Genomic DNA, 57396 nt, shown 5'->3' with positions numbered 1-57396 from the left:
GCAGATGCGACTGTCCTATTGCTACCCGACGCCCGAACGGATCCACGAAGGCGTGCGCAGGCTCGCCGGCGTACTCGAGTCCGAAATGGATTTGATGCGGACGTTCGGTAGCGTCACCACCCGTGCCGTGTCGGGGCCGCAGACGCCCGGACCGGACACGGCCTGATCGACGTTTTCCCTTCAGCCCCAAGGAGTTTCACGGGTGGCCGAACGTACTGTCGCCGTCCTCGCAGGCGGCCTCTCCCATGAACGGGACGTCTCACTGCGGTCCGGCAGAAGGCTGTCGGTCGCATTGCGCGATGCCGGTCTGACGGTCCAGGAGTGGGACACCGATGCGAGCCTGATCGGCCGACTGCGCGAGCAGCGGCCCGACGCGGCCGTCATCGCACTGCACGGCGGTGAAGGCGAGAACGGCTCGGTGCAGACCGTGCTCGAGATGTTCGGCGTACCGTTCGTCGGCACCCACTCGCAGGGCTGCCGGCGCGCGTGGGACAAGCCGATCGCGAAGGCGCTCGTGTCCGGAGCCGGTTTCGCCACGCCGGACTCGTTCGTCCTGCCGCACAGCACGTTCCGCGAACTCGGTGCGCAGTCGGTGCTCGACGCGATGGTCGAACGGCTCGGCCTGCCGTTGATCCTCAAGCCGGACCAGGGCGGCTCTGCGCTGGGCGCCCAGGTGGTGCGCGATGCCGCCGAACTACCCACCGCGATGGTCGGCTGCTTCGCCTACGGCGACACCGTGCTCGCTGAGCAATACATCGACGGCACCGAGGTCGCCGTGACGGTGGTCGAGGGTGACCGCGGGCCGCAGGCTCTGCCCGCGGTCGAGATCGTGGCGGAGAACGGTGTCTACGACTACACGGCGCGTTACACCGCAGGGCTGACCGACTTCTTCACGCCCGCGCGCCTCGACGGCGAGATCGAGCGCGCGGTGGGGGAGCTGGCGGTCGGTGCACACCGGACCCTCGGCCTGCGCGACATCTCGCGAACCGATGCGATCGTCGCGCCCGACGGCACGGTCCACTTCCTAGAAGTGAACTCATCGCCGGGACTCACGGAGACGTCGACCGTGCCGATGGCGCTCGAGGCGGCGGGCACGTCGCTGGGGAAGGTGTTCGACGAGCTGATCGGACGTGCCGTCGGCCGCGGTGCGTGAGGCACCACCCGGCACATCCTTCGAGACACGACGGCGCCCGGAGCGGATTCGCTTCGGGCGCCGTTTTCATGGCTCACTATTGGTGATCTCAGCTTGCCCGGATTGATCGTCACCGTGACGTAATGGACTGGAGTGATGGGACTTCGGATCAGGTGTCCGATTTGTTCCTATTCGGGTCCATCAGGCCGACGATGCGCTCGAGGTCGTCGACGGAGCCGAACTCGACGACGATACGGCCCTTCCGGCGGCCGAGGTCGACCTTCACCTTCGTGTCGAAACTGTCCGACAGCCGCGTGGCGAGCTCCTTGAGGCCCGGCTCGTCGGCCGGCTTGCTGGCTTCCTTCTTCTCCTTCTTCTTCGGACCGTTCTTGTAGAGGGTCACCGCTTCCTCGGTCGCTCGGACCGACAGCCCCTCCGAGATGATGCGTCCCGCCAGCTCCTCCTGCGCGTCGGCGTCCTCGAGCGACAGCAACGCCCGCGCGTGTCCCGCCGACAGCACACCCGCCGCCACCCGGCGCTGCACGGGGAGGGGGAGGCGGAGCAGTCGGATCGTGTTGGTGATGACCGGCCGACTGCGCCCGATCCGCGAGGCGAGCTCGTCGTGTGTCACCTCGAACTCGTCGAGCAGCTGTTGATACGCCGCGGCTTCCTCGAGCGGATTCAGCTGCACCCGATGAATGTTCTCCAGCAGCGCGTCCCGCAGCATCGCCTCGTCGGCGGTCTGCCGCACGATCGCCGGGATGTGCTCGAGCCCGGCCCGCTGCGACGCACGCAGTCGGCGCTCGCCCATGACGAGTTCGAACTTGGCGTCGGGGAGGGCGCGCACCACGATCGGCTGCATCAGGCCGAACTCGCGGATCGAATGCTCCAACTCGGCAAGGGCCTCTTCGTCGAAGACCTGCCGAGGCTGCTTCGGGTTCCGCTCGATGGCCTCGAGCGGAACCTCGCGGTAGACCGCGCCGGCGACCTCGCCACCTGCCTCGGGTGCGTCGTCGACGGCGCCGTTGGCGGCGAACCATCCCCTCTCGTCACCCGCGGGCGGTTTGACATCGGCCATCTCGGGGACCGGCACATGGGACTCGGCCTCGGGATCGACCTCGAAGTCGTCCTCGGCCGGCCCCGTCGGGATCAGCGCTGCCAGTCCGCGGCCGAGGCCGCCTTTGCGTTCGTTCATTCCTGCTTCCCCTCCACACCGCGTTCGGCGACTTCGCGTGCGGCGTCCAGATAACTCATGGCGCCACGTGAACCCGGGTCGAAGGCCAGCACCGTCTGGCCGTATCCGGGAGCCTCCGAGACCTTCACACTGCGCGGGATGATCGTCTTCAGGACGACCTCACCGAAGTGGTTCTTGACTTCCTGCGTCACCTGGTCGGCCAGCTTCGTGCGGCCGTCGTACATGGTGAGCAGGATGGTCGACACCGACAGCGTGCGGTTCAGGTGCTTCTGCACCAGTTCGATGTTGCTGAGCAGCTGCCCCAGACCTTCCAGTGCGTAGTACTCGCACTGGATCGGGATCAGCACCTCGTGGGCCGAGACGAGCGCGTTCACCGTGAGCAGGCCGAGCGAGGGAGGGCAGTCGATGAAGACGTAGTCGACGTCGAGCTGAGCGAGCGCCTCGTTGGTCAACGCCTCCTTCAGCCTCGACTCGCGCGACTGCATCGACACCAGCTCGATCTCCGCACCCGCGAGGTCGATCGTCGCGGGCACGCACAGCAGGTTGTCGGTCTGCGAGCTCGGCTGTGCCGCTTCGACGATCGAGACCTCACCGATGAGCAGTTCGTACACCGACGGTGTTCCGGAACGGTGGTCCACGTCGATCGCCGTACTCGCGTTCCCCTGCGGGTCCAGGTCGATGACGAGCGTTTTCACGCCGTGCATCGCCAGTGCCGCAGCGAGGTTCACCGTGCTCGTCGTCTTGCCGACGCCGCCCTTCTGGTTCGCGACCGTGATGACGCGGCGCTTCGACGGACGCGGCATGAAGCCCTCGTCGGGGTGGAGTACCTTCGCCGCACGGAGCGCCTCCTCGGCAATGGGCATCGATCCGCCGGTTTTCGACTGTCCAGCTGGCGTGGTCACCGAGTCTCTCCCTTCATCGGCGCGTACCCGACGCCGCCGTGTTTCACGTGGAACATGCCTTGCTCGGAACTGCTCGTCATGTGCTCCGCTGACCCTTCTTCTTCGACCGCTTCCGCTGCGACCCCGGCCGCTGTCGTGCCACCCGCTCGATCACCACGACCGTCGTCGGCGTATCGAGGATGTCGCCACCACACTCCGCGATCCGCGGTGCGCCGCCGCCGGCCTTGCCGATGTCCGCCCTGTCCCGCTCGATCTCCTCCGCCGCGCTGGCACCTTTGAGTGCGATCAACCTTCCCGACTCCTGCACCAGTGGCAGACACCAGCCGGCGAGGCGGGCAAGAGGAGCGACCGCACGAGCCGTCACGACCTCTGCGGGATCGAGTTGTGCGCGTACCGCCTTCTCTTCCGCTCGTCCGCGAACCACGGTGACGCCGTCGAGGTCGAGCTCGTCCACGACCTCTTCGAGCCACTCGACACGACGTGCCATCGGCTCGAGGAGCACGATATCGAGATCGGGGCGGCTGATCGCCAACGGCACTCCGGGAAGGCCGGCTCCGGATCCCACGTCGATGACTCGTGTTTCACGTGGAACCTCGTCGTCCAACACCGCCGAGTTGAGGACGTGCCGGTCCCAAAGGCGGTCCAGCTCCCGCGGTCCGATCAGTCCGCGGGTGACTCCCTCTTCGCGCAGCATGCCGACGAATCGTTCCGCACGATCGACGTGCTCACCGAACACCGCGATCGCCGCCGTCGGCGTGGTGGACTCCAGTTCGTTCCGGCTCACTACTCAACTCCTCGCTGGATCCACGGGCGTCGCGTTTCACGTGAAACGGCCCGTGCTCGATTGTCCATGAACGTCGGCGCGAACCGAGTCGACAGTCCGAAGGTGTGGAGAAGTCCACGACCGTTTCACGTGGAACATCGACAGTGGGCGCACAACAGCCCACCCCCACCATCCCTGGCGCGCTCCCACCGGTCGACGACATCGGCGATGACTCCGGTTTCGGTGTCGGTCATGAACGGAGCGGTCGGCGGGTTGTCGCGTGCACCCCGATCGCCGGACTCGCGAAGCGGCGGGCGAGTGGGGATGACCGAACGATGGCTGTCCCGCGCGTGCCGGGTTACCGCCGTACCGCGGTGCCGACGAGTCGGAGGGTCGGAGGGTCGGGGAGTCAGGGAGTCAGGGAGTCAGGGAGTCAGGGAGTCAGGGAGTCAGGGAGTCAGGGAGTCAGGGAGTCAGGGAGCAGACTCGACACCTTCACGACGAGCGGCCGGCGGGGCCGTTGTCCTGCCTCCGACTCCCCGGCTCGGCTGCGGGCCTGCGATTCGGTATCGCCGGCCCAGTCCGCCGCATCGTCGGGCTCAAAGGCGCCAATTCAAGGGGAGGACCAGGAAGGGGAGGGACAGCACCACGGGTCCAGAGTCCTCTGGCCGATGGTCACCGGTTGCGTATCGCCAATCCGGCGCCGCCGGCCCAGGTCCGGCAGTTCCGCTTCGTCGGTTCACCGCCGCCAGGTCCGCATGCCGGTTACACGTCGGCCGCTCAGCTCCGCCAGGTCCGCATCGGCAGTACAGGGCACCAGTTCGGCGGCGCCGGTTCCGTATCGACGTCCCAGTATCGGGGGCCCGGCATCGGGGGCCCGGCATCGGGGGCCCGGCATCGGGGGCCCCGCTCCGGTAGGTCCTCGAACGCCGGTACGACTCCGCCGGTTCAGCTCCACCGGTACGGCTCCACCGGCCAGCTGCTCCGGCCAACTGCTCCGGTTCCGCGTCGGCGGCTCAGCTCCGTCAGGTCCGCGTCGGCAGTACCCGGTCATGAGCTCAGCATCGCCGGTCGTGCTCTGCCGGGCCCGCTCCACCGACCCGCGCCGCCAACCCGAGTCGCCGCCCCGCGCCGTCGATTCCGCGCCACCAGCCCGGCTTCGCCACCGTGTCGATGCGCGAGTCCGGCCCGGTCCGCACGTACCCACGCGATCGCTCAGACACACCCGCCGTTCGTGTTCGCACGCCGTGCCGGTCCGCATCTCACCCGCAACCGCGTCCGCACCGTCACTCTCCATACCCGCAGCACCGACTCGCCGAGCTACGCCGCCTCGTCGCGCCACCTTGCCGCTTAGAGAGCCGCCGACACCGCGTGCTCAGTTCCACGTGAAACCACGACACGTCCGGCCCAGCCGCGCGGGGAGCCATGGACCACTGCGGCTCCTCAGCCGATTCGGTCCCATCCGTTCCGACCCGGCCCCGCGCCGGAACGGACGCCGACCGCCGGAGTCTCGTCGAGCCGTTTGCCCGACCCGATCCCGCCCGGTCGGAGCACAGCGGAGCGCGGGGGAGCGGTCCACCCCGAACACACAGAAGCGGCCCGTCGGATCGCTGATTCCGACGGGCCGCTTCTGCTGACGATCGTTTCTACTCGGGGACGACCACCACGCGCCGCTTTGGCTCCTCGCCCTCACTCTCGCTCGTGACGCCCTCGACCTCCGCGACCGCGTCGTGCACGACCTTGCGCTCGAAGGGGCTCATCGGCTGGAGCTTCTCCTTCTCGCCCGACTTGGCCACGTTCTCGCCCGCCGTCCGGCCGATCCTGCGGAGCTCCTCGCGCCGGCCGGCGCGCCAGCCCGCGACGTCGAGCATCAGCCGACTGCGCGATCCGGTTTCCTGCTGAACCGCCAGCCGGGTCAGCTCCTGCAGTGCCTCGAGCACGTTCCCGCGTGAGCCGACGAGCTTCTCGAGGTCGTCGCCGCCTTCGATACTGACGATCGCGCGACCGGCCTCGACGTCGAGGTCGATGTCACCGTCGTAGTCGAGCAGATCGAGCAACCGCTCCAGGTAGTCGCCCGCGATATCGCCTTCGCGGACGAGATCGCTCTCGCCCGACCTCTCGTCGCCCGACGTCTCCTCACCCGACTCCGGCGCGTCGGCCGAATCGGCCGCACCCGTCTCGGGGGAGTCACCGGCGGTCTCGTCACCGGCCCCGGACGCCGCGGCCTTCTCCTCTTCCGTGCCGATCACCTCTGCGGTCTCGGACATGTCGCTTCTCCTCTCGAGCCCTCAGGCGAGGTCTTGTTACGGAAGGCGGGCGCCGCGCGCATCAGCGGCGCTTGCCGCCCTTGGACTTCTTGCCCTGACCGGCAGGCCGCTGCTTGTTGCCGCCGTTCTTGGCCCATGCGCCGCCCTTGGCGCTGTTACCGCTCTTGGCGCTGCTGCCGCTCTTCTGCGAGGTGCCGTTCTTCTGCGACGTGCCGCTGCCGTTGGTATTGCCCGTGGACGACTGCGCCGAGACCTTGCCCGGATCGCCCTCGGAGCCGGATTCGGCCGAGTCGGAAGCCTCGTCCGACGCCTGCTTGTTCTGCGTGGCCGGCTTCTGGCCCGGCTGCGGCTTGTTCGGCTTCTGGCCCGCCTTCGGCTTCTGGCCCGGCTTGGGCGCGAGGTTGTCGCGCTTCTCCTTCTCCTCGAGCTTCTTCTGCTCCTCTTCACGGTCGATGCGGCCGTAGACCAAGCGCTGCTGGCCGAGGGTCCAGCCGTTGTTCGCGAGCCAGTAGATGAGCAGGCCGATCGGGAAGAAGGCACCGAAGATGAGGACACCGAACGGGAAGATGTACAGCGTCAGCTTGTTCATCATGGCCGTCTGCTGCGAAGCCGACGCCGGGTTCTGGCGCGCCACCGAGTGACGGGCCGTGAGGTGCGTGGCGATCGCTGCGATGATCATCAACGGGATCGCGAGCGGCGCGACTTCCCAGTTCCACTCGTCCGACTGGCCGGCGAAGCCGAAGTGGTTGATCGCGTCACCGATGTTGATGCCGAACAGCTTGGCGTTGACGTACGAGTCGACTTCCGCCGCGTCGAAGAAGTAGTTGTCCGGCCTTCCCTCCTGGAAGTTGCGCAGCACCCAGTTCAGACCGATGAACACGGGAATCTGCAGCAGCATCGGCAGGCAGCTGCCGAGCGGGTTGACCCCGTGCTCCTGCTGTAGCTTGCGCATCTCCGTCGCTTGCTTCTGCCGGTCGTTGGCGTACTTCTTCTGCAGCTTCTTCACCTCGGGGGCGAAGTCCTGCATCTTCTTCATCGACCGGACCTGCTTGACGAACGGCTTGAAGAGGATGCCGCGCACGGTGAAGGTCAGGAAGACAATGCCGAGAATCCAGGCAATGGCGTTGTCCGGCCCGAAGACGAAGCCGAACACCTTGTGCCAGCACCACAAGATGAACGACACAGGGTAGTAGATAAAGTCGAGCACTGAGCTACTCCTCGGTAGATATACCAGGGGGTTGACGCCGGAGGCTGAACGTCTCGGGCACGGGGTCCCGTCCCGGGTCGGTCCACGGACCGCACCGCAGCAGTCTGCGAACGGCGAGATAACTGCCCCGCGCCGCGCCGTGCTTGGTCAACGACTCGGCCGCGTATGCGCTGCAGCTCGGATTGAACCGGCACATCGGAGGCAGGAAGGGGGCGATCACCTTGCGGTAGAAGCGGATCGGGAGCAGCAGAATCCACGCGACCGGCGTCGGTCGCGGAGCCGCATGTGTCGTCTCGTCGTGGTCGCCCGCACCATCCTGGTGCTCGGTGACCGGCTGCTGCTCACTCACACCGTTCGTCCATTGCTGTCGCGGGGGGCCTCCGGTGCAGCGCTCGTGGCACCGGCAAGCTTCAACCGCCGCAACGCCGCGTCGAGGTCCGAGCCCAACTCCGCACTGCTCGCCCCGGCGGCAGGCGGAAGCGCTCGTACGACCAACGCGCAACTGTCCGGCAGGGTTCCGAGCCGGTCCGCGACAAGGTGGCGCAGGCGCCGGCTGACCCGGTGCCGCACCACGGAATTGCCCACGGCCTTGCTCACGACGAACCCTGCCTTCTTCCGCTCGCCCGATTCGGCGAGCGCGTGCAGCACAAGGCGGCGGCGCCCGGCTCGGACGCCGCCACGCATGACGGCACGGAATTCCTCACTGCGCCGCAGGCGAGCGTCGGCGGGTAGCACGCGCGCGCCCGGAACCGGCAGCAGACGAGGTCAGGCGGACAGCTTCTGACGGCCCTTGCGACGACGGGCGGCCACGATGGCGCGGCCTGCCCGCGTACGCATCCGCAGCCGGAATCCGTGGGTCCGCGCGCGTCGGCGGTTGTTCGGCTGGAAGGTGCGCTTGCTCACGGCGTCATTCTCCTGGTCTGGCGACGTTGGGTCTGTAGGTCGCCACCGTCCTCGTATCCGCCACGAACCCCGGCGCGATACTCTCCGATCGGAACATCTCGTCGGCCGGGTAGCCGTGACGCCGCGGTGTCGGCGGCAGACCTTTCAAGGGTACGCACCCGGCGGGCCACCCCCGACACCACCCCCTGTGGCAGGCCCCCTGCTCACGGATCCGGTTCAACTGGCGACACGCCGTCGACCGTGGAATCCTTGCTTCGATGAACAGCTTGTGGCATAGACCAGCGCTTGTTAACCTGCCTCTTCTCGGCCCGCGAAGATGAGGGGAACGCGCCGCACCGCCGGTAGGTGGGAGACTGGGCGAGCGACCCACGGACCCGCGAGTAGGAGGGCTCGGGGGTCGGCCGTACATTAATGCACAGCCTGTGGACAACTTGGGGATGCTTCCTGCGCTGATCACGCCGGAGGTGCCGTTCGACCTGCACTGCTGCCGTCGGTGACCGATCATCGGCGCGCACGTGCTCGTGAAGACCGTGCTCATGAACGCGTCGACAGGTGGAGTCGGCCGGGTGAAACGCGTCGACGAACGAAATGCACAGGCCGCGTCGACGAGGTCGAGGGGAGGGGAGCAGAGCAGGGTGTCTGAGCAACAGCTGAACCTGGGTTCCGTGTGGGAACAGGTCGTCAAAGAGCTGTCCGACGGCACGCTCTCGCCCCAGCAGCGCGCCTGGATGCGCGTGACCCGGCCCATCGGCCTGCTCGACGGCACCGCACTGCTCGCCGCGCCGAGCGACTTCGCCAAGGAAGCGATCGAGCGCGCGCTGCGGGAGCCGATCACCGCCGCTCTGTCCCGCAGGCTCGGCCGCGACGTGTCCCTCGCCGTGAAGGTCGACTCGGCCGAGAGCACGCCCGCACCGAACGGGCCGACGTCCCCGCCGCAGTACTCCGCCACGGGCCGGATGGAAGGCACCCTCACCACCGAGAGCGGCGACACCACCGGTGCAACGCCCCATCCGGCCGGTGCCGACCCGGCGACGTCGTCCACCTCCCCGGCGTCGCCGCACGGACCCGGCCCTTCCGGCGCACCCGGCGTCCCGCCGACGTCGCCGGCCGAAGAGACGATGGTCATGCCGACCATTCCACCGATCCGCGACGACACTCCACCTCCGCCCGGTGTCCCCTCGAGCGGCACGCCGTCCTCGGCGAACGCCCCCGAGTCCGGTTCCGGCTCGGCCGCCGCGGGGTCGGCCGAGCAGTCGACGCCGCACCGGCCCCAGACGTCCCAGTCAGCGCAGTCGCCCCAATCAGCGCAGTCGGCGCAGGCAGGACCGGCGGGGTCGTCAGGGCCGTCGGCACCGCCGGGGCCGGCACCGGGCCGACGCCCGACGCCGTACCCGCAGCAGCCCGGCACTCCGCGGCATTCCGCACCCCAGCAGCCGGGAACCCGCTCCGGCGGGCAGAACGGCGGCCCGCACACCTCGGAGCAGCACCAGTCAGGACAGCACCCGCCGGAGCCGCAGACTTCCGGGCGGCAGTCCGCGCCGGACGGAACCGGCCCCGCAGCGCGTTCCGCCCAGCAGCACCCTCGCGGTCCGCAGGCCGGACCGGGTTCGCCAACCACCGGCGACGGCTCCGGCGAGGCTTCACAGCATGCGGGAAGGCATTCGCCGTCCGGCGGAGGGCAGCAATCCGGAGCACAGCAATCCGGAGCACAGCAATCCGGGGGCGGGTCGGCGTCCGCGCAGTCCACGCAGTCGGCGGGTCAGTCACGACTCGAGGCGCTGGCCGACTCGGACGAAGAGGTCGACGAGGAAGGCGAGGCGCTGGCCGCCGCCAACGAGATCTGGCCGTCGTTCACCGGCCAGCCCACCGCGGGCCAGCCGTACACCGCTCCCGCCCAGCCGCAGACGTCGAAGACGAAGCTGAACGAGAAGTACACGTTCGACACGTTCGTCATCGGTGCGTCCAACCGGTTCGCGCACGCTGCGGCGGTCGCCGTCGCCGAAGCGCCGTCCCGCGCCTACAACCCGCTGTTCATCTGGGGTGAGTCCGGGCTCGGCAAGACGCACCTGCTGCACGCCGTCGGGCACTACGCCCAGCGGCTGTTCCCCGGGATGCGCGTGCGGTACGTCTCGACCGAAGAGTTCACCAACGACTTCATCAACTCGCTGCGCGACGATCGTAAGGTCGCGTTCCAGCGGCGCTACCGCGACATCGACATCCTGCTCGTCGACGACATCCAGTTCCTCGAAGGCAAGGAAGGTACTCAGGAGGAGTTCTTCCACACCTTCAACACGCTCCACAACGCGAACAAGCAGATCGTCGTCTCGTCCGACCGACCGCCCAAGCGCCTCGAAACGCTGGAGGACCGGCTGCGGACCCGGTTCGAGTGGGGTCTGATCACCGACATCCAGCCGCCCGAGCTCGAGACCCGGATCGCGATCCTCCGCAAGAAGGCGGCCCAGGACCGGCTCGACGTCCCCGGTGACGTACTCGAGTTCATCGCCGCGCGGATCGAGGCGAACATCCGCGAGCTCGAGGGCGCGCTCATCCGCGTCACCGCGTTCGCGTCGCTGAACCAGCAGCCGGTGGACGTCGGGCTCGCCGAGATCGTGCTGCGCGACCTGATTCCCGATTCACAGGCACCGGAGATCAGCGCCTCGACGATCATGGGCGTGACGGCCGACTTCTTCGACGTGACGGTCGACGACCTGTGCGGCCCCGGCAAGACGAAGGCGCTCGCCACCGCGCGGCAGATCGCCATGTACCTGTGCCGCGAGCTGACCGACATGTCGCTGCCCCGCATCGGGCAGACGTTCGGCGGGCGCGACCACACGACGGTCATGCACGCGGACAAGAAGATCCGCAAGGAGATGGCCGAGCGCCGCCGCATCTACGACCAGGTGCAGGAACTCACCTCCCGCATCAAGCAGCGCGCCCGCCAGTAACCCGCCCTCGGCAGCACCGCGTGTCCTGCGCTCACAACCGCGTGTTCTGCACTCGGCACCGCGTGTCCTGCGCTCAGTGCGGTGACAGCCACGTCCGGTGTGCCGAGGTCCACACCCACACGTCACCCACACCTCGACCGGCCCGCTGACGCGCAGCTGTCGTACCCAGGAGTGGGCTCGGCGGGCCGCGGCGCGCGCACATCGCGGCCACCTCGGCACGTTGCAGCCAGCCGCCGCAACGATCGCGGGGCCGGATCAGACCACCAGCCCCGCCCGGATCGGCCCGTGAGCCGGCACCGCGAGGCCGTCGCAGGCACCGTTCGGCCGATCCGTCCACTGTGCACATCCGACCTTCGTCGGATTCCGCACCACAACGCGAAAACCACTCACTCCCGATCTCGCGCGGGGTTGTCCACCGGACATCCACAGCATCCACAGGGTTGTCCGCACCCTGTCCGCAAGCTGTCCACCGACGCGCTGACCGGAACGTTGCACTACACCGGCCTCCGCGTCACCGCGCTTGTGCACGGACGAGCAGGGAAAACATCCCCACTGTGTGGAAGTTCTTGTGTGCCAAGAAATCCGTCACCCCTCCGAGCGATCTGTCTCACGACGGCCGCACACAGGCCTTGGGCACAACCGCCCCCACAACTGGGGACAACCATGGGGACAACTTCTGGCCACCTGAGGACGGTTCAAACCACCCACACCCACCCCCGAATGGTCCACCGATCCCCACACCCTGTCCTCCACACGGCACCACGCCCGCCGACCAGCAAGAACGAGCCGTATCCACACAACTCACAACACTTACTACTACGGCTGGACAAAAGATCTCTCTTATAAGAACAAGAGAAAAAGAGAAGATGGGGAAGCTGGGGACGAGCCCCTCCGGAAGCCCGCGGCCCGATATGACCCGCGGTCCTTGCAGGCTCTACCGTGGAGACCCACACATCCGGTCCGCTCGAGCAATGGCGGTCTTCATGTCGATCGGGTCCGGTCCGTATCCGGTCCGGGTACGCAGATGCATCGACATGTCGACACGCTGTAGGTTGGCGGACCCGCTACAGCCACGGTCCGGGCTCGTCTCGCACCTCGAGGGGATCCGGCTGGTGGTCGTTTGTCGTCTTTCGAGCTACGGCGGCTCGGGCCGTCGAAAGGATGGGCGCCATGAAGATCCGCGTCGAGCGCGATGGCCTCGCTGACGCCGTCGCCTGGGTGGCACGCAGCCTCCCGTCCCGGCCGCCGGTTCCGGTGCTGGGCGGAGTACTGCTGGACGCCGGCGGCGACGGTGGCTCCGATGCGCTGACGGTGTCCGGTTTCGACTACGAGGTGTCGGCGACGGTCGGCGTACCCGCGACGATCGCCGACGGTGGGCGCACGCTGGTGTCCGGCAGGCTGCTCGCCGACATCACCAAGGCGTTGCCCGCCCAGCCGGTCGAGATCTCCGTCGACGGGGCGCGTGCGTCGATCACCTGCGGCAGCGCCCGGTTCTCCCTGCCGACGATGCCGGTCGAGGACTATCCCCAGCTGCCGGCGCAGCCCGACCTGGCAGGCGAGGTCGCGGGCGATGCCTTCGCGCAGGCCGTGGCGCAGGTTGCCGTCGCCGCGGGTAAGGACGACACGTTGCCGATGCTCACCGGCATGCGCGTCGAGATCTCCGGGGAGAACCTCACGCTGGTGGCCACCGACCGGTTCCGGCTGGCGATGAAGGAGTTCAACTGGTCGCCGGCCCAGGAACTCGGTGACGCCTCCGTGCTGGTGCCGGCACGCACGCTCGCCGACGCGGCGAAGTCGCTGGGCACGAGCGGCTCGACGGTTCAGGTCGGCCTCGCCAGCGGCGACGGTCTGCTCGGCCTGACCGGTTCCGGCAAGTACACGACGACCCGGCTGCTCGACGCCGAGTTCCCGCCGTACCGCCAGCTGCTGCCGAGCGAGCACAGCTGCCGCGCCGTCATCGACGTGTCGACGCTGACCGAGGCGATCAAGCGGGTGTCCCTGGTCGCCGAGCGAGGTACGCAGGTGCGGCTCGAGTTCGGGGACGGCTCGCTGCGCCTGTCGGCGGGTGGCGACGACGAGGGAAGCGCCGAAGAGGAGCTGCCCGTCGACTTCGAGGGCGAACCGGTGGCCATCGCGTTCAACCCGGGTTACCTCGCGGACGGCCTCGCCGCGTTGCACGTCGACCGTGCGGAACTGACGTTCACCACGCCGAACCGGCCCGCACTGATCAAGCCCGCGGACGAGAACGGCGACGTGGTGCCCGGTTATCTGTACCTGCTCATGCCGGTGCGCTTGCCCGGTTGAGCTCGGGCGGCTCGCGAACCCGCAGGCACACGTAACTACCAAGGGAAAGTATTTCGATGGTGCAGCTCGGACTGGTCGGCCTCGGTAAGATGGGTTTCAACATGCGCGAGCGGCTGCGGGCCGTCGGGCACGAGGTGGTCGGCTTCGACCAGAACCCGGACGTCAGTGACGTCTCGTCGCTCGCGGACCTGGTGAATATGCTCGGCGCACCGCGCATCGTGTGGGTGATGGTGCCCGCGGGCGAGGCGACGCGAGCCACCGTCGCGGAGTTCGCCGGCCTGCTGTCGGCAGGCGACCTGGTCATCGACGGCGGCAACTCGCGGTTCACCGACGACAGTCACAACGCCGGGGTGCTCGCCGAGCAGGGCGTGAAGTACGTGGACGTCGGCGTCTCCGGTGGTCTGTGGGGCAAGGACAACGGCTACGGCCTCATGGCAGGCGGCACCGAGGCGGACATCGACCAGGCGATGCCGATCTTCGACGCGCTGCGCCCGGAGGGTCCGCGGGACGAGGGCTTCGCCCACGCGGGCGGCGTCGGCGCGGGTCACTACGCGAAGATGGTGCACAACGGCATCGAGTACGGCCTGATGCAGGCCTACGCCGAGGGCTTCGAACTGCTCGAGGCCTCCGACGTCGTCGACAACGTGCCCGGCGTGATCAAGGCGTGGCAGCGCGGCACGGTCGTCCGGTCCTGGCTGCTCGACCTGCTGATCCGCGCCATCGAGGAGGACCCGCAGCTGGCCGAGCTCGAGGGCTACGTCGAGGACTCGGGCGAGGGCCGGTGGACGCTCGAGGAGGCGATCAACAACTCGGTGCCCGCGCCGGTCATCTCGGCTGCGCTGTTCGCGCGGTTCGCCTCGCGGCAGGAGGACTCGTCGGCGATGCGTGCCGTGGCGGCGCTGCGTAACCAGTTCGGCGGGCACAGCGTCAAGAAGGCAGGCGAATGACGAAGGCCGCCGGATAACGCCGTGTACATCCGTCACCTGCAGGTGACCGATTTCCGCTCCTGGGATCACGTCGATGTGCCGCTCGAACCGGGCCCGTCCGTGCTGGTCGGGCAGAACGGACGAGGGAAGACGAATCTCCTCGAAGCGATCGGTTACGTCGCCACTCTCTCCTCCCACCGGGTCGCGACCGATGCGCCCCTGGTGCGGCAGGGGTGTGAACGCGCGCTGGTACGGACCGCGGTGGTCAACGAGGACCGGGAGCTGACGGTCGAGCTGGAGATCGCGGCGGGCCGGGCCAACCGGGCACGCGTGAACCGGGGCGCGGTCGGCAGGCCGCGGGACGTGCTGGGCATCCTGCGCACAGTGCTGTTCTCGCCCGAGGATCTGGTGCTGGTGCGGGGTGATCCGGCCGAGCGCCGCAAGTTCCTCGACGAGCTGCTGGTGCAGCGCGCGCCGCGCTACGCCGGGGTGCGCGCCGACTACGACAAGGTGCTCAAGCAGCGCAACGCCCTGTTGAAGTCGGCGGGCAAGAAGCGCGGCGACGATCCGTACGCGGCCTCGACGCTCGACGTGTGGGACGACCACCTGTCGAAGGCGGGGGCGCAGCTGCTGGCGGCGAGGCTGAACCTGGTGGCGGATCTCGCACCGCACACCGCGGAGGCGTACGCGGGGGTGGCACCGGATTCGCGGCCCGCGCACATCGCGTACCGGTCGAGCCTGGGCGAGGCGTTGCCGGAGGGGTACGGCGAGCCGAGCGGCGAGCGGGCCGATCCCGAACGGCTCGCCGAAGTGCTGCGGGTCGCGCTCGGCGAGTCGCGCGCGGCGGAGCTGGAGCGTGGGGTAAGCCTGGTCGGACCGCATCGCGACGAGCTGGACCTGGTGCTCGGCGACACCCCGGCGAAGGGGTACGCGAGCCACGGCGAGTCGTGGTCGTTCGCGCTGGCGTTGCGGCTCGGTTCGTACGAGCTGCTGCGCGGTGAGGCAGGGGGTGAGCCGGTGCTGATGCTCGACGACGTGTTCGCCGAGTTGGACAAGCGGCGGCGGGCGCGGCTGGCGGAGGTCGCACTGGGTGCCGAACAGGTGCTCGTGACGGCCGCCGTGGACGAGGACGTGCCGACCGAACTGACCGGCGTCCGTTACGAGGTCGCAGATGGGGAGGTGACGCGTGGCTGAGGGGGTCCGCAACGGCGGGAATCGGCGACGGGGAGTGACCGCGAACACATCCAAGGGTCGCCGAACTGGGGACAAGCCTGTGGACAGTGTGGATAACACCCTGGATTTGCTGTCGCACTGGGTGGCCGGGGACCACGATTCGCAGGTCAATACTCCCCCCGAGGGGGGAAAATCGGGGGAGACCCCCGATCGGGCGACGGAGCGTGACCATACCGCACCGACCGGAGTAGTCGCCGAGGCGGGGCCGGCGACCGCGCCTGGGGACAACTCGCGTGCGAGTGGCCGTGGTGGCGCGCCATCCACAAGGAACGCGCAGTCCCCAGGGAATGCCCGGTCGGCAGGGAACGCACACTCCGCGTCCGGTTCCGACGGGAGCGAGGCCGGTGCCGCCGGCAGCGGTGCGGAAAGCGGCCGGGACCTGGCGCACGCCGCGTTGAAGGCGGCGCAGGACCGGGCCAAGACGCGGGGTCGTGAACCGGGTACGCGCCAACAGGGGAAGCGCCCGCCCGGCAAGCAGGGGCAGACGGCACAGAACTCGCGCAGGCGCCGCTGGTCGGCGGCAGGCGCCGATGAACGCGACCCGCAGAGCCTCGGCCGGATCGCCTCGCGCATGGCGTCGCAGTTCGGCTGGAGCGACCGCCTCGCGGGCGGGCACGTGTTCGGCCGGTGGGCCACCCTCGTGGGTGAAGACGTGGCCGAGCACGCCCAGCCGGTGAGCCTGACCGATGGAGAACTGGTGGTCAGGGCGTCGTCGACGGCGTGGGCCACCCAGCTGCGGTTGCTGCAGCGGCAGCTGCTCGCCAAGATCGCCTCCGGGGTGGGCAACGGCGTCGTCAAGCGCATGAAGATCCAGGGTCCGGCGGCGCCGAGCTGGCGGAAAGGACCACGCCACGTGTCCGGCAGGGGGCCGCGTGACACGTACGGCTGACCGCTTCCGAAGAGCGGGCGCCCGATTTCTCCGAGACGTCGTGGCGTCGATCGGGTCAGCCCCCGGACCCGATCAGGGTTGAGATCGTCGCTCTCCGGCGAAATCAGACGTGTCCTTGATGCATGTGAGCAAGACTGGCCAAGTAAACTAAGACCGGTGGGCCGGATCGGCACTCGGGAAAGCGCGTGTGAGTGCGTGCGAGACGGTGAGCCGACAAGGTGCCCGCGCCCCAGATTTCCCGTGCGCGTGCGCGTGTGGCGATGGTGAGGAGAAGTCAGGCCGGTGGCAGAGAACCAGAACGAATACGGTGCGTCCTCCATCACGGTCCTCGAGGGTCTCGAGGCCGTCCGCAAGCGCCCGGGCATGTACATCGGGTCCACCGGTGAACGCGGCCTGCACCACCTGATCCAGGAGGTCGTGGACAACTCCGTCGACGAGGCGATGGCCGGGCACGCGTCCAAGGTCGAGGTCACGCTCATGGCCGACGGCGGCGTCCGCGTCGTCGACGACGGCCGCGGCATCCCGGTCGAGCTGCACCCGAAGGAACAGCGCCCGACCGTCGAGGTCGTGCTGACGGTGCTGCACGCGGGCGGCAAGTTCGACAGCGACTCGTACGCGGTCTCCGGTGGTCTGCACGGCGTCGGCGTGTCCGTGGTCAATGCCCTGTCGAAACAGCTCGACGTCGAGATCCACGTCAACGGCAGGGTCTGGACGCAGCACTACGACCATTCCGTGCCCGGTGAGCTCACCGACATCGGTCCGACCGACCGCACCGGAACCACCGTCACGTTCTGGGCCGACCCCGACATCTTCGAGACCACCGACTACAACGCCGAGACGGTCGCGCGCAGGCTGCAGGAGATGGCGTTCCTCAACAAGGGCCTGACGATCGTGCTGCGCGACGAGCGCGTGTCGGAGGACGAGAACGGTGAGGACGTCGTCGGCGAGGCCGCACGCATCAAGGAGCGCATCTACCACTACCCGGGTGGACTCGAGGACTTCGTCAAGCACATCAACAACACGAAGGACCCGATCCACCCGACGATCGTCAGCTTCGAGGCGGTCGGCGACGACCTCGAGGTCGAGGTCGCGATGCAGTGGAACAACGGGTTCACACCGTCGGTGTACACGTTCGCCAACACGATCAACACGCACGAGGGCGGCACCCACGAGGAGGGCTTCCGCGCCGCGTTGACCCGCGTGGTGAACGCCTACGCGCGCGACAAGAAGCTACTCAAGGAGAAGGACCCCAACCTCACCGGCGACGACGTCCGCGAGGGCCTGACGGCGATCATTTCGATCAAGGTCGGCGAGCCGCAGTTCGAGGGTCAGACCAAGACCAAGCTGGGCAACAGCGAGGCGAAGACGTTCGTGCAGACCAACGCGAACGAGTGGCTGTCGGACTGGTTCGAGCGCAACCCGGCCGAGGCCAAGGTCATCATCAACAAGGCTCTCTCGAGCGCGCAGGCCCGCGACGCCGCGCGCAAGGCCCGTGACCTGGTGCGCCGTAAGGGCGCGATGGACATCGGCGGGCTGCCGGGCAAGCTCAAGGACTGCCGGTCCACCGATCCCGAGCAGTGCGAGCTCTACATCGTGGAGGGTGACTCCGCAGGCGGTTCGGCCAAGGAGGGCCGGGACTCGATGTTCCAGGCGATCCTGCCGATCCGGGGCAAGATCATCAACGTCGAGAAGGCCCGCATCGACCGCGTCCTCAAGAACGCCGAGGTCCAGTCGCTGATCACGGCACTCGGCACGGGCATCCACGACGAGTTCGACATCTCGAAGCTGCGCTACCACAAGATCGTGCTGATGGCCGACGCCGACGTCGACGGCCAGCACATCCGCACCCTGCTGCTGACACTGCTGTTCCGGTTCATGCGCCCGCTGATCGAGCACGGCTACGTCTACCTGGCACAGCCGCCGCTGTACAAGATCAAGTGGCCGCGCGGTGAAGCGCAGTACGCCTACTCCGACCGCGAGCGGGACGGCCTGCTCGAGGCCGGCGCCGCGGCGGGCAAGAAGCTGCCGAAGGAGGACGGCATCCAGCGGTACAAGGGCCTCGGCGAGATGAACTCGGACGAGCTGTGGGAGACCACGATGGACCCGACGAACCGTGTGCTGCTGCAGGTGAGCCTCGACGACGCCGCCACGGCCGACGAGCTGTTCTCCGTTCTGATGGGCGAGGACGTCGACGCCCGCCGTTCGTTCATCACTCGTAACGCCAAGGCCGCCGGAATGCTCGACATCTGATCCGCCGAGCCCGCCACGGACTCTCCGTCCACTCGCGAGCCACCCGGATCAGGCGTGAAAGGAACAACCAGCCGTGACTGAAACTCTGCCCCCCGACGGCCAGCACGGCCGTGTCGAGCCGGTCGATCTCCAGCAGGAGATGCAGAACTCGTACATCAATTACGCGATGAGCGTGATCGTGTCGCGAGCGCTGCCGGACGTGCGCGACGGGCTCAAGCCGGTGCACCGCCGCGTGCTGTACTCGATGTACGACTCGGGTTTCCGGCCCGAGCGCGGGTACAACAAGTGCTCCCGCGTCGTCGGTGACGTGATGGGCAATTACCACCCGCACGGCGACTCGGCGATCTACGACGCCCTCGTGCGCCTGGCACAGCCGTGGTCGATGCGGTACCCGCTCATCGACGGCCAGGGCAACTTCGGTTCTCCGGGCAACGATCCGGCCGCCGCGATGAGGTACACCGAGTCGCGCCTCGACCCGCTGGCGATGGAGATGCTGCGGGAGATCAACGAGGAGACCGTCGACTTCTCCGACAACTACGACGGGCGGACGCGGGAACCGGACGTACTGCCGAGCCGGATCCCGAACCTGCTGGTCAACGGCGGTTCGGGCATCGCGGTGGGCATGGCCACGAACATCCCGCCGCACAACCTCCGCGAGGTCGCCGACGGCGTCATCTGGGCGCTGGACAATCCGGAGGCGGGCGAGGAGGAGACGCTCGCCGCGATGATGCAGCGCATCAAGGGGCCGGACTTCCCGACCCGCGGTCTGATCCTCGGCACGCAGGGCATCTCCGAGGCCTACCGCACGGGCCGCGGCTCCGTGCGCATGCGCGCGGTCGTCGAGGTCGAGGAGGACAACAAGGGCCGCGCGACACTGGTCGTCACCGAGCTGCCGTACCAGGTCAACCCGGACAACCTCGTCGAGAGCATCGCGACGCTGGTGCGTGACGGCAAGCTCACGGGCATCGCCGACATCGCCGACGAGACCAACTCGCGCATCGGCATGCGCATCGTCGTCACGCTCAAGCGCGATGCGGTCGCCAAGGTGGTGCTGAACAACCTCTACAAGCACACCCAGCTGCAGTACAACTTCGGCGTCAACATGCTGTCCCTGGTCGACGGCGTGCCGCGCACGCTGCGGCTCGACCAGATGATCCGGCACTACACGAACCACCAGCTCGACGTCATCATCCGGCGCACCCGGTACCGCCTGCGTAAGGCCGAGGAACGCGCCCACATCCTGCGCGGTCTGGTCAAGGCGCTGGACCAGCTGGACGCGGTGATCGCGCTGATCCGGCGTTCGCCCACGGTCGACGAGGCGCGCACGGGCCTGATCGAGCTGCTCGACATCGACGAGATCCAGGCCACCGCGATCCTCGACATGCAGCTGCGCCGCCTGGCCGCACTGGAACGTCAGAAGATCATCGACGAGCTGACCGAGATCGAGGCGACGATCGCCGACCTCGAGGACATCCTCGCCAGGCCGGAGCGGCAGCGGCAGATCGTCAAGGATGAGCTCACCGAGATCGTCGAGAAATGGGGCGACGAGCGCCGCACGAAGATCATTCCGTACGACGGCGAGGTGTCGGTCGAGGACCTGATCGCCGAAGAGGACGTCGTCGTCACCATCACCCGCACCGGGTACGTCAAGCGCACCAAGACGGATTCGTACCGTTCGCAGAAGCGCGGCGGCAAGGGTGTGCAGGGCGCGACGCTCAAGCAGGACGACATCGTCCAGCACTTCTTCGTGTGCTCGACACACCACTGGCTGCTGTTCTTCACCAACAAGGGGCGCGTGTACCGCACGAAGGCCTACGACCTGCCCGAGGCCGGTCGCAACGCCCGCGGCCAGCACGTGGCGAACCTGCTGGCGTTCCAGCCGGACGAGGAGATCGCGGGCGTCATCCACATCCCGGACTACGAGGCCGCGGACTACCTGGTCCTGGCCACGCAGAACGGTCTGGTCAAGAAGTCCAAGCTGACCGATTTCGACTCGGCGCGTTCGGGTGGGCTGATCGCCGTCAACCTGCGCGAGGGTGACGAGCTCGTGGGCGCCGTGCTGGCCTCGGCCGACGACGACCTGCTGCTCGTGTCCGCGGAGGGCCAGTCCATCCGCTTCCACGCCACCGACGAGACGCTGCGACCGATGGGCCGTGCCACGTCGGGCGTGCTGGGCATGCGGTTCAACGAGGGCGACGAGCTGCTCAAGATCAGCGTGGTCAAGCCGGACACGTTCCTGCTGGTCGCGACCGACGGCGGGTACGCCAAGCGGACCGACATCGAGGATTACCCGGTGCAGGGACGCGGCGGCAAGGGCGTGCTCACCATTCAGCAGGACCGCAGACGTGGCAGGCTGGTGGGCGCGCTCGTGGTCGAGTCGGACGACGAGCTGTACGCCATCACCTCCAGCGGCGGGGTCATCCGGACGCGCGCCGACGACGTGCGCAAGGCCGGCAGGCAGACGAAGGGGGTTCGCCTGATGAACCTCGACGAGGGAACGACTCTGCTGGCCGTGGCGCGCAACGCCGACAAGCCTTCGGACGTCCTCGAAGGGGAGGCCGAAGAGGACGCAGTGGACGCGGCGGACACCGCAGGCGATGCGGACGGCGTTGCTGATGGTGCTGTTACATCGGATGCGGCAGCCTCGACGGAGGTGGAGACCGAGTCCACCGTGACCGGCGACGGCGTGGCAGCCGACGACGACGGCGCTGACGACGACGTGGCCGATGCCGACGAGGCCTCGGCGAGCGAGGATGCACAGGACGAGTAAGAGTGAGCGGTAGGCACGAGACGCAAGCGCGGACGAGGGACTGACCGGTAGTGACACCACCCGACAACACCGAACAGCGCGGCGCCGACGCGGGTACCGACGACGAGGTCGCGCCGCCGTGGCAGCGTGTCGCGAAGGACGTCGACTCCGTGCCGGAATCCGATGGTGACGGCTTCGGGCAGCGCTGGTCGTCGGGTGAACTGCCCGCCGACGAGGCGTCGTACCAGCCGACCGAGCAATACGCCGCGGCCGGTTCGGCGCGGGCCGACTACGCGAGCAGTGACGCCGATACCCAGGTGGTGAGCGGCAGCGCGGCGAGCCGGCTGTTCGGCGGGCGCGAGTCCGAGGCAGGCGACGACCAGCTCGCGTCGCCTGCGGGCGTCGGCACCGCGGCGGGTTCGGGCGCCGGCGGTGGGGCGAAGCGGTCGACTCCGGTCAGCGCGCTGCGCAGGCCCGGCCGTGGTCCGCGCCGCGCGAGTCTGCAGATCAAACGGTTCGACCCGTGGTCGGTGCTCAAACTGTCGCTCGTGCTGGGTGTGGCGCTGTTCTTCATCTGGCTCGTCGCGGTCGGTGTGCTGTACACCGTGCTGGAAGGCATGGGTGTGTGGGACCAGATCAACGGCACCTACACCTCGCTCGTGCAGGCGGAGGCGACCGAAGGCGTCAGCGATCCGTTCATCACCGCACCGAGGGTGTTCGGCATCGCCGCCATCGTCGGTGCCGTCAACATCGTGCTGATCTCGGCCCTGACGACGGTCAGCGCGTTCATCTACAACGTGTCGGCCGATCTCGCGGGTGGCCTCGAGGTCACGCTCTCCGAGCGGGAGTGACGAGCGGCCGGCAGGCCCGCAACGGGCGGCATGCCCGTGACGGGTGGGAGTGAGAGCCCGTGACGGGCGGGGTGCGAAAGCCGTGAGGCGGGGTGCCCCCGTGTCAACCCGGCCGCAGTGGTGAGGTAGAGTTTTGACCGCTGCACGGGCCCATAGCTCAGACGGTTAGAGCGCATCGCTGATAACGATGAGGTCGGAGGTTCAAGTCCTCCTGGGCCCACCCGATCGAAGGCGCCTCCTGCTCCACGCGGGAGGCGCCTTCGTTCTTGCGCGTGTTGCGCTTTCCGGGGACCGTGTTGCAGGTTCCGGGGCGCGTGTTGCGGGTTCGCGGAGCAGCTCAGGCGCGGCTGCGCAGGGTGGTGTCGAGCGTGCGGAGGAGCTCCCCCGGACGGGCACCGCCCGCCGGGTCAGCCGGGTAGCGGCAGAGCACGTCGATCACGGCAGGTGTGGCTAACCGTCGCGCTCGTTCGAGTTGCTCCACCGCGACGTCCGCGTCCCCACCGGTTTCCAGTTCGAACGCCCGCGCCCCGTGGGCGGCCGCGCCGAGGATGTGCCTGACCTGGGTCGCCTTCGGCAGCGGGTGCAGATACGCGGAGCTCGCGGCCGCGTGCGCGGACCGGACGGCCTCACTCGCGGCGGCCAGGCCGGCATCGCGGGTCTCCTGGTAGGCACGCCACGCCGCCCACGCCTCGTCGCGGATCGCCTTCGACCGTCGCGCGCCGCCGGCGAACGCCCGCGTGACGTCGAGTGCGTCCCGTGCGCGCGAATCCCCGGGACACGCTCGTTCGAAGATCGCCGCCGCGGGCTCTGCACACGCCACGGCGAACGCCGCGACGGCCCGGACCTCGTCCAGCGTCACCTCGATCGACACGCGTCCATCATGCCCTGACGCGGCCGGTCGTCACGACGGTTTGCGGGTCCAGGCGTGGGGAAACGGTCCGATGGCGCCGAAACGACCAACGTCTTTGCGTCGCAGCGAAAACATCGGCGGGTGCCGCTCGGGCGCACGCGTTCGGCGCTGTCGCCCACTCGGCCGGACCTTGATCTGTCCACAGCGGATTCCACCTGGGGACGCCGGGCATCGTCGACACCTCTGACACCGCGGGACACTGTCGACACCGCGGGACACCGCGACGGCCGGGATTTCGCACCCACGGGGAGTCAGCTGCCCGCGAGGAACTCGACCAGTGGCGCCGAGGGTGAACACGCGCGCCGCCGGCGTCGACGAGTCCGCGACCCCGGAGTTGACCTATCTGATCAGGGTTTTCGGTTCGCGTGCGCTCGTATTGGGCTGGGGCTACCTGCGCTCCGACGACTCGGGGCGACGCCGGTGGCGCCGGCTGAACCTGCTGATGGGCGTCTGCGACACGGCTGACGGCCCCGCCCACGTCGTCCGCGGCGACATTCGCCGCGGTGCCGCCATCGGGCTGACCGCCGCCACGGGTGCCTACGCGACGCTGGGTGTCGTGGGAGTGCTGGCCGATCGCCGGGCAGCCACAGCGGGCAGCAGCAGGCGATGACCGAGGAGTCCGCCGACGCGGCGGAGCAACGCCGGAAAGTGGTGTGAGCTGCCGGCGCCGGCAGTCCGGTGAATTTCTCGCGAATCGGGCGTGGGGGCGGCTTCCGAGCGTTACGCTGCTTCCGGCGTTGTCGGGCGCGTGGTGTGAACCGTGGAGGCGGCAGTGGCGGTCGAGTCGGGTGACAGGGCCGATCCGGTCGACGGGATCCCCGTGAACGGTTCTCCCGCCGACGTCGCCCGCTGGTGGCGGGAGCGGTCGGCCGAGGAACGGGAATCGGCGATCTCCGCCGACCCGGCCGCGATCGGCGCCCTCGACGGGGTGCCGACCGTCGATCGTGATCGCGCCAACCGGTTGCTGTTCGACGCCGAGTACGCCGCGGTCACGCTGCAGCAGGACGACTCGGCGCAGCAGGACGACTCCGCCTCCGGCGACATCGACGATTCCGCCGACGATCGTGCCGCCGTCATCCGGGCCATGGACGCGATCAAGCGCTACATCGACGCCGATGCGACCCGCACCCGGCCGCGAGCGTTCCTCGTCGGCTTCTCCCGTGAAGGGCGGGGCCGCGCGATCATCGCCACCGGGGACCCGGACACGGCGGACAACGTCGTGACGAACGTGCAGGGCACCGGGACGAACCTGACGACCGTCCGGTCCGAGATCGACAAGTCCGACGCGATCGTCGACCGCGTGAGCCGGATGTCCCGTAGCAGCAACACATCCACGATCACCTGGCTCGGCTACGACGCGCCGCAGGACTTGCTCGAATCGGCGACCGACGACCGCGCCGTCGTCGGTGGCGAGCTGTTGCAGTCCTTTCAGGACGGTCTGCGTGCGACCCGCGTCGGCGAGCGTTCCTACAACACGGTGATCGGGTTCAGCTACGGTTCGACGGTCGCGGGCCATGCCGCGGACGTCGAGCTGCTCGACGTCGACGCGGTGGTGTTCGTCGGCAGTCCGGGCGTGGGTGTGGACCATGTGTCCGAGCTACAGCTGCCGGAGGGGTGCCGGGTCTACGCCACCACGGCCGAGAACGACGTCATCCGCCTGACGCCCGACTTCATCCACGGCCCGCAGCCGATCGACGAGGAGTTCGGCGCGACCGTGTTCGAGTCCGACCCCGGTGCCGACGGCGAATGGTTCACCATCGGCCTGTCCACCGAGGCGCATTCGCAGTACTGGAACGTCGATTCCGACTCGCTGCGCAACTTCGCGGCGATCATCCTGGGAAGGGGGCCGTTGTGACGCGTACCGGCACCCGGCGCCGGGGGAAGGGGCACAGGCCATGCGGACGTTGACCCACGACCAGGCGCGCGAACGGGCACAGGAACACATCGACAGCGCCGTCGCCGCGCTGCCTGCGCAGCCTATGCTGACGCTGCAGCGCGACGACGCGCTCGAGTGCGACGACCCCAAGGATCGTGGTCCCCGCGGCCGCTACGAGGTCGGCAAGACGTACTGGCTCGACGAACTCCCCGGCGGCCGCAACGCCGAGATCGTCGACGTGCTCGTCGAACACTGGACGTCCCACGAGTTCCGCGTGCTCGTCGACCACCGCGACGCCGACGACCGGTTCGTGTCGGTGCAGCACACCGGCGACGCGTTCCGCATGTCCGTCACGCAGAGCCTCGAGGGCGACCTCTCGCTCGGCGCGTCGTCGCCCTGCATTTGGCTCGACGGCGGCACCGACGATTGACGGCCGGCGCCGGCGACTGACGTCGACGCCGGCGAGCAGCAGTCACAACCGGAAAGCCCCCGGGAAGCCCCGGGAAGCCCCGGGAAGCGACCACGGCGTGCCGGCACCTACCGCGAGAAGGTGCCGGCCACGGTGCGGTTGGTGACGTTGATGCGGTTCCACGCGTTGATCGCGGCGACGGCCATGATCAGCGCACCGAGTTGTGCGTCGTCGTAATGCTTGCGGGCCGCCTGCCACACGTCGTCGGGGACGCCGTGCGGGTTGTCGGTGATCCGCGTGGCGGCTTCGGCCAGTTCGAGCGCCGCACGTTCGGCGTCGGTGAAGTAGGGCATCTCGCGGAACGCGGCGACGCCGTTGACGCGTTCGGTGCTCTCGCCGTCGGCTGCGGCGTCGCGGGCGTGCATGTCGACGCAGAAGCCGCAGCCGTTGATCTGGCTGACGCGCAGTTTCAGCAGGTGCAGCAAGCCCTGCGACACCTCGCTGTCGGCGAGGAACTTCTCCATCGCGTACATGGCCTTGTAGCCGCCCGCGGCTGCGGACTGCAGACCGTCGAATCGTCCCTGCATCAATTTCTCCTTTTCTGGATGTTCAATATCCGGAATTGGTGGACAGGTGAGGACACGCCCACGCTGTGGCGGTTCTCAGCGGGTGTCGTCGAACCAGCGGCGCACCTTGTCGGGCACGCCGGGGTTCGCGTGTTCGACGGTCGCCATGACGTCGGCGACCGTCTGCCCGGCGAGTTCGCGTCGCCAGGCGAGTTCGGCCTTGCGCATCGCGGCATCGATCGCGCAGGGCTTGCGGTATGCGTCGGTGTCGCCGCCGCCCGAGCCGCCGCGCTGACGGATCTCGGTGCAGCGGAACGCCGGTTCGTCACCGTCGATGGCGACGACGACGTCCATCAACGTGACCTTCTCGGGCGGCCTGGTAAGGCGGAAGCCTCCGCGTGGGCCCGATACGGACGTGAGGATGTCGGCACGCGCCAACGCCTGCAGCTGCTTGTTGAGATATGCCGCGGGCAGCTCGTAGAACGCCGCGAGCCGGGCCGCGGGCACGGCTCGTTCACCCAGCCATGCCAGGTTCAGGCAGCTGTGTACCGCCCACTCGACTCCCTCGTTCATCCGCATAACCTGGATACTAGATGTCCATGATCGTTGGCGCAAGGTTGCTTCGGGGAGCGAGGTTCGAGTCGGGCAACGTCCTGACCTGCTTGTTCGCGACCCGAGATCGCGCGTGGTTCCACGTGGAACAATCCACGATCTCGGCTGGCCGTCGCTCGCGCTCTCGGCTGCCCGGATGGCCGGACCGCGTGCACGGGCGCGAACGGGGTGCAGTAATATCGGGGACGGCAGGTCAGTTCGTGCCAGAGGGAGGCTCCGGCCGTGAAGAAGCTGTTGGCGTTCGCCGTGGTCGCGGGTGGCGTATTCTTCGTCATCAAGCGCAACAAGGACGCGAAGGCGGAGGCGGACCTGTGGCGCGAAGCCACGGCGCCGGTCGACACCCAGGTCAACGGTGCCGCCCGTAACGGCAGCGCCCCGGCGAGCACCGGAGCGGGCCACAACTGACACCGGCGCACGTGACCGTTCACGGTTCGCGTGCCCAGGGGCTGTAGCTCAATTGGTAGAGCGCTGCTTTTGCAAGGCAGAGGTCAGGGGTTCGATTCCCCTCAGCTCCACATAGTTTCACCTCGAACTGGTCTTCTGACGCCGGGGCAGTTCCGGCCCGATCTCGATTCGGTGCGCCCCGGACGCGCGCTCGGGCCCCACCAGAAGAGCAGACGCGACTGGGCCGGCTGTGGCGTCAACATGCTGGGGGTTTCTCGTCCTAGCGCGACCGCTATACCGTCACCGATATAGCGCCCCTTGGGGCTCTGTTCCAGAGCCGACCTCGCAGAACATTGACCGTGCCTGAGGAGACGCAGCGAACGCGAACTTCATCGCGTTCCAGATGCGAAACACCACCGAGCATGTACAACCACCCGGGTGCACCGTCCTCGATCAGGACCGTCAGGAGGCTTGCAACGCGCAGGTAGCGGATGGACAGCAGCATCGCCGGGACGCCCCACTTGAGCTCGCGGCGCGTGCGGATGGCATCCAACAGGATGTTGGTTCGCATATAGCGGCGCAGGAAGTAATGGGTGTGGACACTGGCGATCCAGATCAAGCGAACAGAGCACGGCCCTCTGCTCGTCTCCGGCGACAAGGAGCCAAAAGGGCCGCTCGGAACGAAATCGTCCGATCGTACCGCCACATCGGGCAGTGGCATAGCGGGTGGAGTCTGCCTCCCGACGGTCTACGTCCGTCGAGCGTGGGACGGAAGGCGCGAACGCCTTCCTACACGTTCATTCGCGCAGCATGTTCGTACACCAGCTGTCGGATGTGAGATCATTGGGAGTGTGGAACAACCCCGCGCGAGGCATTTTGTCGGCCGCAGCGGTCGTTTATCCGGCCCCGGCACGAGAGGCTGTAGTTGCTCGTCGCGACGGAGTTGTCCCTGTCCTCTCGGGAGCCCAGAGGGCGTGCACGTCCCGGGCGCGGACTGGAACCGATAGAAGGGTGAGGACTGCGTGGCAAAGGCGTCATCGAAGCAGCCGATGAAACCACCGTTCCCGGTTGAGAACGTTCCCCTTGAACTCATCGACCTTGACCTGCGCAACTCTCGCTTCCCTCGCGACGCGCAGTCCCAAAGCGACGCGCTTGAGCTGATGCTCACGACCGCAGGCGACGGCTGCCTCGACCTCCTGAAAGACCTTACGCGGACTGGTCAGATGAACAGCTCTGACCTTCCGATCGTAGTAGCCCACGATGAGCGATACGTCATGATGGAGGGCAACCGTCGACTGACCTGTCTGCGCTTGTGGACCGCCCCAGACCTTCTGGGGCGGAACGAGTCACTGGAGAAGCAACTGCTTTCGCGGGTGCAGCGCCTTGTTGCAGACAGCGCGTATGGCCCGCCGACCGAGCTACGGGTTGCCGTCGCGCCCAGCGAGAGCGATGCCGACGTCTGGATCGAACGCAAGCACACTGGGGGCGCCGGAGGTGCGGGCACCGTCGAGTGGGGTGCCGCCATGAAGGACCGTCGTCGAGCGCGGAATGATCCTACGAAAGTCTCCCGTGCGATGGCGTTCGTCGATCTGGTTTCTCGTGAATACGAAGATGAATCCGATATTCAGGCTGCACTGGAAACCGTCCGCAGCACGCGGTACACGATGATTCAGCGCTTTGTCGATCGCAGCGTTGTCCGCGATATGATTGGAATGGATTTCAACGACGGTAAAATGACATTCCGGTACGGGTCGCAGGCGACGCTTCCCATTATTCGTCAGGTTCTAAACGACTTCGCGAGACCCAAAGCTGAGTCCGGAAAGACCTGGGCTCGTGAACTAGATACCGTCGAGGATTTCAGGGCCTACCTCAACGGCTACCCTGAACTGCTACCGAGCGAGGAGCCAAGGACAGGTCCACGCCGCGGAAAGGGCGGTCAGCACGCTGGTGGGGCAGCCTCAAACACATCTCACCCCGAGGGTGGGGCGGGTCAACAAGGAGACGGGGACGGCCAAGAAGGAAGTGCCTCCGAGGCACCTGATAGCGAAGACCAGCGTCCACCTCGGCCGACTTCAGCCCGCGAGCACATTTTCCGTGGCCTCGTCCTCGACGAGTTCACACCCCGCATCCAAGAGATGGTGCGCATGACGTCTCTTCTGAATGTTAAACGACAGAATGAGATTGTCGCGGTGATGCTGCGCGTCATCCTCGACCTCACCGCATACCAGTTCCTCAAGTCTCATGGTCGGGACGTGCCAAGAAACTTGGATGAGCGCATCAAGGAAGCCATAAAAGTGATTGAGCCGAACGCTTCCGATGCTCTCGGCACCGCCGAACAAACATCGCCACTACGTAAGGCATTCCACAGCACCACCCCGACCAATATCCGACTTGCACAGTACGCCGTGCACGATATTAATAGCGGGAGTACGCCTACTGAAGTGTTCACCCTGGCGGACCGGTATACGCCAGTACTGGACGCGATGAACAGCAACATGGGGAGTACGCCGGTCAAATGAGATACCTTTCACCCCTGCGCTATCCTGGCGGTAAGGCGCGTCTTGCCCCCTACTTGACACGCCTCATTGAAGCCCAGGAGCCGAAACCGCGTCAGTACGCAGAGCCCTTCGCGGGAGGTGCCGGGGCGGCCCTTCATCTTCTTTGGGACCGTACCGTGGACCGCATCCATCTTAACGACTTGAACCCGGGTATCGCTGCATTCTGGCGCGCGTCACTCGACCTTCCCAATGAGTTCTGTCGCAAAATTCGAACTATTCCGCTCACAATCGATGAGTGGCATCGGCAGGCCGAGGTCTATGCGAGCCCGTCCGGGCGGGACGATTTTGAACTCGGTTTTGCCGCTTTCTACCTCAACCGTACTAATCGTTCGGGCATCCTTGACGCTCGGCCAATCGGCGGTTTTGAGCAGCTTGGGCGCTGGAAGATTGATGCGCGCTTCAATCGTGAATCGCTTTGCATGCGCATCCAGGCCCTCGCTGACTTGCGACATTGCATCTATATCACCGAGTACGACGCTCTTGAGTTCCTCAATGTCATACAAGACATCGCTCAGGATGTCTTCGTATATGCGGACCCCCCTTACCTCGTCCAAGGGGAAGGGCTGTACCTGCACGCTTTTGACGCCGATTCCCACCTCGAATTGGCGAATCTTCTGGCCGGCGCGGACTTCCCATGGATTCTCACGTACGACGACGACCCGAGAATTACGAATTTGCTCTATAGTGACGGCCGGTGTGCCACATTTGATATCGCGCACACGGCGCACCGTCAGCACGTTGGAACTGAAGCAGTCATTTATTCTGAGCACTTGGTCGTCCCGGACCTAGAGATCACTACCGGACGGATCGCACGCTGGGCGGCGTAGGTCAGACGAGATTGTTCGCGTTCTAACAATGGGAGGGTGAAGGAACACGGCAGCTACGATGTTCACCTTGACATGACCGGTCGGATGGCCGTCACATGACGCCTTCCTGTCGACGAGATTCGAGGCCACGGGGTCCGGTGTTCGGTGCGGTGCCCGCCGATGTGGTGTCGACCAATTCGACGCCGGTCGTACCCGACGCCGACCCGCACTTCCTTACCGAACGGACGAGCGTGGTCGAACCGTTCTCGTGCTGCACCGTCGTGCGGCAGCGCCCTCGTCGTGCCCTTGCCAGTTCTCGGAACCTGCGGAAGGCTTGCTTCGTCGCATCGGGGTCACACTGTGGGGAAGGGGACGGGCTTATGGGTGTCGAGAAGTTGAAGCACGCTGATCCGGATCAGTACGGAGAGGATCTCAAGGCGACGCTCGACGCGTTCGAAGACGCGCTCAAGGATCGATACATCGATGATCTCGACGATCACATGCAGGTCTGGACCGTGGACGGGGAGCGCCCCGACCCGGAACCTCGTGCTAACGCCGGTTGGGTCACTGCTGGATGGTGCCGAGCCCGACCAGGAGTATGCCAACGACATCGGGGACGTCGTGCCCGGGCTCATGGACGCGCTGCTCAAACTCCGCGATAACTCGACCGAAGAGGAATCCGCATGGTCCGACAAGGTGGCCAACTTCCAAAACGCTGTCACGGGCGAGAAAAGTGAAAACCTGGAACTGGACGACTTTGCCGGCCAGGATGGCCAGAGTTCCAGTCCGCCCGCCGGGGGTTTCAATGTGAACGTCGAGGAAGTTCGCGAGCTCGCCGGCTATTGTTTCGATGCGTCCGAAGAGTACGAAAAAATTATCACGAACGCCGTTGCGGTTGACGAAGCCGACTTCGAGTTACGCGGGAGAGGCAATGAGGCCACGGCCGGAGACCGGGAACTGTCGGATCTCCAGGACGCATTCGTGTCGTTCCTGCAGACGACGTGCGCTCGCTACTACGAGGCAGGGACTCGGCTCACAGAGGCTGCCCGTCAATACTACGGCTCCGAGGCGGAGAACGAAGACATCCTGCGGCACCTCGAGCGGGATCTGGACTTGAACGGAGCCGACGAGGGCAACGGCGGATCGCCTGATTCGCACGTCGACAAGTCCGACCGCAAAGACATCGAAGATTGGGAGGACTATTACATCGCGCCTGATGGGCGAGTGATTCCGGGTGACGATTACCGTGCCCCCGAACAACCGAGTTGAGGTGAACTGTCTTGATTGACAACAGGTCGGACTGGGTCTCACTCGGCACCGACGAGTTCTTTCTATCGTGGTTTGCGCATTACAAAGTCGGCCACTTCCACTACTTTTTCGGGCTCGGCCCGGTAGGATGATCCAGGACAGATCGTGCCGCGCGCACCGGCGCCGCCAGTGAAGCGCTCCACCGGCGTGACCTCGGCACGATCGAGGATCCGGCACCGGACCTGATGGAGATCATCGATGTCCTGGGCACGGCTCCGGTTCGGGTGGAACTCGCCTACACGGGAGATATCGCACCGACCATGCGTCTCGGAGCGGTTCAGGCTTCTCGAACAGCCGTGGCACGCTCGCGGTGAAGCGATGCGAGGGTGGCACCGACTGGCGGTACACGTCGTCCGAGGTGTCGTGGACCGACACCCGGAGTGGCCGCTACTCCCTTCGCCGAGTCGGCGAGCGGACTACGATCGTGCCGACGGATCACGCGCGGCCGAGCTCGATGTTCACGGAACTGCTGGCGGAGCTGAACCCACCGGGTTGAGCCCGGGTGTTGCTGAGAAAATTGTGCCCGATCGCAACGCGACGGGGTGGTGCCCATCGAGGGTGGTGCTCATCGAGGGTGGCGGGACGTTCCTCTCGACCGCCACGACAGCGTATCCGGCAGGCAGAAGGGGAAACCATGTCCGACAATGCACCAGAGGCGGAAGTCGCCCTTGCCGGCGATCGCGACCGCTACGAGATCAGCGTCGGCGAGCAGCGGGCGGGGTTCACCGAGTACGTCGACCGCGACGGGCAGCGCATCTTCTACCACACCGAGATCGGCGAGAACTTCGGCGGAATGGGCCTGGGCAGCACCCTGATCGGTCGGGCACTGGCCGACACCCGCGATGCGGGTCTGCGCATCGTCGCGGTGTGCCCGTTCGTGAAGAAGTACCTCGAACGTCACCACGAGGTCGTCGACGTCGTCGACGAGGTCACCACCGAGGCACTGGCCGCGGTGCGCGAGCGGACGGGGTGAGCGATGTCCGACAGGGTATTCATCGACAAGCAGACTCCGTCCGTGTTCAAGGCGTTGACGTCGACCGCAACCGAGATCCGCAGCCGGGCGCGCGAGATCGGCCTGGACACCATCCTGCTGGAACTGGTCAACGTCCGCGCTTCGCAGCTCAACGCGTGCACCTTCTGTCTGGACCGGCACACCCACCTCGCCCTGGAGGCGGGTGAGACCGCTCAGCGGTTGGCGGTGCTGCCCGGCTGGCGCGACACCGAGCTGTTCACCTCGCGTGAGCAGTCCGCGCTGGAACTGACCGAAGCGGTGACCCTGGTCGCCCAGCAGGGCCCCGACGACGACGCCTATGCGCGAGCCCGCTCGAGCCTGACCGACGACGAGGTCTCGCTGGTGACGTGGGCTGCCATCACAATCAACGCATTCAACCGCGTTTCCCTCATGTCGAAGCATCCGGTACGCCACCGCCCCGGAACGGCGAACCGGCCGGAAACCTGACGCAGCATCGACGGCGCTGCGGCTACTGACGTGCCTGGGCAATCACGTACCCGATCACGGCGACGAGCACGATCGCCAGCACGGCCCCGGCGATCATGCCCTTGCGAATATAGGTCCACCGGTCCGGAGGGCGGACCCGCAGCGGCATTTCGGCCGTTTTCTGCAGGCTCTTGACGCTCTCGGTTATCTGCGACGACGTCGACACGATGCTGTGCGTCGCCGTATTGACCGACGACAGGTAATCGGAGTCTTCCAGCTGTTGCGCCGCCTGGACTGTCTCCTCCATGTCGGCGATCGCGCTTTTGAGATCGCGGGTCGCACCCTGGAGCGTCGAGGCATGGTCGGGCAGGTCGGCGAGTACGTTCGACGAATCCCGCATCATCGGTGCGTATTCGGGCAGCTGCAGTAATCCCTGGGTCGACTCCCGCAGCATCGAGGCGTAGTCCGGCAGGTCGACGAGGTCACGGGACGACTCCCGCAACATCGGGGCATGGTCGGGCAGGTGGTCGAGTCTTCGCGAGGACTCCAGCAGCATGGGGGCGTAGTCGGGAAGCTCGCCGAAAGCGCGCGCCGATTCGGCGAGCGTCGCCACGGTGTCGGCGTCGAGATGCGGACTGCTGAACGTTGCGTCCACCAACGTGCGCAGGAGTTCAGCGCTTTCCCGGCTGGTTTCCTCGAGTTTCGCGATCGCGGCGAGGAGTTCGTCCTTCGTGTCGCCGATGACCTCGCTCAGCGTGTTCGTCAGAACCTCGGTCAAGCCTTCTTCGGTCAGATCGGTCAGATCGGTCAGATCGGTGAGATCGGTGAGATCGCCGGCGAGCTCGCCCTCGCGCCGCGTCTTCCATTCCCGGAGAAGTTCGACCGAGTACTCGTCACCGGTCGGCTTTCTGTCGACCAGTTTGTGGTGGAACACGCACAGCAGCAACAGGTTGGAGAAGCCGTTCCGCTCGGCTTCGGCCATGTTCTCGTCGTAGCGTGGACCGCCCTGGGCCGCGGCGCGAATGTGGGCGACCTCGACCTTCACGATCGGTGTTTCGCCCGCCATCTGTACCACCCGCTCGGAGCATTCCGGTGCATAGCACCGACCGAGACTCACAGCGAACAGGGCTTTCTTGGTCGACTCGCGGTAATCCCTACTCGCCACCTATACTTCCTCCCTCGTGCGCTCACGGCACGCGGCCAACGGCGTCCTCGGTCGTAGAGTTCGGCGTATCGGCGCCAGCTCAGCATGGTGACGGTCATCGACGACGCGAGGCCGACGGCCGTCGGCACCGGCCGTTTCGTCCACGCGCCCAGCGCGGCAGCGGCGCGGCAGTGGCGAGGCCGATCGATCCGACCGCGCTGAGACCGCCCGATCCCGGGTCCTGCTTCGGGTCGGCGATCCACTGCTGTTCGCCGGCGAACACCCACCGGCGCAACCGGTCACCCGCCGGCCCGCCGGAATCCACAGTGGGTGTGTTGAGCGTCGGCATCGGTCCTCCAGCTGCCCGAACGACTTTCGTCGGCGCGCCGAAGTATGCCGCACCCGTCGGCGTGCCGGCGGAGATTCGCAGCACCCGTCCACGGACCCCGCCGCGCCTGTCCACGGACCCACCCGCGGCAGCGCCGTCCCGGGGCACTCACCGGCTGTACCTGTCCTCGACCCCGACGCGGCCGTCGCGGTTGACCGCGGGGGCGTGGCCAGGCAATGCCGGGCTCCGTATCCACCACAGGTTGGCGTGGCGAGCTGCACAGTCGTAGCTCGCGGTCGGGGTTGAACGACCGGTGCGCGGCCCGGCCCACCGGTGGCGGCGTTACGGCGAACGTCGGTCACGGGGAGACCACCGCTCATCTCTTCGCGGCCTGCTGTTCACCGGAAGTGGCCCCACTGCGGTCCCCGGTTCGATACTTTCACCTCATCTGCCCCACCGGCGAGAGGCCCGATGTGAGTGGTTACGACGTCGACCCCGAGACACTGGTCAGCACCGGCGACACGGTCGTTTCGCTCGCCGACGGGGCCGGGCAGGCGGTCGCCGAGTTCAGCGGTTCGGCCGCGGTCTACTCCGAAGACAACGACGGATTCGCCGCCTCGGGCAAGGCCGACGGGATCGCCCAGCTGTGGGAGTTCCACGTCGACGACCTCAACAAGCGCACCGCCGTGGCGGGTGAACTGCTGCGCGACGGGGCGGGCGACTACGAGCAGCTGGAGGACGCCGTTCTCGACACGCTTCCCGAGCTGCACTCGGAGGCGTGACGTGGTTTCGTTCGCACAACTGCGGTCGGCCGAACCCGCCTCCTTCGACAACCTGGCGAGCAAGTGGTCGCGCCTGGCCGGTGAACTCTCGTCCACCGACTCCGACCTCGCGTCCGCGGCACGGTCGCTGGCGAACTGGAGCGGCGAAGCCGCCGACACCGCGCGGTCCCACATCGGCGACGTGCGCGGCGGTTACTCCACGGCCGCCGAGTACATCGAGAAGATCCCGCCCGCGCTGCGCACGCTTTCGGACGCGGTGTCCGAGGCACAGAAGACCGTGAACAACGTGGTGGAGACCGTGGAGTCGTCGGGGCGCCTGCAGGTGCAGACCGACGGCACCGTCAGGGCCATCCCCGGTGGACCCGGCGACACGCGCACCGACGAGGAGAAGCAGGCGGCTTCCGATCTCGCGGAGGAACTGACCGGGAAGATCTCGGGCGCGCTGAGCACGGTCAACGAGGCCGACCGCACCGCGGTGTCCGCTTTGGACAAGGCGACGCCGCAGTCGGCCGGCCTGGAACTCGAGGCCACCGGCGAGGGCAACGTCGTGGCCCCGGCCGACATTCCGCGTGACGCCTCGGCCGCGAAGGTCAAGGAATGGTGGGACGAACTGAGCCCCACCGAACAGGAATCGGCCATCTACACGCACGGCGACGTCATCGGCGGTCTGGACGGGATTCCCGCGGAGGATCGCGACCGCGCCAACCGGATCCGGTTCACCGAGGAGTACACGCAGTGCAGCGAACGCCGCGACGAACTGGAAAATCTCGGTCCGTCCGAGTACTCGCCGGAGGCGCGCGAACTCGACGAGATCGACCGGACGCTGCGCGGTCTCGACGCCGTGCACGAACGCCTCGAACGGGAACCGACCGCCACCAGGCCGGAGGCGTACCTGCTCGACTTCTCCACCGAGGGCAACGGCCGCGGCGTCGTCGCGACCGGAAACCCCGACACGGCCGACAACGTCGTCACTTCCGTCCCGGGAACGGGGTCGAACCTGTCGAGGATCGGCGGCGAACTCGACAAGGCCGACGCGCTGCTCGACCAGGCCGCGCAGACCGACCGCGGCAGCAGCAACGCGGCCGTCACGTGGGTCGGCTACGACGCGCCGCAGGATCTGGGAGCGGCAACGAAGGCCGACTACGCCGAGGATGCCGCGGGTGACCTCCGGTCCTTCCAGGAAGGCCTGCGCGCCACACACGAGGGCGAAGCGTCGAACAACACGCTCATCGGCCACAGCTACGGGTCCACGGTGGTCGGGCATTCGGCGCAGGACGGGCACCTCGACGTCGACAACGCGGTGTTCATCGGCAGCCCCGGTGTCGGCGCCGACCACGTGTCCGAACTCGACCTTCCCGACGACGCCGACGTCTACGCAGGGACCGCGGAGAACGACATCATCCGCAGCACGCTGCCGTTCATCCACGACAACCAGCCCGTCAACGAGGACTTCGGCGCCGAGGTGTTCGACGCGGGCGAAGGCACCGACTCCTGGTACGGATACTCGACCGAGGCGCATTCGGAGTACTGGGACGAGAACTCCACGCCGCTGCGCAACCTCGGCCGCATCGTGGTCGGCGAGTCGCCGTCATGATGGGCCCATGAGGAGGCAGCCGGGGCTGCGGCAGGGGAAGGGCAGGCCGGGGGAGGGCATGCCGGCGACGCGGCTGCGCGCATGGCGCGGGCGGCGGGTGCTGCTCGCCGTTGCCGCGGGTGCGCTGCTGCTGGCCGGCTGCGGCGGTGGCGCCGGTGTCGGCGGCTCGGGCGCGGGAACGGCCAGTGACGGAACGGAAGGCGGGCGGCAGATGAGCACCCTGACGATCGAACAGGCGCGGGAGCGGGCGCAGCAGCACATCGACAGCGCCGTCGCGGCACTGCCCGTGACACCGGAGCTGACCCTGCACCGCGACGACGAACTCGAATGCACCGACCCCGACGACAAGGGCCCGGCGGGGCGCCACCAGGTCGGCAGGACGTACTGGCTCGACGAGGTTCCGGCCGAACGCAATGCCGAGATCGTCGACACGCTCCACGACCACTGGACCTCCGGCGGTTTTCGGGTGCTTGCCGACCAGCGGTCGGCCGGCGACCGGTTCGTGTCCGTCGAACACGGTGACGACGCGTTCCGCATGTCCGTGCAGCAGAGCAAGGACGGCAGCCTGTCGCTCGGCGCATCGTCGCCGTGCGTGTGGCCCGACGGCGAACCACCCGGCGGCGCGGACCAGGACGGCGCGGATCAGGACGGCGCGGATCAGGACGGCAGCTGACTCATGCCTGCGCAGCCGGGCGGCGCAGGCTCTCGTACACGCGCGGGAAGCCTTCGGAGCCGTGCCCTGCGGCAATCTGCCTGCTGATCAGCTCCTGCACCGTGGCGACCGGTGCCGGGTCGACGCCCTGTTCCTCGCTCGCACGCACGATGTGTGACAGGTCGGAGAACTCCAGACTCTGCTGCCCGGGCACGGCGTAGTCGCCGCCGTCGATGACGCCGGCGAAGTCGGCGAACCCTTCTGTCATGGCGGCGAGGAACGGGGCCGCTCGTGCAGCGAATTCGGTCGCGCTCAGGTCCGCGAAACCGGCCATGGCCGCACCGTGGAAGAAACCCGCGAACATCTGATACATCCCCGAGAGAAGCGCGAGGTCGATCAGCGACGCCGCACCCGCGTCGTCGCCGTCGTAGGTTCCGTTCGACCACACGTCGAGCACGTCCCGGAAACGGTCGTAGGCCTCCCTCGAACCGCTGTAGAAGATCTGCGCGGCGGGGGATCCGATCATCTCGGGCACGGCGAGAATCGCGCCGTCCAGATACGTCACGTCGTGGTCGGCCGCCCACCGGGCCAGCTCTCGCGACTCGTTCGGTGTGGTCGTGGTGACGTTGAGCAGTGTGCGGCCGCGCAGTTCCGCGGCGACGGGGGTGAGCGTGTCGTGGACAGATCCGGCCCGGAGCAGGCACATGACGACCAGCGGGTGCGCAATGACCGCCTGGCCGGGGGTTTCGGCTTGCGCGGCGCCCCGGGTGGCCAGCGGAACGGCGCGTTCCGCGGTGCGGTTCCACACGGTCACCGGGTGTCCGGCGCCGAGCAGTTCACCTGCGAGCGCGCTTCCCATCGCGCCGGTACCCAGTATCGTGACGCCCTCGGCTGTTGCGGGTTCGGTTGCGGGTTTCGATGCCATGGCTCCAAGCTGAGCAGGCCGACCGCAGCGCGGGGAAGTACGCACTGTTTTCTGCGGTACGCACCTTTCGGTAAGTGAGCAAGGAGTCCGTGATGCCGGAGTCGTCTCGAACCGGGCCCTACGTCTGCGGTATCGATGCCGCGATGGACGTCGTGAGCGGCAAGTGGAAGGGACTCGTGCTCTGGGAACTGGAGGCACACGGCGTCCGCCGGTTCGCCGAGCTCCGTCGCGCGCTCGTGGGCGTGAGCGAGAAGATGCTCACCCAGCACCTGCGTGAGATGGAGGAGGACGGTCTGATCGACCGCGCCGTCTACGCGGAGGTGCCGCCACGCGTGGAGTACTCGCTGACCGAAGCCGGCAAGTCCCTCAACGCGGCGCTGCTTCCGCTCGGCGAGTGGGGCAGGGAACGGGTCCGCAAGGAAGGCCTCGCCACCGCCGAGTCCCCGGAGCCGGAGTCTGCGCCGCCGAATCCCTGACGGTGGTGCGTCGTTGCGTGCCCGGTCGCGTGATCCTCTTCTGCAGCGGTCCGATATCCGCCGTTCCTGTTGGGTGGGCTGGGAGCGCGGACGCTCCTGCATGTACTGCGGTGGTGGGGATCGCGGACGACCTCGCTCTTTTGGCGAGGGGCGTCTGGATGGGCCGTGTGGGGGAGTCCGGTTTGGCCGGATGTGAGCGAATTGGCCACGACTCGGTGAATGGTTCGCTGTGCTAGCGTGCTGCGGGAAAACTGGACACGCCTGAGGATTCGGGGAGGTATCGATGGCACCGGGTGGCGACGAGACGGCGCAGGGCAGCGGCGACGGCGGGCAGCTCTCGACGCAGGACGCCGCGATGGCCGGTACGGCGCTGGGCGGCGGGAACATCTTCGCCGCCGTGAACTTCGTCATCGACGGCAAGGCGACCAACCCCGGCTCCGGCGGTGGCTACGAGTTCGACGGCGACACCGCCAAGGGCATCTTCGAGGAAGCCAAGGAGCTCGCCGGGCGGTACGGCCAGCATTACCGCAAGGCACAGGACATCGCCGAGGCGGCGGTGTCGCCGGCCGAGGATCCGGCCAGTGTGCGCTTCACGCAGGTCGCGAAGCGGGCCTGGCAGGTGGGTGCGGAACGTATGCGTGAGCTGTGGAAGTTCCACCACGACCTGGCGGAGAAGCTCGGCAAGGCGCTGGGTGTGTACGAGGAGGCCGAGGACCAGGCCGGCAAGGACGTCAAGCACGCCGGTGGTGGGGACGGCAAGGACGAAGGGGGCGCCGTCGGATGAAGCGCGCTGTCGCGCTCGTGGCGGCAGGCTCGGCCGTGGTGCTGGCCGCAGGTTGTTCGGGCGAATCGGCAGGCCAGCCGGAGCCCGATCCGACGTCGTCGGCCAGTTCCTCGGCAACGCCGCCGAGTACCGACGGGTCAGTGGGTGATTCGGACCTGCCGCACAGTGGTGCGCCGGAGGTGTCGAACCCGCTTCCGGAGTCGGTGTTGTCGGGTGATCCCTGTGAGGCGTTGACCCGGAGTCAGCTGGAGTGGGCGCTGGGGTCCGCCGTTCCCGGTGAGCGGCGCGATATCGACATGCTCGGCCCGCGGTGTTCCTGGGACGACGATGGCGGTGGGTTCACGCTCACTTTCCTGACCGCGACGCGACAGGGCTTGAGCATTATCTATTCGAACAATCAGGACGGCGGGCGTCGCACCCTGACCGAGGTCGAGCCGGTGCACGACCTGCCCACGATCACCCTTTCAGAGGAGCGAATCGCCTGTTCAGCAGCCGTCGGTCTGGCCGACGAGTACGCCGTTCTCGTCAACGTGACCCTCGGGCCGGGCAAAGATACCGATGCGTGCGACTCGGCGCTCCGACTCTCCGACATGGTCGTGGGGAACCTGAAGGACAAGGCGTAGCAGGCATACCGGCGGGCGGTGGCCGCCACACGGACGAGGTAACTGCAGACAGCAGGCGAAGCAGTGCACGAGGGGGCGACGATGGGCGTGTTCGACGATCCGTTGATTTTGGACAAGGCCAAGGCCTACGTCGGCGGGCTGTTCTCGGCGGGATCGATGCCGATCGAGCAGATCGTGCGCGCGATGCGCCAGGGCGAATCCGGCAAATGGCAGGGCACCGCCGACGAAGCGGACACCCTCACGAAGGATGTGACCGAGGGCGACGACGCCAGCGTCATGCGCAGCACGAAGATGATGCAGGCCATGGAGAGCTCCTGGACGGGCGAGGGTGCCGAGGCCGCCGCGGGCACGATCCGCCGGGGCATGAAGGCGGCCCAGGCGACCGCGGACGTCTACCAGAAGAACGCCCGGTTCCACGCCGACAACTCGCACTCGTTCGACGGCAGCAAGAACCAGTTCCCCGACATCCCCAAGGATGCGCCGGAGAAGGACTTCTTCGACCACGTCACCCCGTGGGACACCGACACCGAGGGCCAGATCAACCAGCGCAACGCCAAGATCGAGCAGGCGAAGCAGGTCTACCAGGGTTACGACTCGACCGTGAGCGACTCGGCGATGAACGTCGACGCCAGCTTCGACGAGCTGGGCGGCATCGACGGTGACTTCTCCGGTATCGAACGGGACAAGTCCTCGTCGGTCGCGGATGCCGGCACCGGCGTCACCTCCATCGACGAACCCGGCTCCGGCGGCTCCGTGCAGCCGGGCGGTCCGCAGGTACGGCCGGGTGGTTCACAAGTACAGCCGGGCGGTTCGCAGATTCCGTCCGGGGGTCCGACTCCTGTGCCGGGAGGTCCGACACCGGGCAACCCGACGTCGAACGTGCCCGGCCCGGCTCCCGACGACACGACGTCGAGTTCCGGCTACACCCCGCCCGACTTCCAGCGTCCCGCCGCCGCGGCGCCCGGCTACAACACCCCGGGATTCAACTCCGGCTCCGGCTTCGGCCCCGGCGGTTCCACGAACACGCCCGGCTTCGGGCCGGTCGGGACCGGCGGTGGCTTCGGCCCCACCGGCGGCGGATCGTCCTCGGCCGGTGGTGGCCGTTTCTCCACTCCCGGCATGGGCGGCGCTGCCGGCGGCTACTCCAGCGGCGGTGCCGGTGCAGCCGGTGGCGCGGCCGGTGCGGCCGGCGGCGCCGCAGGTGCAGGCAGGGCCACGGGTGCTGCTCCGTTCGGGCCGGCCGGTTCCGGAGGTGCCGCTGCCGGTGGACCCGCCGCCGCGGGCGGCTCGGGTGCCGCGTCCGGTGGTCGCGGTGGAATGCCGATGGGCGGTGCGGGCGGCGGCGGTCGCGGCGGCCAGGGCGGCGACGACGAGGACCACCAGCGCAAGTACATCGCCGACACCGACCACGCCTTCTCGCTGACCGAAGGCGAAGAAGTGCTGCGCGACCCGGTGACCGGCCACGTCGTCACACCCCCGACCATCGGCGAGTAACCGTCGTGGCCGTCATCAACCGCCCGGTCGCCCTGCCACGGCTCGTGCTCGCCCGCCTGTGGGAGCTGGAAGGCCTCGGCAGCGCACATCCCGTACTCGGGGTGTCCGAAATGTACACACCCCGGGACGATCGCGCCGAGGTCGACGCGGGCATCTTCCGGGGCCTCGAAGAGGTCGGTATCGCCAACGGCGAGATGCTCACGCGCGAATTCCGCGTGGCACTGCGGATCCTGGCCTCGCCCGAGCGGGAACTGTACTGCTGGAGCAGTCACGGCGACGACCCCTCGCGCAGCCGAGCCCTCGCCATGTCGACGGCCGGCGGCCAAGCCGTCGCCGTGCAGGTGCACGACGACATGGTGACGATCGCGCACGTCGACGAGCGCCGCCTCGTCGAGGAGTTCGTCGGCGAGCTGCCACAGGTTCCCGCCGCACCCGTACGCGAGCTGCACACCAGCCGCGCCGCCTACGAACAACGCGACGAACGCCGCGACATGTTCGCCGCGCGGCCCGGGCCGGAGCAGGAACTCCACAAACACATGAACGCACCGCGGGAAGCGGCCCACCAGGTGTATACCGGGGCCACAGTGGACGGACGGTACCGGCGCAGCAAACCGTTCTCCCTGGTCGACATCCGGGGCAGTGGCCGGATCCTCGTGTTCGCCGACGGGCAGCAGAACATCCACTTGCTGCCGGGGAGCCCCGCCAACCTGGCCAGAACGTTCGCAGCGACGTGGCAGGCCATGTAACCCACCACAGGGAGGCTTCCGCGCCGTCGGTCTACAGCCGGCCGTTGCGGCGGAGGACACGGCAGGTCTCGACCGTGGTGTAGCCACGCCATTCCAGTGCCGCCGCGGGCGAATAGCTGTCGAAGTCCGCGGCCCACCCGCCGTCGGCCGGCACGAACGTCGCCAGGTGGTCGAGGAGGCCCCGCGCCTCGGGACGCCTATCGCTCGCCGCATCGGTCAACCCCGGTGCGAACGAGAGCACGTACGCGAACGGCCACGTCGGGGTCGAACGCCGCGAGCCGGTGCACCTGCCGCCGCTCAGCGCAGTTTCCACGATTCGCGCACGTGGCAATTGTCGTTCTCCCACCACTGCAGGTCGATGCGATCGACGCGCAGCCGCACCGGCAGTGCGGGCGCCAGGTCGGCGGCGACGGTCGCCGGGGTGACGCCGTCGACGGCCCGGTCGAGCGTCACGTGCGGCACCACGTCGCCGAACCTGCCGCCGTACGGTGGGCACTGCGGAAACGCGGCAGCAAGGGTGCGGGTCAGCGTGCGCAGCGGCCGGTCAGGATCGGCGCGCAGATGGATGAGCCCGTCGGGAAAGGTCTCGATCCGCTCGAGAACCGTGTCGAACGCGGGCGTCGCCGCGGCTACACGGGTGACGACGTCGACATCGGCCGGCGTGGGGGCGGTCAGCCACGGTGCGAGCAGCGTGATGTGGGCGTGCGCGAACGCCGGGTCCGCCGAGACGAACGACGCGTCGTAATGAGCGGTGCGGGCGCGGACGTAGCCGTCGAGCTGGTCGACACCGACCGCCAGTACCGAATGCCCCGGCGAGCGGATCACGCGGCGGCGGAGGCCTCCCGGGCGCGCGTCGTGCGCGCCTCGATGAGGAGTACGGCCACCACCACGCCGAACCCGACGGCGCCCAGCGTGATCGCCGTGCCGAGGTGGTCACCGGGTGCGAGCAGCCCGCGATCCTCGGTCTGCCACGGCCACAGCGCGCGCAGGCTGCCCGCCATGAGACCGGTCAGCACGACGAGCGTGATGCGCTTGCGGTGTTCGAGCAGCCACTGCAGCCCCTTCACGATCGACCCGAGACCGACGACGGCGCCCAGGGCGAACAGGCCGAGGTAGGCCAGGTCGCGGTCGTTCACCGCGCCGAGCGTCGGCTGGTAGAGGCCGATGGTGAGCAGCAGGAACGAACCGGACAGCCCGGGCAGCACCAGCGCGCAGATCGCCACCGCCGCCGACAGGACGATCACCGGCGCCGTGGCCTCGAGGTTGCCGGGCGGCAGGCTGACCAGGACGTACACGACGACGGCCGTGACCAGCGCCGTCAGTCCGTCCTTCCACGTCCACGGCGCACCGCCGCCCGAGGAATCCTTCGCCGGTGCGGTCCTCGACATCGAGTACGGCACCCACAGCGAGGCCAGCACCATGCCGAAGAACAGTGCGCGCATCTGCTCCGGGTGCTCCTCGACCCACGTCTCCATGAGGCCGGCCATGATCAGCAGCGCGGCGAACATGCCGGCCAGCAGTGGGATGATCGTCCGCCAGGAGACCGAACGGAACTCCGCGGCGGCCCGGTCCATACCCTTGCCGCGGGGCAGGTCGGACACCGTGCGGCCGACGCCGGAGATGAGGTGTCCCGCCGAGGTGATCGCCGTGTCGTACACCTTCGTGACGAGCGCGACCGTGCCGCCGCTGACACCGGGAACGGTCTCGGCGGTGCCGATCAGCGCGCCGCGCACCACGTCGATGCCGTAGCTGGTCCACGCAGGGGCCTTGCCCGCGCGCTGCGGCGATGTCGTCACACTCTCTCCTTCGGACGGGCCGGATCGGCTGCCTGCGGCTCCTTCTATCGTGGCAGGCGCCGGGTCCCGGACTGCCGCAGGTCCTCACTCGGGGTGAGGACTCCGAACGAAGCCCGCGCGTGTTCTGCTCCCGAACCCCTCACTGGCGCGCGGGCGCGGCGGAGGGTCAGCGGCCCGCGCGGATGTCGGCGAGGGAGCGGTCGCCGCGGCGGAAGAAGTCGGCGATCTCGGCGTCACGCAGCGGGATGAACGCGAGCACGAGCAGCATGTTCCCGGGCAGCAGCAGCCATGCGGTCTGCGTCAGCGCGACGACCCACAGCACGGCGCTCACCGGCGTGGCGATCAGCAGGACGGTGCGCGCCCACCGTTTCGGTTCGGCCAGCACCAGTGACGCGGGCACCACGAACGCGAACTGCAGCGACGTGACCACCAGCAACGTCCACAGCACCCGATCGGTCGTCGGCACCACGGCCGCCATGGTCAGCAGGACCGACAGCGCACTGCTGAGCAACGCCAGCCACTTGATGCGGCCCACCCGGCGGCGGATGCGCTCGTCGGGCGATTCGGGCTCGTCGGCGGCCGTGTCGACTGCTGCGCCCGTGTCGGCGGCCGTCGCCGTGTCGACCTGCGCGGGTTCGCGTTCGCCGGCCTCGGGTGCGCCACCTTCGGTCGCGCCGGGCCCGGTGTCGCCGCTCTGCTCGTTCGGCTCGGTCGCCACCACGTTCACTCCCTCACCTCGCCGCTGTCACCTCCATCATCGACCATCCGGCCGGTCTGCGGTGTGCCCGGGAGGCTGCGGTGTGCGGGGCGGCACGTCCGGTGGCCCCGACCCCCTCGTCCGGGGCCACCGGTTCCCGCTCAGCTCAGGTGGTGCACCTGCGCGAGTTCGTGCACCGGCGTGGCGATGCCGGCGTGCCGGGCCTTGAGCTGCAGCGCCAGGTACAGCGAGTAGTGCCGTGACTGGTGCAGGTTCCCGCCGTGGAACCACAGTGCTTCCTGCCGCGTGGGTTTCCACATGTTGCGCTCCTCGCCCTCCCACGGGCCGGGGTCCTTGGCGGTGTCCGAGCCGAGGCCCCACACCTTGCCGACCCGGTCGGCGACCTCCTGGCCCATCAGGTCGGCGGCCCAGCCGTTCATCGACCCGTAGCCCGTGGCGTACACGACGAGGTCGGCGGGCAGTTCGGTGCCGTCGGCCAGCACGACGGAGTCTTCGGTGAGGCGGTCGATCTGCCCGTGCGCCAGCGCGACCCGCCCGTCGGCGACGAGCTCGGCCGCACCCACGTCGATGTAGTAACCCGAGCCGCGTCGCAGGTACTTGAGGAACAGCCCGGACCCGTCTTCACCGAAATCGAGCCGGAATCCGGCGCGTTCGAGCTTGGCGTAGAACTCCGAGTCCTGCTGCTGCATCTTCTCGTACAGCGGGATCTGGAATTCGTGCATGATCCGGTACGGCAGCGAGGCGAAGATCAGGTCGGCCTTCTCGGTGGTCACGCCCGCGGCGAGCGCCCGTTCCGAGTACAGGTCACCCAGGCCGATCTCCATGAGGCTTTCGCTCTTGACGATGTGCGTGGACGAGCGCTGCACCATCGTCACGTCGGCGTCGTGTTCCCACAGCGCACCGCAGATGTCGAACGCCGAGTTGTTGCTGCCGATCACCACGACGCGCTTGCCTGCGTAGGCGTCCGGACCGGGATGCTGCGAGGAGTGGTGCTGCTCGCCGCGGAAGACGTCCTGCCCGTCGACCTCGGGCACGTTCGGCTTGCCGGACATGCCGGTGGCCAGCACGACCTGCTGCGGGTGCAGCGTCATCCGCTCGCCGTCCCGGTCGACCTCGACGGTCCACTCCTGCGTGGCCGAGTCGTAACTCGCCGAGGTGGCCGTCGTCGATCCCCAGTACGGCACCTCCATGATCTTGACGTACGACTCGAGCCAGTCGGCGATCTTGTCCTTCGGGGCGAACACCGGCCAGTTGTCCGGGAACTTCAGGTAGGGCAGGTGGTCGTACCAGACCGGGTCGTGCAGGCACAGCGACTTGTACCGGCTGCGCCACTGGTCGCCGGGCCGCGGATGGTTGTCGATCACCAGTGCGGGCACGTCGAGCTGCCGCAGCCGCGCGCCGAGTGCGATGCCGCCCTGGCCGCCACCGATCACCAGCACGTACGGCTGCACCGTGCTCCCGAGCTCGGCCTCCTCCTGCGCTCGCTTCTCAGCCCACGTCGTGCGGTCGGGGTTGACGCCGTGTTCCGCGCCCATCGGACGCCGGGTGCCGCGCGGCTCCTCGTGGCCCTTCAGCTCGTACAGCGTGGTCAGCAGCGTCCACGCCTTGAGCCGGCCCGACTCGTCGACGAGCCGCATCAGGCCGCGTCCGCGGCCCACGGCGGTGTCGAACGTGAACCACGCGGTCGTGACGCCGTCGGCCTCCTCGGGCGGTTCGATGAGCGCGAAGTTCGTCGGATCGGTGACCTCGAGCGTGGCCTCGAGCCGGTGGGCGACACCGTCGGGGTTCTCGGTGGTGGTGATGTTCCAGGTGAACGAGACGAGGTCACGCCAGTAGCTGGTCGCGGCGAACATGCCGGATGCGCGAGCGACGTCGCGGGCGGCCAGCGCGGCGGCGAAATCGTCGAGCCAGCTCTCGGCGCTCTGCGCGGCGGTCGGTCGCGAGTCCAGGGTCTGCGTCATTGGGGCCCTCCTTGCGGCCACGGCGTTCATCGTGTGATGTGGGATACACAGTCCGCGCAGAGTTGCCGGTCCGGCCAGCGTTGCGCCGTGTTGCATGCACGTGTTCCGGCCGGTTGCCGTGGGAGGAGGTGCCGGTCGTGACCGGTGAAACGGCGTCGTCGGGTTTGCCGGCAGATCTGTCACAGCACGCGCGAGTGATGCAGCGGGTGCACGAGGCCGTGCTCACCGGGACGCGCCCGCCCGTGCGTCCGCGCGGCGTGGTGGAGCGGTCGTGGTCGCGGATGCTGAACCTCGGCCTGGACGTGTCGGGGTCGCCGCGTGCCGTGGTGCCGGTTGCCGAGTTGGAGCTGCGCAGGCGCCGGTCGGGGCTGGAACCGGTGATCGACGACCTGCGGCAGCTGTTGGGCCGGGCCGCGGAGACATCGCCGTTCCTGGTGGTGGTGACCGACGCCGACGGCGTGATCCTGTGGCGGGACGGTTCTCCGCGCGTGCGGGCCTACGCCGATGCGCTGGGGTTCACCGAGGGTGCGCGCTGGACCGAGGCGACGGTGGGCACGAACGCGGTCGGTACGGCGCTCGTGGAGGCGGCGCCGGTGCAACTGCTGGCCGCGGAACACTTCGAATCGGCACAGCACCGCTGGTACTGCTGCGCGGCGCCGGTGCATTCGCCGGTGACCGGCGAGCCGGTGGGCGTGGTGGACATCAGCGGCCCGGCGCTCACGCTGCATCCGGCGATCGGCGCGCTGGTCGAAACGTCGGTGCGACTGGCCGAGTCGGGACTGTGGCGGCAGCACGAACAGCGGCTGGAACGGCTGCGCCGCACCGCCGAACCCGTGCTCGGCGGCGTGGGTGAACCGCTCCTGGTGGTCGACGACGAGGGGTGGGTCGCGGTGCGTTCCGGGATCGCGGCGGGCGCGCGGGTGGCCGTGCCGCGGGAGGGCCTGCCGATGGCGGTCGCGGGACTCGGGTTGTGCACGCCGGAACGACTCGGCGAGGGCTGGCTGCTGCGTCCGCGCCGGGAACGCGCGCCGATGGTCGCCGAACTGGACCTGGCGGGCGAGGCCGTGGTGCGGGTGCGCAGCGACGACGGGTCGTGGTCGGCGGGGCTGACGAGACGGCAGGCGCAGGTGCTGGCGCTGATCGCCCGCGCGGGCCGGGAGGGCGTGGACGCGGCCGCGCTCGGTCGCGGGCTGTTCGGCGACGACGGGCACACGGTGACGGCGCGCGCTGAGGTGTCACGCCTGCGGCGGGTGGTCGGCGACCTCGTGGCGCCCGCACCGTACCGCTTGGCCGACGGCGTGACGCTGACCGTCACGGGCGAGGAGTGAACGAGCTGCGGGCGCGCCCCAGGGGCGCCTTACGTGCCCCCAAGGGCACCTTCGGGGCGCTCAACGCCCCGAATCCTCCCCTGATCATGGGGGCTGCCGCGACGCACCGGTGTCGCTGCACCGCGCCGGCGTCGTCGCAACGTGCCGGGGTTCCCGCGACGTGCCGGCGTCGTCGCAACGTGCCGGGGTTCCCGCGACGTGCCGGGGTCGTCGCGGGAATCGGTTCCGGTGCGGCATCGGCCGCCGTCCGGCCTGCCCGTCGCGTATCCGGCGTGCCTGCTGACTCTGCGAGCCGTATCGCCCGGGTTCAGCTGCGCGGGCGGCGCCCCAGCAGCGCGACGAGGCGGTCGATCGGTGGCGCGTCGTCGGCATGCGGCTGTGGCGGGGCGAACGGCCCGTCGGCATCGCTTTCCGTGTCCGGCAGCTGCCCGCGGGTGAACGTGAGGGCACGCTCGACGATGTCGTCGGGGTAGTCGACGCGCTGCCCCGTGGCGACGGCGAGGTCCCAGCCGTGCACGAGGTCCTCGACGGTCCGCAGTTGCACCGCGGCGATGCCGGGAATGGCGCCGACGGGTGCCTCGATGACCTGTTCCAGCGCGCCCGGCCCCCGGAATGCGGTGACGACGTCGGCGGCGTGTGCGCGGTAGGAGCCCGCGGGGTCGTCGCCGAGTGCGTCGGCGGAGTCGGGATCGAGCGGATAGCCGGGCTTGCCGGCCAGCAGTTCGACGAAAAGCTTGCTGCCGAGTGCGAGGTGGTTCGTCACATCGCGTACCGACCATTCGCTGCACGGTGTCGCGGCCTGCCACTGGTCGGTGCGGATGCCGGCGACGATGTCGCCGACGGCCCGCAGGCTCGTGTCCAGGTCGTCCACGGGCTCGTTCGTCATGGAAACCCCCGGTCGGTTCGCAGCGGTGACGTCTTCGTTGACAGGCCCCGATGACACGAGTGGACCCCTCGTGTCACCTGGGGACCCCCATTCTTCACACTACCGCTCACCTGCGACAGTTTTCGCCGATCAAGGCAGGTCGGCGGCCGCTCACGCCTGGTCGGGTCGGGACCTGCGGCCGTCACCTGTCCTGTGCAGTGCCGGATGCGGCCCGCGCCGCGGCGGCCATGTGCTCGACACAGCCGCGCACCCGATCCAGCACGTGCGCGGGCCACACCTCGTCGGCGTATTCACTGCCCAGGTACAGCTCCCGTGCGTGCTCGATCGCCGGGCGGTAGTCCTCGGGCAGCCGCTGCGCCGCCCACGCCGCCGCTTCGTCCTTCGGCAGGATCTCGCCCGTCTTCACCGTTGCCCACACCCGCGCCACCGTCAGCACCACGTTCCGCGTATCGGTATCGATCTCCGACACGACCTCGTCTAGGCCAGCCAGGCTCGCCCGCACCAGGTCGGCACGCGGCACCGGCGTCAGCACCTCACCGGGCGGCGGCCCCGCCAGCGCCCGGTGACCGGCCAGCGCCGACGCCACCGCCAACACCAGGTCCGCCATCGGTTCCGGCTCCGGTACGTATCCCGCCTCGTACCGCTCCCGCAGCCACTCGCCGTACAGATAATCGACCACCGGCGGAAAATGCGGAAATCGCGGAGCAGTACCGGCCCTCGTCACACCGTCGTCCTCCGCGCTCGGCCGCGCCGCGTCGCCGCCGACGGTCACCATCAGCTCCACCGGACGCAATCCGCCCCCGATGCCGGACATCCCCAGCAGCCCGCGCGTCAGTTCCCGCCGCCGGTCGTCGTCGAGCCCGCGCCGCGTCACCGCCAGCACGTCGACGTCGCTCGCAGGCCGCAGACCACCCAGCACAGCCGATCCGTGCAGGTAACAGCCGACGACATCGTCGCCAACCACCTCGTCGAGCAGCCCGGCCACCCGCAGCGCGAGTTCGTCCCCCGCCGCCGCCCGGCCGCGCCGGTCCTCACCGCCGTCGGTCACATCGTCGCTCGGCATGTCACCGCTTTGCATATCGCCGCCTCGCATGTCAGCGCCTCGCATGTCAGCGCCCCGGAGAGCACCGCCTCGTGCACGTCACCCCGTCCCGCCACTTCTACCGCCGAACCCCGTCAACTGCCCACACCACACCGGGCAGCACGCCACGAGCGGACACCCGCCGGTGCGGTGCGTCCGGCCGCCGTGCCCGTTCGAGCTCACCGATCCCCACTGCGCCGTTCCGAGCCTGCCTCCCCACTGCGTCCCTATCCACCGTCCCCACTCCGCCGTCCTTCTCCGCACTCCGTGGGTTCCGGTCGAGGAGCTTCTGGTTGACTCGACAGTCATGCGACGACCTCTCGCGTTCGGTACCCGCGCCGGCCTCGCCGGCCTGGCAGCGGCGGCGATCACGCTCGCCGGCTGCAGCATCCCGGAACCCGGCAGCAACGGCAGCAGCGGCGGTGACGGCGGCAGCGGCACGGCCACGGGGGAGCAGACCCGCACCGTCACCCGCACCGAACCCGCGCCGGAGCTTCCGCCCGAACCGAAACCCGCGGGCGTCGTCGACGCCTGCCCCTACCTACCCACCACCGATGCGGAACGCGCCAACGGCCAGGGCGTGAGCGAAGTCCGCACCTCCACCGAGCAGCCGCATCCGACGTGCTTCTTCTACCGCCCCGACGGCGAGGTGCAGCTGGTGACACAGGTGTTCACCGGCGCCCCCGACGTCGCCACCGGCATCGTCAACCGTGCCGCCCCCATCGACACCTCCAACCCCACCGAGCAGCCCGCGGGCTGGAGCGGCGGCTACCTGTCCGGTGACGAGGGCGCCGTCTACGCCGTGTCGAAACAGGGCAACGCTGTCGTCGTCACGACCAACCAGGCACAGAGCGTCAAGGCCAGGACCGTGGCCACCGACGTCATCGCCACACTCGGGCTGTGACCTCGACTCGGCCGGGCGCCGTGGCCAGCCAGGACGCCGTTTCCTCGCGCAGAGTGATCGGATGGCGACGCAGAACCGGCCACGACGTGAGTAGGGAAACACCGGTGTATTAGGGTTGCGCCACACGTGCAGACCACTCAGCGTTGATCACGAATCGCCGCTTCCCCTGTTCAGGTGACGATCGACCGTTCGGTTCTGCGCGGGTCCCCCTCCGAATTCCGAAGTGACAAGGAAGATCTCGTGGCTGACACTCTCAAGGAAGCTCTGCTCGACTCGACCCGTCGTCCGGACGTCGTCACCGACCTGACCGCGCTGGTCGACGAAGAGGTCGACGACAAGAGCGGCGTGTCCGGCACGGTCATCAAGACCGGCTACGGCGCCGTCAAGAAGATCAAGCCGGGCATCATCGGTTCCGCCGTGGACAGCCTGCTGGACGACTTCGTCGAGGCCCTCGAGCCGATCTTCGCCGACTTCAAGGCGAACGGCGGCGGCGACTTCGGCTCCTACCTGCCGACCCGCGGCGACGAGGCCGCCGACGCGCTGCTGTCGGTCACCGACGCGCGCGCCGAGAAGTCCTCGCGCGACTCCATCAAGAAGGTCTACGAGAAGCTGCGCCCGAAGGGCAAGGAGAACGTCGTGGAGGCGCTGCCGCGGCTCGGCGCGCTCATCCAGAAGTACGCGGGCTGATCCCCGCAGATTTCATGCGAAAGGGCTACCTTCCGATCGGGAAGGTAGCCCTTTCGCTGTGCTCCTCGGCCAGCACCGCGCCGTCCGACGATGTTTGCCGGCTGACACTGCGCTGGCTGACGCTGCGCCGACCGATACTGCGCCGGCTGACGCTGTGCCGACAAACACTGCGCCGGCTGGCTGCTCGAGGCCGGTCGGCGATCGAGCCGCTCGCCGACCGGGTGAAGCTCGGTTTCGCTGCGTGCGGGCGGACGCCGTCAGGCCTGCTTCGGCTGCGGCTTCGCGCTCGTCTGGCCGTTGGTGCCTGCCGCGCCGCCCGTCTCCGGGTTGTCCGTGCTCTGCGGTGGCGCCGGCGCCACCGGGGTCTCCGGCTTCGGCCTCAGCGCGTATGCCACACCGGCGATCACGCCGATGGCCAGCAGAATCGGAAGCGCCTTGCGCTTCTTCTTCTTCTTGCCGGTCTCGTCGGCCTCACCGGCGGCAGCGCCCTTGGCTTCCTTCATCGCGACCTTGAAGTCCTTCTTGGCGACCTTGAAGTCCTTCTTGGCGCGACGCTTCGACTCGCCCGCAGCCTTCGCGGCCTTCACGGCGGCCTTCTTGGCCTTGCGGGTCGGCTCGGTCAGGTCGTCGCGACGCTCGTCGGCGACCTGCTTGGCCTTCTTGGCGCTCTTGGAGACCTCTTTGCTGGCCTTTTTGGCCTGCGCGGCTAGCTTCTTCTGAGTACGCCGTGAGGTCTGCACGACCTCGTCGGTGCCATCGGTCAGCCGGTCCTTCACGGACTCACCCGCCTCCGCGGTTCGAGTCATCGCCTCCACCTCGTTATTCGTCGGTTGTGTTCCTGTCACACTACCCGTCATCCTGCCCCTTACTGTCGGATTATGCCCGGGATGGCACGATGATTCGTGTGACTGAGAACAACGAGAGCGTGGTCGGCACCAAGTTCAAGGCCACTCTGCACACGAACCGTGGCGACATCGCCATCAACCTCTTCCCTGATCACGCCCCGAAGACGGTCGCGAACTTCGTCGGTCTCGCGGAAGGCACGAAGGAGTACACGCAGCCGAACGCGAAAGGCGAGAAGGGCGGCCCGTTCTACGACGGCTCCATCTTCCACCGCGTGATCGAGGGCTTCATGCTGCAGGGCGGTGACCCGACGGGCACCGGCCGCGGCGGCCCCGGGTACAAGTTCGACGACGAGTTCCACCCGGATCTCCAGTTCAACCGGCCGTACCTGCTGGCCATGGCGAACGCCGGACCGGGCACCAACGGCAGCCAGTTCTTCGTCACGGTGGCGCCCACGCCGCACCTGAACTTCAAGCACACGATCTTCGGTGAGGTCGCCGACGACTCGTCGCGCGCCGTCGTCGACGAGATCGGCCGCGTCGCCACGGGCCCGGCCGACAAGCCGCTCGAGGACATCGTCGTCGAGTCGGTCGAGATCGAACGCTCCTGATCTCTCCCCGGCACGTGTAGTGACTCAACCTCCGTATCCGCCCGACCACGAACCGGCCAGAGCCGAGGGTGGGGCCCAGCCCGGATGCTGGTGGCATCCGAGCACGCCGACGAGGTTGAGCTGCGTGCGCTGCGGCCGTCCGGCCTGTCCGGACTGCCTGCGCGAAGCGTCCGTCGGCTACCAGTGCATCGACTGTGTCCAAGCCGCACGTGCCAACCAGCGCCGATCACAGCCACTCCGCCCCGGCGACCGCACGGTCGCCGGGGCGCGCGTGTCGTCGAAGGCCGTCGTCACGCCGCTGCTGATCGCGGTCAACGTGCTGTTCTACGTCGTCACCGCCGCGCAGGCTGGCGACCCGATGAACAACCAGGACTCGGCGCTGCTCGAAGTCGGGTCGCTGTGGCCGTTCGCCATCCACGTCCACGGCGAATGGTTGCGACTGGGCGTCTCGGGCTTCCTGCACTACGGCCTGCTCCACCTCGCGATGAACATGCTCGCGCTGTGGATCCTCGGCAAGGACCTCGAGCTGCTGCTCGGCCGAGTGCGGTTCCTCGCGCTGTACCTCGTGTCGCTGCTGGGCGGGTCGACGGCCGTGTTCCTGCTCGACGACGTGGACACCGGAACCGCGGGCGCGTCCGGCGCCGTGTACGGCCTGATGGGTGCCCTGCTCGTCGCCGTCCTGCGGCTCAAGCTCAACCCCGGCGGCGCGATCGGCATCATCGCGATCAACCTCGTGCTGACCGTGACGATCCCGGGTATCTCGTTGCTCGGCCATCTCGGCGGACTGCTGGCCGGGGCGCTGGTGATGGTCGCCATGCTGTTCGCCCCGAAGAAGGACCGCGGCGCCTACCAGGCCACGATGGTGGCGCTCCTCGTCGTCGCCTGCGTCGGCCTGATCATCTACCGCGACCTGACCATCGCGTCCGACATCTGCCGCGCCTACCAGGGACTGTGCGCCGGAACGGCCGTGTGACACCGGTGCCGAGTCGCCGCTGCGCCGACGGTCAGCCGGGTTCGCGCCCGGTGTAGCGGGCCTGCAGGGCGGTGAGGTCGTCGTGGACGTCGCGGGGATCGACGCCGAGTTCCAGCCAGCCCAGCACCGTGAGCCCTTCGCCGTCCGCGGGCGTGGCGCGGTGCTCGTCCTCGCCCGCGGACGGCGGAGGCGCCTGCCGGCCGAGGGGTTCGATCTCGAGCGCCACCGCATCGCGGCCGAGCCTGCGCACGGTCGTCAGTTCGATGCGGACCTCTCGCCAGCCCAGCTCCCTGGTACCGCCGAGACTGCGGAGCCGCAGGCCCGCGGCATCGGCTTTCAGCCGGGGACGGACGAACGTGCCGTACGCGGCGGCCAGCGCCAGTGCTGCGGTTCCGAGGCCGAACAGCAGCATGCCAGGCCGATCGGCCGACGCCGAAGCGGCGAGCGCGCCTGCGGCAGCGCCCACGGCGAGTACCCAGCCGATCGCCACCAGCCCCGAGTGGGTCGACCAACTGAGAGTGGAGTTATCCACAGGGGCATCCACAGTGGGGATCAATCACACCGGTGTAACCCGGTGTGGGACAAGGGGAGGGGAGTCGATCGTCCGATCGGCTCAACGCCATTTCATCGTCATGAGCAGGCCGCTGATCATGAGGGCGAACCCGATCGCGAAGTTCCAGTTGCCCAGCTCCAGCATGAAGCCGATCTTGTCGCCCGCGAGGTAGTTGACGACCAGCCAGGCCAACCCCAGCAGCATCAACCCGAACATGACGATCTTGTAGGGAAGCGGCGACGGGCCGGCCGCTGCAACCTTCACCGGGGTTTTCCGGTCGGCCGGCGGGGTGTACGCCGTCTTCTTGCGGACTTTGGACTTGGGCATTGATGTCCCTCGTGCTCTGCGAATCGAAACGCGTGGCGGACCTGGGCCACCGCCACTAAGACACGTTAACGTAAGCGCCCAGGCGTCCGAAGCAGTACTGAGCAGCCCGCGAGTAGTCTGCGAGCGCGTGGCGTGCCGAGACGCCGGGCGCACGAGTCCCGGCCCGCATGTTCGCGGGCGAGAATCATGGGCGAGAGGAGCCCCCTTGTCGACGTCCGACGAGGACCCCGAGACCACGCAGGTCCCGGCGACCGGCCCGGAATCGTCCGCGGCGGGCGCCGCGGATCGCCCTCCCGCGCCGCCCCGCCCGCGTGGCGGCAGAGCGCGCACCGCCGTCCGCGGGTTCGGCGAACTGCTCATCACGCTCGGCCTCGTACTGTTGTTGTTCGTGGCGTACGAGTTGTATGTCACCAACTGGAAGTCCGGAAACCTGCAGCGCGAGGCGAGTGCTCAGCTCGACGAGGAGTGGCGCAGCGCGCCGCAGGGGGAGCGGCAGCTCCATGTCGATCCGGCCGACGGTGAGGCCTTCGCCCGCATGTACATCCCCACCTTCGGCGCCGACTGGAGCTTCACGGTGCAGGAGGGGGTCGGCCCCGACGCGCTGGAGGTCGGTCCCGGGCACTACAAGGACACCGCCATGCCCGGGCAGCCGGGCAACGTCGGCATCGCGGGCCACCGCGTCGGCAAGGGCGCCCCGTTCAACGACCTCGACCTGCTGAACTCGTGCGATCCGGTCGTCATCGAGACCGGCGACAGCTTCTACGTCTACCGGGTGCTGCCGATGCAGAACGAGGCCGGCGGCTGGGCCGACGGCAAGGGCACCCAGCAGCGCTGCAACAACGTCGCCCCGCTGCAGGACAAGCAGGACGCCTACGACGAGACGTTCGGCAGGCGCATCGTGCTGCCACAGCGCGGCGACGCCGTGTCGCCCGTGCCGTACAAGGCGCGCAACCCGCTGCCGAAGGCGTCGCAGGCAGCTCTGCTCACGCTCACCACGTGCCACCCGCAGTTCTCCGACGCCGAACGCATGATCATCCACGGCGTGCTGACGAACCAGTACAAGAAGGCCGAAGGCACCGGCTACGACGACCTGCTGGCCGCGATCGGGGAGGCGTGACATGTACGGCTGGATCTGGCGTCACCTGCCGGGCTCCGTGGCCCTGCGCATCGTCGAAGCGTTCGTGCTGGTGGTGGCCGTCGTCGCGCTGCTGATGTTCGTCGTCTTCCCGTGGGTAGAACCGATGCTCCCGTTCAACGACGTCTCGGTGCGGTAGGCAGCGCGGTAGGCGGAGTGGTCGTGGTTGGCGGCTCGGGGCTGGCGGTTCGGGGTTCGCGGTTCGGTAGGCGGCGTGGTGCGAGCGGCGTGATCAAGGGATCGTTCGGGGCGCCCGCCCGTCTCCTACCGCCACCCAACCGGTCACGCTTCGCGTGGCAGTGCTCGATACATGCCCCGAAGGTGCCGGCGGGTTCTAGGGGTGGTTGCAACACCGGGTGATTTAGACGAGTTTTAGCAGACGCTCGGCTGGGGTGTCCCAGCCGAGCGTTTTGCGTGGGCGGCTGTTGAGTTTTTGTGCGACGAGTTCGAGGTCTTCGGGGCCGTGGACGGACAGGTCGGTGCCCTTGGGGAAGTACTGGCGCAGCAGCCGGTTGGTGTTCTCGTTCGAGCCGCGCTGCCAGGGGGAGGCGGGATGGCAGAAGTAGACCGGGACGCCGGTGGCGACCCGGAACGCCTGGTGCGCGGCCATCTCCGCCCCTTGGTCCCAGGTCAGCGACCCGCGTAGGTGAGCCGGAAGTGTGC

Annotated in this window: 60 protein-coding genes and 2 tRNA genes (1 of these 62 only partly in view); 36 read left to right on the top strand and 26 right to left on the bottom strand. The window is 68.2% G+C overall.

Going from position 1 to position 57396, the window contains the following annotated elements; translation table 11 throughout:
- Both LY41_RS12665 and LY41_RS12660 read left to right on the top strand, forming a co-directional pair.
- A protein-coding gene (locus LY41_RS12665; protein ID WP_253864178.1) for an aminotransferase-like domain-containing protein crosses the window boundary here: on the top strand, positions 1-166 show its 3' end. It extends 1199 nt beyond the left edge of the window; the window shows 166 of its 1365 coding nt (coding positions 1200-1365); its start codon lies off the left edge, out of view; its stop codon occupies positions 164-166.
- Positions 167-202: 36 nt separating this feature from the next.
- Entirely contained in the window at positions 203-1153 is a 951-nt protein-coding gene (locus LY41_RS12660) for a D-alanine--D-alanine ligase family protein (RefSeq protein WP_253864177.1), read from the top strand.
- Positions 1154-1301: 148 nt separating this feature from the next.
- Here the strand turns inward: LY41_RS12660 and LY41_RS12655 are convergent, their stop codons facing one another.
- From LY41_RS12655 to rpmH, 8 genes are all read right to left on the bottom strand, one after another.
- Positions 1302-2327 (bottom strand): ParB/RepB/Spo0J family partition protein, encoded by a 1026-nt coding sequence (locus LY41_RS12655; protein ID WP_253864175.1) that lies wholly within the window; start codon positions 2325-2327, stop codon positions 1302-1304.
- Entirely contained in the window at positions 2324-3190 is an 867-nt protein-coding gene (locus LY41_RS12650) for a ParA family protein (protein WP_253864569.1), read from the bottom strand. The genes LY41_RS12655 and LY41_RS12650 overlap by 4 nt, the downstream gene beginning before the upstream one ends.
- Before the next feature lie 115 nt (positions 3191-3305).
- Positions 3306-4013, bottom strand: coding sequence for a 16S rRNA (guanine(527)-N(7))-methyltransferase RsmG (gene rsmG, locus LY41_RS12645; RefSeq protein ID WP_253864174.1), 708 nt, complete (start codon positions 4011-4013; stop codon positions 3306-3308).
- Between the two features lie 1625 nt (positions 4014-5638).
- Positions 5639-6259, bottom strand: a complete 621-nt coding sequence (locus tag LY41_RS12640) for a Jag family protein (RefSeq protein WP_253864173.1) — start codon at positions 6257-6259, stop codon at positions 5639-5641.
- A 61-nt stretch (positions 6260-6320) separates the two neighbouring features.
- A complete protein-coding gene (gene yidC / locus LY41_RS12635) occupies positions 6321-7466 on the bottom strand; it encodes a membrane protein insertase YidC (protein ID WP_253864172.1) in 1146 nt (381 codons plus the stop codon).
- A 4-nt stretch (positions 7467-7470) separates the two neighbouring features.
- The gene (gene yidD, locus LY41_RS12630) at positions 7471-7815 is read right to left on the bottom strand and encodes a membrane protein insertion efficiency factor YidD (protein WP_253864171.1); all 345 of its coding nucleotides are present in this window, start codon (positions 7813-7815) and stop codon (positions 7471-7473) included.
- A complete protein-coding gene (gene rnpA, locus LY41_RS12625) occupies positions 7812-8201 on the bottom strand; it encodes a ribonuclease P protein component (protein WP_253864170.1) in 390 nt (129 codons plus the stop codon). The genes yidD and rnpA overlap by 4 nt, the downstream gene beginning before the upstream one ends.
- 30 nt (positions 8202-8231) lie before the next feature.
- Positions 8232-8369, bottom strand: coding sequence for a 50S ribosomal protein L34 (gene rpmH / locus LY41_RS12620; protein ID WP_183647447.1), 138 nt, complete (start codon positions 8367-8369; stop codon positions 8232-8234).
- A gap of 635 nt (positions 8370-9004) precedes the next feature.
- On the opposite strand from rpmH, the gene dnaA reads away from it, so the two are divergent.
- From dnaA to LY41_RS12575, 9 genes are all read left to right on the top strand, one after another.
- On the top strand, positions 9005-11314 hold the full coding sequence (gene dnaA / locus LY41_RS12615) for a chromosomal replication initiator protein DnaA (protein ID WP_253864168.1): 2310 nt from the start codon (positions 9005-9007) through the stop codon (positions 11312-11314).
- Between the two features lie 1170 nt (positions 11315-12484).
- A complete protein-coding gene (dnaN, locus tag LY41_RS12610) occupies positions 12485-13618 on the top strand; it encodes a DNA polymerase III subunit beta (protein ID WP_253864167.1) in 1134 nt (377 codons plus the stop codon).
- Between the two features lie 56 nt (positions 13619-13674).
- A complete protein-coding gene (gene gnd, locus LY41_RS12605; RefSeq protein WP_253864166.1) occupies positions 13675-14565 on the top strand; it encodes a phosphogluconate dehydrogenase (NAD(+)-dependent, decarboxylating) in 891 nt (296 codons plus the stop codon).
- 21 nt (positions 14566-14586) lie between these two features.
- The gene (gene recF / locus LY41_RS12600; protein WP_253864165.1) at positions 14587-15738 is read left to right on the top strand and encodes a DNA replication/repair protein RecF; all 1152 of its coding nucleotides are present in this window, start codon (positions 14587-14589) and stop codon (positions 15736-15738) included.
- 418 nt (positions 15739-16156) lie between these two features.
- Complete coding sequence (locus tag LY41_RS12595) at positions 16157-16666, top strand: DciA family protein (protein WP_253864568.1); 510 nt, start codon at positions 16157-16159, stop codon at positions 16664-16666.
- A gap of 282 nt (positions 16667-16948) precedes the next feature.
- On the top strand, positions 16949-18916 hold the full coding sequence (gyrB, locus tag LY41_RS12590) for a DNA topoisomerase (ATP-hydrolyzing) subunit B (protein ID WP_253864163.1): 1968 nt from the start codon (positions 16949-16951) through the stop codon (positions 18914-18916).
- A gap of 73 nt (positions 18917-18989) precedes the next feature.
- Positions 18990-21686 (top strand): DNA gyrase subunit A, encoded by a 2697-nt coding sequence (gyrA, locus tag LY41_RS12585; RefSeq protein WP_253864161.1) that lies wholly within the window; start codon positions 18990-18992, stop codon positions 21684-21686.
- A gap of 50 nt (positions 21687-21736) precedes the next feature.
- Positions 21737-22516 carry a DUF3566 domain-containing protein gene (locus tag LY41_RS12580; RefSeq protein ID WP_253864160.1) on the top strand — a complete coding sequence of 260 codons (780 nt, stop codon included), beginning with the start codon at positions 21737-21739 and terminating at the stop codon, positions 22514-22516.
- Between the two features lie 146 nt (positions 22517-22662).
- Positions 22663-22736 (top strand) — tRNA-Ile (locus tag LY41_RS12575).
- A gap of 117 nt (positions 22737-22853) precedes the next feature.
- On the opposite strand, the gene LY41_RS12570 is transcribed toward LY41_RS12575, so the two are convergent.
- On the bottom strand, positions 22854-23387 hold the full coding sequence (locus tag LY41_RS12570; protein ID WP_253864158.1) for a putative immunity protein: 534 nt from the start codon (positions 23385-23387) through the stop codon (positions 22854-22856).
- A 316-nt stretch (positions 23388-23703) separates the two neighbouring features.
- Here LY41_RS12570 and LY41_RS12565 point away from each other — a divergent pair, with 316 nt between their 5' ends.
- The 3 genes from LY41_RS12565 (at position 23704) to LY41_RS12555 (ending at position 25732) form a co-directional block, all read left to right on the top strand.
- Positions 23704-24036: a hypothetical protein gene (locus tag LY41_RS12565; RefSeq protein ID WP_253864157.1), complete on the top strand. Its 333-nt coding sequence runs from the start codon at positions 23704-23706 to the stop codon at positions 24034-24036.
- A gap of 162 nt (positions 24037-24198) precedes the next feature.
- Positions 24199-25281, top strand: coding sequence for an alpha/beta hydrolase (locus tag LY41_RS12560; protein WP_253864155.1), 1083 nt, complete (start codon positions 24199-24201; stop codon positions 25279-25281).
- Between the two features lie 40 nt (positions 25282-25321).
- The gene (locus tag LY41_RS12555) at positions 25322-25732 is read left to right on the top strand and encodes a hypothetical protein (RefSeq protein ID WP_253864153.1); all 411 of its coding nucleotides are present in this window, start codon (positions 25322-25324) and stop codon (positions 25730-25732) included.
- A gap of 107 nt (positions 25733-25839) precedes the next feature.
- Here LY41_RS12555 and LY41_RS12550 read toward each other — a convergent pair whose 3' ends face one another.
- Positions 25840-26298, bottom strand: coding sequence for a carboxymuconolactone decarboxylase family protein (locus tag LY41_RS12550; RefSeq protein ID WP_372493237.1), 459 nt, complete (start codon positions 26296-26298; stop codon positions 25840-25842).
- 75 nt (positions 26299-26373) lie between these two features.
- Positions 26374-26856: an RrF2 family transcriptional regulator gene (locus tag LY41_RS12545; RefSeq protein ID WP_253864151.1), complete on the bottom strand. Its 483-nt coding sequence runs from the start codon at positions 26854-26856 to the stop codon at positions 26374-26376.
- Between the two features lie 255 nt (positions 26857-27111).
- On the opposite strand from LY41_RS12545, the gene LY41_RS12540 reads away from it, so the two are divergent.
- Both LY41_RS12540 and LY41_RS12535 read left to right on the top strand, forming a co-directional pair.
- The gene (locus tag LY41_RS12540; RefSeq protein WP_253864149.1) at positions 27112-27294 is read left to right on the top strand and encodes a DLW-39 family protein; all 183 of its coding nucleotides are present in this window, start codon (positions 27112-27114) and stop codon (positions 27292-27294) included.
- A gap of 37 nt (positions 27295-27331) precedes the next feature.
- Positions 27332-27404, top strand: a tRNA-Ala gene (locus LY41_RS12535).
- 161 nt (positions 27405-27565) lie between these two features.
- On the opposite strand, the gene LY41_RS12530 is transcribed toward LY41_RS12535, so the two are convergent.
- Positions 27566-27892 (bottom strand): hypothetical protein, encoded by a 327-nt coding sequence (locus tag LY41_RS12530; RefSeq protein ID WP_253864147.1) that lies wholly within the window; start codon positions 27890-27892, stop codon positions 27566-27568.
- 403 nt (positions 27893-28295) lie between these two features.
- Between LY41_RS12530 and LY41_RS12525 the strand changes: the two genes are divergently transcribed.
- Both LY41_RS12525 and LY41_RS12520 read left to right on the top strand, forming a co-directional pair.
- Positions 28296-29792 carry a hypothetical protein gene (locus LY41_RS12525; RefSeq protein WP_253864145.1) on the top strand — a complete coding sequence of 499 codons (1497 nt, stop codon included), beginning with the start codon at positions 28296-28298 and terminating at the stop codon, positions 29790-29792.
- Entirely contained in the window at positions 29789-30658 is an 870-nt protein-coding gene (locus LY41_RS12520; RefSeq protein ID WP_253864143.1) for a DNA adenine methylase, read from the top strand. The genes LY41_RS12525 and LY41_RS12520 overlap by 4 nt, the downstream gene beginning before the upstream one ends.
- Positions 30659-30990: 332 nt before the next feature.
- Here LY41_RS12520 and LY41_RS12515 read toward each other — a convergent pair whose 3' ends face one another.
- Positions 30991-31137, bottom strand: coding sequence for a hypothetical protein (locus LY41_RS12515; protein ID WP_253864142.1), 147 nt, complete (start codon positions 31135-31137; stop codon positions 30991-30993).
- Here LY41_RS12515 and LY41_RS12510 point away from each other — a divergent pair.
- The 3 genes from LY41_RS12510 to LY41_RS12500 all read left to right on the top strand — a co-directional run bounded on the left by LY41_RS12510 (position 31121) and on the right by LY41_RS12500 (position 33404).
- Positions 31121-31906 carry a hypothetical protein gene (locus LY41_RS12510; protein ID WP_253864141.1) on the top strand — a complete coding sequence of 262 codons (786 nt, stop codon included), beginning with the start codon at positions 31121-31123 and terminating at the stop codon, positions 31904-31906. The two genes, LY41_RS12515 and LY41_RS12510, sit on opposite strands and share 17 nt — an antisense overlap.
- Before the next feature lie 673 nt (positions 31907-32579).
- The gene (locus tag LY41_RS12505) at positions 32580-32918 is read left to right on the top strand and encodes a GNAT family N-acetyltransferase (protein ID WP_253864140.1); all 339 of its coding nucleotides are present in this window, start codon (positions 32580-32582) and stop codon (positions 32916-32918) included.
- A 3-nt stretch (positions 32919-32921) separates the two neighbouring features.
- Complete coding sequence (locus LY41_RS12500; protein WP_253864138.1) at positions 32922-33404, top strand: carboxymuconolactone decarboxylase family protein; 483 nt, start codon at positions 32922-32924, stop codon at positions 33402-33404.
- Positions 33405-33426: 22 nt separating this feature from the next.
- On the opposite strand, the gene LY41_RS12495 is transcribed toward LY41_RS12500, so the two are convergent.
- Positions 33427-34449, bottom strand: coding sequence for a hypothetical protein (locus LY41_RS12495; protein WP_253864137.1), 1023 nt, complete (start codon positions 34447-34449; stop codon positions 33427-33429).
- 879 nt (positions 34450-35328) lie between these two features.
- Here LY41_RS12495 and LY41_RS12490 point away from each other — a divergent pair.
- Genes LY41_RS12490 through LY41_RS12480 form a run of 3 tightly spaced genes read left to right on the top strand, consistent with a single transcriptional unit; the run spans position 35329 to position 37904 of the window.
- The gene (locus LY41_RS12490) at positions 35329-35637 is read left to right on the top strand and encodes a hypothetical protein (RefSeq protein WP_253864136.1); all 309 of its coding nucleotides are present in this window, start codon (positions 35329-35331) and stop codon (positions 35635-35637) included.
- Between the two features lies 1 nt (position 35638).
- Positions 35639-37231, top strand: coding sequence for an alpha/beta hydrolase (locus LY41_RS12485; RefSeq protein WP_253864134.1), 1593 nt, complete (start codon positions 35639-35641; stop codon positions 37229-37231).
- Positions 37232-37238: 7 nt separating this feature from the next.
- Entirely contained in the window at positions 37239-37904 is a 666-nt protein-coding gene (locus LY41_RS12480; RefSeq protein WP_253864133.1) for a hypothetical protein, read from the top strand.
- Position 37905: 1 nt separating this feature from the next.
- On the opposite strand, the gene LY41_RS12475 is transcribed toward LY41_RS12480, so the two are convergent.
- Positions 37906-38808 (bottom strand): NAD(P)-dependent oxidoreductase, encoded by a 903-nt coding sequence (locus LY41_RS12475; RefSeq protein WP_253864132.1) that lies wholly within the window; start codon positions 38806-38808, stop codon positions 37906-37908.
- 92 nt (positions 38809-38900) lie between these two features.
- Between LY41_RS12475 and LY41_RS12470 the strand changes: the two genes are divergently transcribed.
- From LY41_RS12470 to LY41_RS12450, 5 genes are all read left to right on the top strand, one after another.
- Positions 38901-39284: a winged helix-turn-helix transcriptional regulator gene (locus LY41_RS12470; protein WP_253864566.1), complete on the top strand. Its 384-nt coding sequence runs from the start codon at positions 38901-38903 to the stop codon at positions 39282-39284.
- Between the two features lie 283 nt (positions 39285-39567).
- Complete coding sequence (locus LY41_RS12465) at positions 39568-40068, top strand: type VII secretion target (RefSeq protein ID WP_253864131.1); 501 nt, start codon at positions 39568-39570, stop codon at positions 40066-40068.
- Complete coding sequence (locus LY41_RS12460) at positions 40065-40691, top strand: DUF3558 domain-containing protein (protein WP_253864130.1); 627 nt, start codon at positions 40065-40067, stop codon at positions 40689-40691. Before LY41_RS12465 ends, LY41_RS12460 begins: the two co-directional genes overlap by 4 nt.
- Positions 40692-40772: 81 nt before the next feature.
- Positions 40773-42185 (top strand): hypothetical protein, encoded by a 1413-nt coding sequence (locus LY41_RS12455; protein WP_253864129.1) that lies wholly within the window; start codon positions 40773-40775, stop codon positions 42183-42185.
- A 5-nt stretch (positions 42186-42190) separates the two neighbouring features.
- Entirely contained in the window at positions 42191-42931 is a 741-nt protein-coding gene (locus LY41_RS12450) for an ESX secretion-associated protein EspG (protein WP_253864128.1), read from the top strand.
- Between the two features lie 31 nt (positions 42932-42962).
- On the opposite strand, the gene LY41_RS12445 is transcribed toward LY41_RS12450, so the two are convergent.
- The 5 genes from LY41_RS12445 to LY41_RS12425 form a co-directional block, all read right to left on the bottom strand.
- A complete protein-coding gene (locus LY41_RS12445) occupies positions 42963-43244 on the bottom strand; it encodes a hypothetical protein (protein WP_372493235.1) in 282 nt (93 codons plus the stop codon).
- Positions 43229-43756 carry a 2'-5' RNA ligase family protein gene (locus LY41_RS12440; RefSeq protein ID WP_253864127.1) on the bottom strand — a complete coding sequence of 176 codons (528 nt, stop codon included), beginning with the start codon at positions 43754-43756 and terminating at the stop codon, positions 43229-43231. The genes LY41_RS12445 and LY41_RS12440 overlap by 16 nt, the downstream gene beginning before the upstream one ends.
- Positions 43753-44727 carry a DUF368 domain-containing protein gene (locus LY41_RS12435; protein ID WP_253864125.1) on the bottom strand — a complete coding sequence of 325 codons (975 nt, stop codon included), beginning with the start codon at positions 44725-44727 and terminating at the stop codon, positions 43753-43755. Before LY41_RS12435 ends, LY41_RS12440 begins: the two co-directional genes overlap by 4 nt.
- 166 nt (positions 44728-44893) lie before the next feature.
- Positions 44894-45454, bottom strand: a complete 561-nt coding sequence (locus LY41_RS12430) for a hypothetical protein (RefSeq protein WP_253864124.1) — start codon at positions 45452-45454, stop codon at positions 44894-44896.
- Between the two features lie 131 nt (positions 45455-45585).
- Positions 45586-47406: a flavin-containing monooxygenase gene (locus tag LY41_RS12425; protein ID WP_253864123.1), complete on the bottom strand. Its 1821-nt coding sequence runs from the start codon at positions 47404-47406 to the stop codon at positions 45586-45588.
- Positions 47407-47543: 137 nt separating this feature from the next.
- On the opposite strand from LY41_RS12425, the gene LY41_RS12420 reads away from it, so the two are divergent.
- On the top strand, positions 47544-48734 hold the full coding sequence (locus LY41_RS12420) for a sigma-54-dependent transcriptional regulator family protein (protein WP_253864122.1): 1191 nt from the start codon (positions 47544-47546) through the stop codon (positions 48732-48734).
- Positions 48735-49041: 307 nt separating this feature from the next.
- On the opposite strand, the gene LY41_RS12415 is transcribed toward LY41_RS12420, so the two are convergent.
- A complete protein-coding gene (locus tag LY41_RS12415; RefSeq protein ID WP_253864121.1) occupies positions 49042-49620 on the bottom strand; it encodes a TIGR03086 family metal-binding protein in 579 nt (192 codons plus the stop codon).
- Between the two features lie 181 nt (positions 49621-49801).
- Complete coding sequence (locus LY41_RS12410) at positions 49802-50683, bottom strand: aminoglycoside adenylyltransferase domain-containing protein (protein ID WP_253864120.1); 882 nt, start codon at positions 50681-50683, stop codon at positions 49802-49804.
- A gap of 325 nt (positions 50684-51008) precedes the next feature.
- Here LY41_RS12410 and LY41_RS12405 point away from each other — a divergent pair, with 325 nt between their 5' ends.
- Positions 51009-51605 (top strand): DUF2020 domain-containing protein, encoded by a 597-nt coding sequence (locus LY41_RS12405; protein WP_253864119.1) that lies wholly within the window; start codon positions 51009-51011, stop codon positions 51603-51605.
- A 240-nt stretch (positions 51606-51845) separates the two neighbouring features.
- Complete coding sequence (locus LY41_RS12400) at positions 51846-52292, top strand: DUF6918 family protein (RefSeq protein WP_253864118.1); 447 nt, start codon at positions 51846-51848, stop codon at positions 52290-52292.
- Positions 52293-52549: 257 nt separating this feature from the next.
- Here LY41_RS12400 and LY41_RS12395 read toward each other — a convergent pair whose 3' ends face one another.
- Complete coding sequence (locus tag LY41_RS12395) at positions 52550-53098, bottom strand: hypothetical protein (RefSeq protein ID WP_253864117.1); 549 nt, start codon at positions 53096-53098, stop codon at positions 52550-52552.
- Between the two features lie 89 nt (positions 53099-53187).
- Here LY41_RS12395 and LY41_RS12390 point away from each other — a divergent pair, with 89 nt between their 5' ends.
- Both LY41_RS12390 and LY41_RS12385 read left to right on the top strand, forming a co-directional pair.
- Positions 53188-53745: a peptidylprolyl isomerase gene (locus LY41_RS12390; protein WP_253864116.1), complete on the top strand. Its 558-nt coding sequence runs from the start codon at positions 53188-53190 to the stop codon at positions 53743-53745.
- Between the two features lie 271 nt (positions 53746-54016).
- Positions 54017-54718, top strand: coding sequence for a rhomboid family intramembrane serine protease (locus tag LY41_RS12385; RefSeq protein WP_308292242.1), 702 nt, complete (start codon positions 54017-54019; stop codon positions 54716-54718).
- A gap of 31 nt (positions 54719-54749) precedes the next feature.
- Here LY41_RS12385 and LY41_RS12380 read toward each other — a convergent pair whose 3' ends face one another.
- Both LY41_RS12380 and crgA read right to left on the bottom strand, forming a co-directional pair.
- The gene (locus LY41_RS12380; protein ID WP_253864114.1) at positions 54750-55250 is read right to left on the bottom strand and encodes a PH domain-containing protein; all 501 of its coding nucleotides are present in this window, start codon (positions 55248-55250) and stop codon (positions 54750-54752) included.
- Between the two features lie 81 nt (positions 55251-55331).
- Entirely contained in the window at positions 55332-55598 is a 267-nt protein-coding gene (gene crgA, locus LY41_RS12375) for a cell division protein CrgA (RefSeq protein ID WP_253864113.1), read from the bottom strand.
- A gap of 205 nt (positions 55599-55803) precedes the next feature.
- Between crgA and LY41_RS12370 the strand changes: the two genes are divergently transcribed.
- Positions 55804-56715 (top strand): class E sortase, encoded by a 912-nt coding sequence (locus LY41_RS12370; protein ID WP_253864112.1) that lies wholly within the window; start codon positions 55804-55806, stop codon positions 56713-56715.
- A 1-nt stretch (position 56716) separates the two neighbouring features.
- A complete protein-coding gene (locus tag LY41_RS12365) occupies positions 56717-56872 on the top strand; it encodes a hypothetical protein (RefSeq protein ID WP_253864111.1) in 156 nt (51 codons plus the stop codon).
- A 222-nt stretch (positions 56873-57094) separates the two neighbouring features.
- Here LY41_RS12365 and LY41_RS12360 read toward each other — a convergent pair.
- The coding region (locus LY41_RS12360) for an IS30 family transposase (RefSeq protein ID WP_253864110.1) at positions 57095-57396 on the bottom strand (302 nt) is incomplete at its 5' end.

Origin of the sequence: Prauserella halophila (genome assembly GCF_024171895.1) — a bacterium.
In the GTDB taxonomy this organism is placed as follows: Bacteria; Actinomycetota; Actinomycetes; order Mycobacteriales; family Pseudonocardiaceae; genus Prauserella; species Prauserella halophila.
This window is presented reverse-complemented; position numbering and strand designations above follow the sequence as displayed.

Excerpts from the sequence above, each read along its gene's own strand:
- LY41_RS12655 (WP_253864175.1), bottom strand. The coding sequence starts at position 2,327 with ATGAACGAACGCAAAGGCGGCCTCGGCCGCGGACTGGCAGCGCTGATC.
- LY41_RS12650 (WP_253864569.1), bottom strand. The coding sequence starts at position 3,190 with ATGCCCATTGCCGAGGAGGCGCTCCGTGCGGCGAAGGTACTCCACCCC.
- LY41_RS12640 (WP_253864173.1), bottom strand. The coding sequence starts at position 6,259 with ATGTCCGAGACCGCAGAGGTGATCGGCACGGAAGAGGAGAAGGCCGCG.
- dnaN (WP_253864167.1), top strand. The coding sequence starts at position 12,485 with ATGAAGATCCGCGTCGAGCGCGATGGCCTCGCTGACGCCGTCGCCTGG.
- gnd (WP_253864166.1), top strand. The coding sequence starts at position 13,675 with ATGGTGCAGCTCGGACTGGTCGGCCTCGGTAAGATGGGTTTCAACATG.
- LY41_RS12555 (WP_253864153.1), top strand. The coding sequence starts at position 25,322 with ATGCGGACGTTGACCCACGACCAGGCGCGCGAACGGGCACAGGAACAC.
- LY41_RS12550 (WP_372493237.1), bottom strand. The coding sequence starts at position 26,298 with ATGCAGGGACGATTCGACGGTCTGCAGTCCGCAGCCGCGGGCGGCTAC.
- LY41_RS12545 (WP_253864151.1), bottom strand. The coding sequence starts at position 26,856 with ATGCGGATGAACGAGGGAGTCGAGTGGGCGGTACACAGCTGCCTGAAC.
- LY41_RS12520 (WP_253864143.1), top strand. The coding sequence starts at position 29,789 with ATGAGATACCTTTCACCCCTGCGCTATCCTGGCGGTAAGGCGCGTCTT.
- LY41_RS12510 (WP_253864141.1), top strand. The coding sequence starts at position 31,121 with ATGATCTCGACGATCACATGCAGGTCTGGACCGTGGACGGGGAGCGCC.
- LY41_RS12505 (WP_253864140.1), top strand. The coding sequence starts at position 32,580 with ATGTCCGACAATGCACCAGAGGCGGAAGTCGCCCTTGCCGGCGATCGC.
- LY41_RS12500 (WP_253864138.1), top strand. The coding sequence starts at position 32,922 with ATGTCCGACAGGGTATTCATCGACAAGCAGACTCCGTCCGTGTTCAAG.
- LY41_RS12495 (WP_253864137.1), bottom strand. The coding sequence starts at position 34,449 with ATGGCGGGCGAAACACCGATCGTGAAGGTCGAGGTCGCCCACATTCGC.
- LY41_RS12480 (WP_253864133.1), top strand. The coding sequence starts at position 37,239 with ATGAGGAGGCAGCCGGGGCTGCGGCAGGGGAAGGGCAGGCCGGGGGAG.
- LY41_RS12475 (WP_253864132.1), bottom strand. The coding sequence starts at position 38,808 with ATGGCATCGAAACCCGCAACCGAACCCGCAACAGCCGAGGGCGTCACG.
- LY41_RS12470 (WP_253864566.1), top strand. The coding sequence starts at position 38,901 with ATGCCGGAGTCGTCTCGAACCGGGCCCTACGTCTGCGGTATCGATGCC.
- LY41_RS12465 (WP_253864131.1), top strand. The coding sequence starts at position 39,568 with ATGGCACCGGGTGGCGACGAGACGGCGCAGGGCAGCGGCGACGGCGGG.
- LY41_RS12460 (WP_253864130.1), top strand. The coding sequence starts at position 40,065 with ATGAAGCGCGCTGTCGCGCTCGTGGCGGCAGGCTCGGCCGTGGTGCTG.
- LY41_RS12455 (WP_253864129.1), top strand. The coding sequence starts at position 40,773 with ATGGGCGTGTTCGACGATCCGTTGATTTTGGACAAGGCCAAGGCCTAC.
- LY41_RS12425 (WP_253864123.1), bottom strand. The coding sequence starts at position 47,406 with ATGACGCAGACCCTGGACTCGCGACCGACCGCCGCGCAGAGCGCCGAG.
- LY41_RS12415 (WP_253864121.1), bottom strand. The coding sequence starts at position 49,620 with ATGACGAACGAGCCCGTGGACGACCTGGACACGAGCCTGCGGGCCGTC.
- LY41_RS12410 (WP_253864120.1), bottom strand. The coding sequence starts at position 50,683 with ATGCCGAGCGACGATGTGACCGACGGCGGTGAGGACCGGCGCGGCCGG.
- LY41_RS12405 (WP_253864119.1), top strand. The coding sequence starts at position 51,009 with ATGCGACGACCTCTCGCGTTCGGTACCCGCGCCGGCCTCGCCGGCCTG.
- LY41_RS12395 (WP_253864117.1), bottom strand. The coding sequence starts at position 53,098 with ATGACTCGAACCGCGGAGGCGGGTGAGTCCGTGAAGGACCGGCTGACC.
- LY41_RS12390 (WP_253864116.1), top strand. The coding sequence starts at position 53,188 with ATGATTCGTGTGACTGAGAACAACGAGAGCGTGGTCGGCACCAAGTTC.
- crgA (WP_253864113.1), bottom strand. The coding sequence starts at position 55,598 with ATGCCCAAGTCCAAAGTCCGCAAGAAGACGGCGTACACCCCGCCGGCC.
- LY41_RS12365 (WP_253864111.1), top strand. The coding sequence starts at position 56,717 with ATGTACGGCTGGATCTGGCGTCACCTGCCGGGCTCCGTGGCCCTGCGC.